Source organism: Propioniciclava soli (genome assembly GCF_038502305.1).
Taxonomy (GTDB): domain Bacteria; phylum Actinomycetota; class Actinomycetes; order Propionibacteriales; family Propionibacteriaceae; genus Propioniciclava; species Propioniciclava soli.
Window position 1 is genome coordinate 2235692 of sequence record NZ_CP115965.1, and the last position, 57401, is coordinate 2293092.

Consider the following 57401-nt stretch of genomic DNA (forward strand, 5'->3'; position numbering starts at 1 on the left):
GCGAAGGTGGCCTCTTCGCCGATGATGACAGCGTCGGGGAAGGCCTCCGCCAGGGTGCGGGCGATCTCGACCTCGGCCTCGCGGTCGGCGATCGTCACGAGGTCGCCGGGGCGCTTCTGGTCGATCTCGTGCTCGGCGAGCGTCCGGAAGCGGGGCAGGATCACCCGTTCGGCGACGTCGACGAGCAGGTTCTCGATCGCGGTGGCGTCCATCAGGAGTCCTCATCGATGTGGTCGGCGGTGACGAAGTCGATGAGTTTCTCGACCTCGGTGAGCAGGCGCGGGTCCAGGTCTTGCCAACCCCGCACCTGGCGGAGGATCGCTTGCCACGCGGCCGCGATGTCGGCCTGGGTGGCGTGCGGCATCCCGAGCGCGTCGCAGATGCCGTGCTTCCACTCCATCGTGCGCGGGATGTCGGGCCAGCGCGCCAGGCCGACGCGCTCAGGCTTGACCGCCGCCCAGATGTCGACGTATTCGTGACCGGTGACGAACACGTGCTCACCGCTGACCTGCGCGACGATGCGAGATTCCTTGCTGCCGGGCACGAGATGGTCCACCAGAACGCCGAGGCGCCGGCCCTGCGCGGGGGCGAACTCGCGGACGATGGCGGTCAGGTCGTCGATGCCGCCGAGGTACTCCACGACGACGCCGACGTGGCGCAGGTCCGCGCCCCACACCTTCTCGATCAGCTCCGCGTCGTGGCGTCCCTCGACGTAGATGCGGCTGGGCAGCGCCACCTTCGCGCTGGCCGTGGGCCCGACGCGCGAGCCGGACGCCGTGTGCGTCCGCGCGTGTTCCTGGGCACGATCGCGCGCCGTCGGCGTCCGCACCGGCGGCGTCAGGTCAATGGGCTTCCCGTCCAGCCAGAAGTTGGGGCCGAACGGGAAGCTGCGGCGCTTGCCCTTGCGGTCCTCCAACACGACGACGCCGTTCTCCCAGGTCACCACCGCGCCGACGAAGCCGGAGGTGGGCTCCTCGAGCACCATGTTCCTCTCCACGGGGGTGCGCGCCGCCGTCGGACGGTTCACGCGCTGCCAGCCCTTGGCAAGCACGTCGGAGGAGTATCGGTTCACGATCCACCAGCCTACGGCGCGCCACCGACACTCCGGCCGGGGACCCACCGGGCGAGCCGCGATGCTCGGGCCACCGCAGGGGCGCGGTTCGCCAGCGCCCGTGCTGGAGTAGGGTGCGGCCCATGGGTTCTGGCCCTGATGACACCCCCGCGCTGGTCGCCCGGCGCTCGTCAACGAAAGGTGAATTCTGGTGCTCGCTGTCGAGTGGTGGTGGCTCACTGCCCTGATCTTCGGTCTGGACCTGCTGCTCGCCCTCGCCGAGGGCACGTCCGCTGCTGAGCGCCCCGGTTTCCGCGTGCTGCGGTGGGCGGGAAGGTTCGCGGCCGCCGCAGTGATCCTGGGGATCGGCCTGGTTCTCCAGCCCACCGGGCTGTGGTGGTTCGTCATGGTTGCCTTCGTCTTGGCGGAGGGAACGATCCACTGGTTCCTCCGCCGACGCCAACCGCTCGTGACCCCCGCGGCGGGCTGACCAGCCCTCAGTCCAGCAGCTCGCGCACGACCGCGTCGGCCAGCAACCGGCCGCGCGGGGTGAGCGTGAGGCGTCCGCTCTCGCTGGCGCGCAGCAAGCCGCGCGCTTGCAGCCCCGGCACCCGCCGGCGCTCGGACGCGGTGAGCACAGCGGCGTCCAGCCCGTCGGCGATGCGGATCTCCAACAGGACGCGCTCCTCACGCCGCTCCTCGGCGGTGAGCACCTCCCGGGCCGCGGCCGGGCTTTCGCCGGCGGCCAGCCGGCTCGCGTAGGTGGCCGGGTGCTTCACGTTCCACCACCGGACGCCGCCCGCGTGGCTGTGCGCGCCCGGACCCACGCCCCACCACGTGTGACCCCGCCAGTAGGCGAGGTTGTGCCGGCACGCGTGCCCGGGTCGCGCCCAGTTGCTGATCTCGTAGGGCTCCAGTCCGGCGGCGGTCAGGCGGTCGTCGACGAGTTCGTAGCAGTCGGCCTGGGTGTCCAGGTCGATCTCCTGGAGCCGGCCGCGGCGGATGTCGGCGGCCATCTTGGTGCCCGGCTCCAGCGCGAGCGCGTAGGCGCTGATGTGGTCGGGCTCGGCGGCGAGCGCCGCAGCGACGGACGCCTCCCAGTCGGCCAGGGTCTCCCCCGGCGTCCCGTAGATGAGGTCGAGGCTGACGGACGCGAAGCCGGCCTCCCGCGCCCAGCCGACGACCGCGGGCACGCGCCCCGGCGTGTGCCGACGGTCGAGCTTCGTCAGCACCGACGGCACGGCCGACTGCATGCCGAACGAGATGCGGTTGAACCCACCCTCGCGCAGCTCCCGCAGGTAGGCGGCGTCCACCGACTCGGGGTTGGACTCGGTGGTCACCTCGGCTCCGTCGGCCAGCGGCCACACCGCACGCACGGCGTCCAACAGGCCCACGAGCTCGGACGCCGCCAGGAGCGTCGGCGTTCCGCCCCCGAAGAACACGGTCTCCACAGGCGGTACGTCCGGCCCCAGCAGGCGACCGGCCAGCGCGAGTTCGGCGCGCACGGCGTCCAGGTAGGCGGCGCGGGACGCCCCGGGGGCGGCGCCCAGCTCGGCGGCGGTGTAGGTGTTGAAATCGCAGTAGCCGCAGCGCGTCGCGCAGAAGGGCACGTGGACATAGACGCTGAGCGGCGAGGTGGCGACCTCGGCGAGCGCGTCGACGGGTAGTGCGCCATCGATCGGCGCGGGCTCCCCGTCGGGGAGGCTCGGTGTCACGGCAGGGCGAACGGCAGGTCGAGGCCGTCCAGGGCGTGCTGGCAGGCGCAGTCGCCGTCCGGCATCGCCGCGAGGGTGCGCAACAGCAGCCGCTTGAGGCGCTCGATGTTGCCGGCGAAGACCTTGAGCACGTCGGCGTGGGTGACGCCCTCCTCGCCCTCCAGGCCAGCGTCGGCGTCGGTCACGCAGCAGACGGTCGAGAAGCAGAGGGCCAGCTCGCGCGCGACGGACGCCTCGGGCATCCCGGTCATGCCGACGACGGACCAGCCGGCCGCCGAGTGCCACTGCGATTCCGCTCGGGAGCTGAACCGCGGGCCGTTGATGACCACGAGCGTGCCGCCGTCCACCAGCGGGGTGTCGTCGGAAGCGGATGCGAGCAGCGCCTGGCGGCCGCGCGGGCAGTACGGATCGGCGAACGGCACGTGGACGACCGGCCCCTCGGCCTCCCAGACGGTGTGGCCGGGGCGGTAGGTGCGGTCGACGACCTGGTCGGGCACGACGAAGGCGCCCGGTGCCAGGTGGCGCTGCAGCGCCCCGACGGCACACGGGGCCAGCACCTGGCGGACGCCCACCGCCCGCAGCGCCCAGAGGTTGGCGCGATAGTTGACCTTGTGCGGCGCGAACTGGTGCCGCTCGCCATGGCGGGGCAGGAAGGCGACTCGGCGCCCCTCGACCTCACCGATCGTCAGCGGCGCCGACGGCGGCCCGAACGGTGTGTCGACCTCGACGCGCTCGGCGTCGTCGAAGAACGAGTAGAAACCGGAGCCACCGACGATGCCGATCTCGGCCGTGGCGCTCACAGCTGCCCGGCCAGCGCGCCGTCGCGCCACGCACCGAGCACGGCGTTCCAGCTCGACACGGTGATCTCGCTGACCAGACCCGCCTGCTGGAAGGGGTCGTGCGCGAGGGCCGCGGCGGCATCGTCCGCGCTGCCGGCGCGGAGCAGGATCAGAGCGTCGAACGGACCGTCCCCCTGCGTGGGCCCAGACAGCAGAATGATGCCCTCGGCGGCCAGCCCGCCGAGGAACTCCCGGTGGCGGGGCCGGATCTCGTCGAGGGCAGCGGCGTCGTCGACGTAGGTGTAGGTCACGGCATACAGGCTCATGGATTCCATCCTACGGGCGGACGCCGACCCGCTTGAGCCGGCCTCGCACACTGGAGGCATGAGCCACCCCGTCCCGACGCACCCCCCGCTCGCCGCCCGGCCGACGAGGGAGGGGGCAAGCCTGTTCATGCTCGGCTGGGTCGCATTGCTGTGGGTGCTGGAGATCGTCGACCAGCTGTTCCCCTTCCTGGGCCTGGACGCCGCGGGCATCACCCCGCGGGACCCGGGTGACCTCTACTCGGTGTTCACCGCCCCGTTCGTGCACTACGGATTCAGCCACCTGATCGCCAACACCGTGCCGTTCTTCGTGCTCGGCCTGCTGATCCTGCTGTCAGGCGTGCGGACGTTCGTGGTGGCCACGGGGGCGTCCGTGCTGGCCTCCGGGCTGGCCGTCTGGCTGCTGTCCGCCCCGGGCACGCTGACGGCGGGGGCGTCCGGCGTCGTGTTCGGCTGGTTGGCGTTCGTGCTGGCCCGCGGCCTGTTCACGGCCAACCTGAATCACCTACTCATCGGCGTGGTGGTGTTCGCGATCTACGGCGGCGTGCTGTGGGGCGTCTTCCCGACCGCGCCGGGGGTGTCCTGGTTGGGCCACCTCGGCGGCGCGATCGGTGGCGTCCTGGCGGCGTGGTGGCTCTCACGCCGAGGCAACGACCAGTCGGCGATCCCCCAGGCCTGAGGCGCCGGCCCGGGTCCTCAACGTCCACCCTGCGGGGGGATCAGCCGCGGAGGGCCTCGATGTCGGGCGGCAGGGTTGTCCACTCCCAGTCCTTGACCCACACCCCATTGCTCTGCACCACCCGGGCGGTCCCGATGTCGCTGGAGAGCAGCCACAAGACGTCCTCGTCGGACTGCCATGCCACGCCGAGCGGATGCGCACGCACAAGGTAACGCTCGTCGTCGGCCCAGACAATGGTGCCCCCCGCGTCCTTGATGACCGGGTGCACCCTTGCGTCCGATCCCGCCCCCTCGGACGCGAACTCCGCCGTGAACTGGCCCGACGGCGAGACGCGCTCTCCGTCCTCGGGCACCAGGGTCGAAGCGTTGCTCTGACACCCGCTCAGTGTCAGCCCCAGCACCGCCGCCCCCAGCGACGCGGCGCCGACGAACACGGCCCGGCGGGAGACGGGGCGGGGCACTACTTCTTCTCCCGCGACTCGCCCGTGCTGAGCGCGGCCACGAAGGCCTCCTGGGGCACCTCGACGCGTCCGACCATCTTCATCCGCTTCTTGCCCTCCTTCTGCTTCTCGAGCAGCTTGCGCTTGCGGGTGATGTCACCGCCGTAGCACTTGGCGAGCACGTCCTTGCGGATGGCGCGGATGGTCTCCCGGGCGATCACGCGCGCCCCGATCGCGGCCTGCACCGGCACCTCGAACTGCTGGCGCGGGATGAGCTCGCGGAGCTTCTTGGCCATGGCCACGCCGTAGGCGTAGGCCGCGTCGGTGTGCACGATGGCGCTGAAGGCGTCCACCGGGTCGCCGTGCAGCAGGATGTCGACCTTGACGAGTTTCGCCGACTGCTCGCCGGCCGCCTCGTAGTCGAGGCTCGCGTAGCCCTTGGTGCGGCTCTTGAGCTGGTCGAAGAAGTCGAAGACGATCTCGGCGAGCGGCAGGGTGTAGCGGAGCTCCACCCGGTCCGACGACAGGTAGTCCATGCCGGTCTGCGTGCCGCGGCGCTGCTGGCACAGCTCCATGATCGTGCCGATGTAGTCGCTGGGCGTCAGGATGGTCGCGTTCACGACCGGCTCCCACACCTCGGCGATCTTGCCCTCGGGGTACTCCGATGGGTTGGTGACGGTGTGCTCGGTGCCGTCCTCCATGACGACGCGGTACACGACGTTCGGCGCCGTGGAGATGAGGTCGAGGTTGAACTCGCGCTCCAGCCGCTCGCGGACGATCTCCATGTGCAGCAGCCCGAGGAAGCCGATGCGGAACCCGAAGCCCAGCGCCCCGGAGGTCTCGGGCTCATACGTCAGCGCCGCGTCGTTCAGCTGCAGCTTGTCCAGCGCCTCGCGCAGCTCGGGGAAGTCGGCCCCGTCGATGGGGTAGAGCCCCGCGTAGACCATGGGGTTGGGGTGTTTGTAGCCGCCAAGTGCCTGGCTCGCCGGGCGCTGCGCCAGCGTCACCGTGTCGCCGACGCGGGACTGGCGGACGTCCTTCACCCCGGTGATCAGGTAGCCGACCTCACCCACGCCCAAGCCCGAGGACGGCAGCGGCTCGGGGCTGATGACGCCGACCTCCAGCACCTCGTGGGACGCCTTGGTGCTCATCATCCTGATGCGGTCGCGGTGCTGGAGCGCGCCGTCGACCACGCGGACGTAGGTGACGACGCCGCGATAGGTGTCGTACACGGAGTCGAAGATGAGGGCGCGCGCGGGGGCGTCCACCTCACCGGTCGGGGCGGGCACGGTGGCGACGATGGCGTCCAGCAACTCGCGGACGCCCTCCCCCGTCTTGCCCGACACGCGGAACACCTCCGACGGGTCGCAACCGACGAGGTTGGCCAGTTCCTCGGCGTACTTCTCGGGCTGCGCGCTCGGCAGGTCGATCTTGTTGAGCACCGGGATGATGTGCAGATCGGCACCCATCGCCAGGTACAGGTTCGCCAGCGTCTGGGCTTCGATGCCCTGCGCGGCGTCGACGAGCAGAATGGCGCCCTCGCACGCCTCCAGCGAGCGGGACACCTCGTAGGTGAAGTCGACGTGGCCGGGGGTGTCGATCATGTTCAGCACGTGGTCGGTCTCAGCGACCCGCCACGGCATCCGCACGGCCTGGCTCTTGATCGTGATGCCGCGCTCGCGCTCGATGTCCATCCGATCGAGGTACTGCGCACGCATGGACCGCTCGTCGACCACGCCGGTGAGCTGGAGCATGCGGTCGGCCAGCGTCGACTTGCCGTGATCGATGTGCGCGATGATGCAGAAGTTGCGCAGGATCGCGTTCGGCGTCGCCCCGGGCTGCGGGCTCATGCGGCCTCCCTCTCGAGCTCGTCGTGCTTCGCTGGCATCGCGTCGGCCGGCGGGCGGCCGGCCTTGGACAACACGACGCCGCCCCGACCGGTCAGTCGGAGCGACGTCGGGAAGCTGCGATCAGAGCGACGCGGCCGTCGTGGCGATGGCCGACTTGCGGTTCGCCGCCTGGTTCTTGTGGATGACGCCCTTGCTGGCCGCCTTGTCGAGCTGGCGGCACGCCACCTTGGCGTACTCCTGCGCCTTCTCGGTCTCGCCGGCGGCAGCAGCCTCGCGGAACTTGCGAATGTGCGTCTTGAGGGACGACTTCACGGCCTTGTTGCGCAGGCGCGCCTTCTCGTTCGTGAGAATCCGCTTCTTCTGGGACTTGATGTTCGCCACAGGGCTTGCCTTCGTTTCTGCTGATGGTCGAGGGTTGCGCCCACAATGGGCGCGATGACCCAGCCTAGCAGCGCCCCCGGCGGCCCCCAAATCGCCGGGTCAGCGGCCCATGCCTGCCTCGGGACGCCTCCCCCGCTGCGCCGCCACCCCGATCACGAGCTGCTCCAGTGCGAAGGCGGGGTCGGACGCGGCGCCCTTCACGGCGGCGTCCGCCCGCGCCACGAGTTGCAGGGCGGACGCCAGCCCGCGCGGCGTCCAGTCGCGGGAGTGCCGCGCCAGGTCCTTGACCTTCCACGGCGGCACCCCGACCTGCTGGGCCACCTCGGCGTCGCGGACGCGCGCACCGGCGAGATCGCTGTAGCGCCCCTGGCTGCGCAATGAGGACGCCAACGCGCTCGTCACGAGCACCGGCGGCACGCCGGTCTCCAACGCCCAGCGCAGCGCACCGAGCGCCTCGTCGCGCCGCCCGGACATGACGTGGTCGGCCACGGTGAAGCTCGTCACGTCGGCCCGACCGGCGAAGTAGCGGTGAACGTCGGTCTCGCTGATGTGTCGGTCGTCGGAGTCGGCGATCAGCTGGCGCACCGCCGCGGCCACGCCCCGGGTGTCGCCGCCGATCGCCTCCACCAGCGTGGCCGCGGTGGGGGCTTCGAGGCGTCCGCCGAGCGCCCGGGCTTCGGCGACCGCGAACTGGGGCAGCTCCCAGGCCTTGATCGTCGGGCAGTCGCGGGTGGCGACCTTGGCCTTCTTCAACCGATCGAGCAGTCCCTTGCCCTTGTTCCCGCCCGGGTGGACGAGCACCAGGGCGAGCTCATCACTCGGCTGCGTGGCGAAGGAGGCAACGGTGTCGACGAGGTCGTGGGCGAGGTCGGCAAGGTCGGTGACCACCACGATGGTGTCGCTGGCGAACAGCGACCCCCCGGTCACCTCGGCGAGGCGTCCGGCGTCCAGGTCAACCGCCGACACCCGGTTCACCGAGGCACCCGGCCGCTCGACCAGCGCGTCGCGGACGAGGGCGTCCACCGCCCGCTCGGCGAGCAACGACTCCGGCCCGACGACCAGCACGACCCGGCCGAACACGTTCGTCACCTCCACCGCACCCACCTCCTGCGCCTGCGCATCTGCTGGGAGCCAGCATGCCAGCCGCCACCGACAACGCCCGCGTCGGAACGGCCCACGCCGACTCCCCTGCCGCAGTGTCGGGGGCCGGCGTTAGGGTGGGTGTCACCGAACGAAGGAGACCCCCCATGGCCAGCAAGGACGACATTCGCCGCATCGCCGAGGAGAACGACCTCAGCGAGGCGGCCGTCGCGGAGCTCGACCGGGCGCTGGGGCGCGGCAACCGGCGCCAGGCCCAGTTCAGCCACCCCGATCTCGGCGGATCCGGGCAGTGGATGGCCGGCGGCATGACGCAGGTCGGCGACATGTTCAACAACGAGCTGAAGGCCAAGGTGGACGCCGCGTGCTCCGCCCTGTCCTCCCTCGGCACGGGCAAGAACTCGGACACCGACAACGGTGCCGAGGCCCACCCCGACCAGCACGACGACGAGCACGACGACCAGAACGACGACGAGAAGGAAGGCACGGAGATGGACATGAACATGGACATGGACATGGGCGGCTCGGACTGGTGGCCGGAGGACCTGGGGAGCCCCGCGTCCAGCGGCGGCCAGAACGACTCGGGCTACGCCGTGTTCCCGGACAAGAAGCGGCTCGCGGTCAAGTCGGGTGACGACGTCAAGGTCTACGACACGGCCGATCACGACATCACCGGCGTCTCACAGCAGCAGGGCTCGATCGAGGACACGACGTTCTCCACCTCCGGCGGCGACACCGTCCGCGCCGGCGATCTGGACGAGGTCTGACGCGCCGACCCCCGGCGCCCGATCCTGGGAGCCGGGGGCCCGGGGCGGCCAGCACCCGCTGCTAGCATGATCGGGTAAACGCATTCCCACCGGAGGTCACTGATGTCCCCGCTCCCCCTCGCGCAGGTCGGCGTCCGCGGTTTCGGCCGCATCCACCTGGAGCGCATCGCCCGGCTCGAGGAGCAGGGGCGGGTGGAGCTGGTGGCCACGGCCGACCCGGGTGGCCCGCTGGTCGGCAGTGACCTGCCCTGGTACGCGAGCCTGACCGATCTGCTGGCCGAGCACAGCCCGGCCATCGCGAGCCTGGCGACGCCCATCGGCACGCACGCGCCGCTGGCCACCGAGGCCATGCGCGCCGGGGCGCACGTCATGCTCGAAAAACCACCGGTGGCATCGCTCACGGAGTTCTGGCAGCTGCTGCGCGCCTGCAAGGAGAACCAGCGCGTCGTGCAGATCGGGTTCCAGAGCCTGGGGTCGGCGGGCATCGCGCGGATGCAGGATCTGCTCGCCGGGGACACGCTGGGCGAGGTCACCGCGATTGCCGTCCGCGGCGCCTGGGTGCGTGACCGGGCCTATTACGCCCGCTCGCCGTGGGCCGGCAAGCGCACCGTGGACGGCCGGCGCATCGCCGACGGCGTGGTCACCAACCCGCTGGCCCACTCGATCGCCACGGCGCTGAAGATTGCCGACGCCACCCGCCTGGATGACATCGTCGCCATCACGACCGAGATGTACCATGCGCACGCCATCGATGCCGACGACACCTCCTTCGTCCGGCTCGACCTGGCCGACGCGCCCCCCATCTGCGCCGCGCTGACGCTGTGCGCCACCGAGCAGGTGCCGCCCACCGTCACGCTGGTCGGGACGCGTGGCGAGGCGCGCTACTCCTACACCACCGACGAGCTGTGGCTGACGGTGGACGGGGAAGAGACCCACGAGACCTTCGAGCGCACCGACCTGCTCGAGAACCTCGTCGATCACCTGACCGCCGACGCCGATCTGCTCGTGCCGCTCGCCGACACCGTCGGGTTCATGTGCGTGCTCGAGGCGACGCAGGACCGGCCGGCGCCCGTGCAGATCGCCGAGGAGCACCTCACCTGGGTCGGCGACGGCGCCGAGGGCCACCCGGTCATCAGCGACATCGAACGCTGGCTCGACGCGGCGCTGGCCGCCGGCGTCGGGTTCGCCGAGGCGGGCGCGCCGTGGGGCGACCCGGCCGCGGTGGCGCGATGGCAGCACCGGACGCCGCTGGCGGAGCTGAGACTGGGCGACGCCGCGGTGGCCGAGTACGCGGACGGCTCCGACATCATGGACCTCTCCTCTCCGCGGCCCTACCTGCACCCGATCCGGACGCTGGGCGGGGTGATTGTCAGCGACACCCACCCCGTCGACCACGACTGGCACTGCGGCCTGTCGCTCACGATGCAGGACGTCAACGGCGTCAACTTCTGGGGCGGGCGCACCTATGTGCGGGGCCGGGGCTACACGTGGCTGGGCGACCAGGGCCGCATCGAGCACCGCGCGTGGCTCGAGCGGACCCCCGGCCGGTTGCGCGAGGAGCTCGCCTGGGTCGGGCCGATCCTCGAGCCGCTGGAGGACGCCATCGACCCTGTCGAGGTCCGCGAGACGCGCGAGCTCACCTGGACGCAGGCCGACGATCGCACGTGGCTGCTGGACGCCGACCTTGCGCTGGACGCCGTGACCCCGGATCGCATCACCCTGGGCGGGCCGGGCACGAACGGGCGCACCGACGCGGGCTACGGCGGCTGGCAACTACGCCTGCGCCGCAGTGACGACGTCCGCATCACCAGCCCGCTGGGCGAGGGCGCGGAGGCCGTGTACGGGCAGGCGGCCGCCTGGGTGGCGTGGCGCTCGACCTTCATCGGGCGGCCCGTGACGCTCGCGATGGCCCACCTGGACGCCGACGCGGCGGCCTCGGACCGCTGGTTCGTGCGCCACGGTGAGTTCGACGGCATCGGAACGGCGCTGGCGTGGTCCGACGAGCTGACGCTGCCGGTGCGGCGTCGCTACCGCCTCGTCGTCGCCGACGGCCACCTCACCGAGGACGCACTGGCCGCCTGGCTGCCGCGATCCCTAGGGTGAACGCATGAAGCGCGTGTATCTCATCCGCCACGGCGAGGCCGAGTTCACCGGCCACGGCCGCGGCGACCACGGCCGGCGGCTCACCGAGGAGGGTCACGAGCAGGCCCGGACGCTCGGCGAACTGCTGGCGGAATCCGGCATCCAGGTGGTGCTCACCTCCACGGCCGACCGGGCCGCGGCGACGGCGTCCGGCCTGGGGTTGGGCGAGGTGCGCCCGATCGAGGAGCTCTACAACGCCTCCACCGCAGCCCTACTGCGCAGCCTCGCCACGTTGGACGACGACGTGGACACCGCCGCGGTGGTGGCCCACGCCCCCGGCATCCCCGCGCTCGTCGACGAACTCAGCGGCGATGATCCCGACCCCCAGGCCGCCGACCTCATCCGCCACCACTTCGGCACCGCCACCTGTGCCGGGATCGAGTTCTCCGGCTCGTGGGCCCACCTCGACCGGCCCCGCCTGTTCTGGGCCGCCCGAGGCTGAGCCACCTCGGGGTGAGCGCTGGCCGAACCCTCGCCGCACCAGCGCCGTTCTGCTAGCATGCAGGAAAGCGCTTCCCACTGTTGAGAGGTCACCATGGACGCCCGCCTGTCCCCCCTCGTCGAGCACGTTCTCGTCCCCGTCGTCGTCATGGATGATGCCGCCCGGGCCCCCGGCCTGGCGCAGGCCCTCGTGGCCGGCGGGTTGCCCGTCGCCGAGGTCACGTTCCGCACGGCCGCGGCCCGCGACGCCATCGCCGCCATGGCGCAGGTGCCCGGCATGATCGTCGGCGCCGGCACCGTCCGGACCCCGGAGCAGGCCGAGCAGGCCGTGGCCGCCGGCGCGACGTTCATCGTCTCGGCCGGCCTTAGCGAGAAGGTGGTGCGCCGCTGCCAGGAACTCGACGTACCCGTCCTGCCCGGCACCGCCACGGCCACCGAGATCCAGCAGGCCACCGAGCTGGGCCTCGACACGGTCAAGTTCTTCCCCGCCGAGACCGCGGGGGGCGCGGCCGCGGTCAAGGCGCTCGCGGCGCCCTACCCCGACATCAGCTTCGTCCCGACCGGCGGCATCGGCCCGAAGAACCTCGCCGACTACCTCGCAGTGACGTCCATCGTGGCCTGCGGTGGCTCGTGGATGTGCCCGCGGGACGCCGTCGCCGATGGCCGGTTCGACGAGGTGGAGCGCCTCACCGCCGAAGCCGTCCAACTCGTCCGTTCGATCAAGGAGGCCTGAGCCATGGCCCTCACCCTGCGTCCCGTGGAGGACTGCACGTACGACGTCGTCGCCCTCGGCGAGGTCATGCTCCGCCTCGATCCCGGGGCCGGCCGCATCCGCACCGCGCGCTCCTTCGACGCGTGGGAGGGCGGCGGGGAGTACAACGTGGCCCGGGGGCTCTCGCGCTGCTTCGGCCTGCGGGCCGGCGTCGTCACCGCGCTGGTCGACAACGAGGTCGGACGCCTCGTCGAGAACCTGATCCTGGCCGGCGGCGTCGATGCCCGCCACATCGTGTGGCGCGACTCCGACGGCATCGGCCGCACCGTCCGCAACGGCCTGAACTTCACCGAGCGTGGCTTCGGCGTCCGCGGCGCGGTCGGCGTCTCCGACCGGGGCAACACCGCGGCCAGTCAGCTCGCCGCCGGCGACGTGGAGTGGGACCACCTGTTCGGCGACCTCGGGGTCCGCTGGCTGCACACCGGCGGCATCTACGCCGCCCTGAGCGAGACCTCGGCCGACACCGTCATCGCCGCCGTCAAGGCCGCGAAGAGGCACGGCACCGTCATCAGCTACGACCTCAACTACCGCCCCAGCCTGTGGAAGTCGATCGGCGGCCAGGCGAAGGCGCAGGAGGTCAACACCGAGATCGCGCAGTACATCGACGTCATGATCGGCAACGAGGAGGACTTCACGGCCAGCCTCGGCCTGGAGATCGAGGGCGTGGACGAACACCTCACCGACCTGGAGATCGACAGCTTCGCCGCCATGATCACCGACGCGGCGAAGGCCTACCCGAACTTCCAGGTGATCGCGACCACGCTGCGCGGGGTGCGCTCGGCCACCGTGAACGACTGGTCCGCCATCGCCTGGTCGGCCGACACGGGCGTGCTGGAGTCGACCAAGCGGCCCGGCCTGGAGATCTTCGACCGCGTCGGCGGCGGCGACTCCTTCGCGTCCGGCCTCGCGTTCGGCCTGCTGGACGGCCAGCCGCTGCAGACCGCGTTGGAGTACGGCGCCGCGCACGGCGCGCTCGCCATGACCACGCCCGGTGACACCACCATGGCCTCCAAGACCGAGGTGCTCAAGCTCGCCGGCGGCGGCTCGGCGCGCGTCGACCGCTGACCGTCACCAGCCCCCCGAAAGGACTCACCCATGAGCAAGGCCGTGAGCAAGGTCGCCCTCGTCACCGGCGGCAACCGCGGCATCGGCCGCGGCGTCACCGAATCGCTGCTGCAGGCCGGCTACCGCGTGTCCATCATGGCCACCCGCCCGGCGCCCGTCGACGTGCTCGCCGAGCTGGGTGAGACCGGCGAGGTCCGCTACACCCAGGGCAGTGTCGCCGAGCTGGCCTCCCACGAGCGCTACGTCGAGGACACGCTGGCCGACTGGGGCCGCATCGACGTCCTGGTCAACAACGCGGGCGTCGCCCCCTCCGAGCGCAACGACATCCTCGTCGCCACCCCGGAGAGCTACGACCGCGTCATGGAGATCAACCTGCGCGGTCCCTATTTCCTCACCCAGCGGGTCGCGAACGTGCTGGTCAACCAGCCCAAGGAGGGCGAGGGAGTCCGCGGGACGATCATCAACGTCAGCTCGATCTCGGCCGAGGTGGTCAGCACCAACCGGGGCGAGTACTGCCTCTCCAAGGCCGGGGTGGCGATGGCGACGCGCCTGTGGGCCGTCCGGCTGGCGCCCGAGGACGTTCTGGTCTACGAGGTGCGCCCGGGCGTGATCGCCACCGACATGACGGCCGGCGTCACCGAGAAGTACAACGCGTTCTTCGCCTCGGGAGCGGTGCCGATGCCCCGCTGGGGGCAGGCGTCCGACGTGGGGGGCGCGGTCGTCCAGCTGGCCGCCGGCGCGATGCCGTACACCACCGGCGACGTCATCAACGTCGATGGCGGCATGCACCTGCCGACCCTCTGAGCGAAGGAGCCACCGATGGACCAGTCCGCCTGGATCGACGAGCACGCCACCGGGCACGTCGCGGTCGACGGCCAGCAGATCCCGGTCGTCAGCGCCAACACCGTCGTCGTCGGCACCGGCGCGGCGGGGTTCTGCGCCGCCGACCGGCTGGTGATGCTGGGCCAGCGCGACGTCGTCATGGTCACCGACAAGCGGCGCGCCGGGGCGTCCCGCAACGCCGGCTCCGACAAGCAGACCTACTACAAGTTGACCCTGTCGGGCGCCGAGCCGGACTCGGTGCGGGAGATGGCCGACACGCTGTTCTCCGGTGGCTCGATGGACGGCGACATCGCCCTCGCCGAGGCCGCGTGGAGCCCGCGGGCGTTCTTCCACCTCGTGGAGTCGGGCGTGCCGTTTCCGCACAACGCGTCGGGTGAGTACGTCGGCTACAAGACCGACCACGACCCTCGCCAGCGCGCGACGTCGGTCGGGCCCTACACGTCGCGGACGATGGTCGAGCGCCTGGAGGCGAAGGTCGACTCCGCCGGGGTGCCGGTGCTGGATCTGTGCCGGGTGGTGGATCTCGTCGTCGAGGACGGCCGCGCCGTCGGGCTGTTGTGCGTCCGGCTGGACGTGACCGAGGACGCCCCCAGCCGCTTCCTGCTGCTGCGCTGCACGAACCTGGTGTACGCCACGGGCGGCCCGGCCGGCATGTACGCCGACTCGGTGTACCCCAACGGCCAGTGGGGCGCGAACGGCGCCGCGCTGCGCGCCGGCGTCCACGGCAAGAACCTGACGGAGTGGCAGTTCGGGCTGGCGTCGGTTCGCCCGCGGTGGAACGTATCGGGCACGTACATGCAGGCGTTGCCACGGTTCGTGAGCACGGACGCGGACGGCAACGACCCGCGGGAATTCCTCACCGACTTCCTGCCCGACTACGGCGATCAGCTCACCCGCATCTTCCTCAAGGGCTACCAGTGGCCCTTCGACGTGCGCAAGGCGCCCGAGGGCAGCTCCTTGGTCGACCTGCTGGTCTACCAGGAGACGAAGCTGCGCGGACGCCGCGTGTGGCTCGACTTCCGCTCCAACCCGGTGCAGTCGGACTTCGATGCAACGCAGCTCTCCGAAGAGGCCTACCGGTACCTGGACGCCACCGGCGTCGTGGGGCTGGGCAATTCGACGCCCATCCAGCGCCTTCAGCACATGAACCGGCCCGCGTACACCTTCTACGTGGAGCGCAACCCGGGTGTGGACCTGGAGACCGACATGCTCGAGGTCGCCGTGTGCGCGCAGCACAACAACGGCGGCCTCGAGATCGACCAGTGGTGGCACTCCAACGTCGAGGGGTTCTTCCCCGTCGGGGAGGCAGCCGGGGCGCACGGCGTCTACCGGCCGGGCGGGGCGGCGCTCAACTCGGGCCAGGTCGGCGCGACGCGGGCGGCGTCCTACATCGCGCAGGCCCGCCGCGACGACCCGATCGGGTCGGACGCCTTCGCCGCGGCCGCCCAGGGGGTGGCCGAGCGGGCGGTGGCGCTGCTGGCGTCGGCGAGCCAGCGGGCCGCGGACGACGAGGACACCACCGACGCGGTGTTGACCCACATCCGCCGCGTCATGAGCGACAAGGCGGGCGTGGTGCGCTCGAAGGCGTCGGTCGCCGAGGCGCGCGAGGAGCTGTCGGCGCTGTGGCGCGACTACGAATCGACTATCGCCGCGGACGCCGGGAGCCGCCGGTCGGTGAGCCGGCTGTTCCTGATTCGCGACATCCTGACGAGCCAGTACGTCTACCTCCACGCGATGGAGCACTACGTCGCCACCGGTGGGCTGTCGCGCGGATCGGTGCTGTACTCCGACCCGGACGGCGACCTGCCCCGCCTGGACGCGCGCGTCACCGAGCCGTTGCCCGAGCTGTTCCGGCTGCAGCTGGACGTCGGCGCCCTCAACGACGTCATCCAGGTGACGCGCTGGGACGGCGCGGGTGAACCGACCTTCGATTGGCGCGCGCGGCGCCCGATCCCGGAGCAGACCGAGGCCTTCGAGAACACCTGGCGCAGTTACCGGGAGAACAAGAACATCGGCTGAGCCGGGCGCCCCGGGCGTCGGATAATGTCAGACCCGCCTGCGAGGCTGGAGCCATGAACGCACCGGTCCTTCGCAGCGTCGCCGACGCCGCCGCTGCGCTCGCCCACGCCCAGGACCAGGTGCGGGCCGGCGAGGTGGCGACGTGCCTGGCGATTGCCGCCCTGTGCGACCTGCACCGGGTCGACGAGACCGTGCTGGTCGCGGGGGCCGAGCGGTGGGTGCCGGGCGGCGCGGACGGCACGCCCCGGATCGGGGAGTTCGTCGCGGCGGAGATCGCCGGGCTGGTGGGGGTGAGCGTGGGTTCGGCGTTCGGCCAGATCGCCCGGGTGCTCAACCTGCGGCACCGCCACCCCACCCTGTGGGCGCTGGTCCTGCAGGGCGACGCGCGGCCCCATGAGGCGTTCCGGGTGGCGGACGCCGCCGCGGACGCCGGCCTGGACGCCGCCGCCTGCGCGCGGTTCGACGCGATGTGCGCCCACGCGCTGGTGTTGCAGCCCTGGCCGCGCATCAAGGGCCGGGTCGACCAGTGGATCCTGCGCGCCGATCCCGCCCAGGCCGCGCGCCGCGAGCGCGCCGCTGCGAAGCGTCGGCATGTGTCCGTGGGCACGATCGAGGCCGGGCACGTCGCGCTGTGGGGTCAGTTGGACGCCGCCGACGGCATCGCCCTGGACGACGCCCTCACCCGCATCGCCGGCACCCTGCCCGGCGACGACCTGAACCACCGCCGAGCCGACGCCCTGGGCGTCCTGGCGCGTGGTGTCCTGGGACAGGATCCGCTGCCGCCGCGCAAGGCCGACCTGGTGGTCCGGCTGGACGCCGCGGACATCGCCGAGGGCGGCGTGGCGGCCGTCGAGCGCTGGGGCCACGTCCTGCTCCCCCGCCTCACGCGGATCTTGGCGGGCTGCACCGTGCGCGTCCGCCCGGTGGTGGTGCCGGGCGATGGGGCCGTGGACTCCTACCAGGTTCCCGAGGCCATGCGCCTCACCCTGGCGACGCGCAACCCGGTCGACGTGTTCCCCTGGGGCACCCGGCGCGCCGACGCCTGCCAGGTGGATCACACCGTCCCCTACGAGGCGGGCCGGCCCGGCCAGACGCACCTCGCCAATCTCGGGCCGCTGTCGTCCTACACCCACCGGGTGAAGACCCACGGCGGCTGGAAGCTCGACCAACCCCGCCCCGGTGAATACCGCTGGCGCTCTCCGCTGGGGTACGAGTACGCGGTGACGGCGGCCGGCACGATCCGGATCGGCCGGCCACCGCCGGCCCAGGTGGAGTGGTGGTACCGGGAGTCCCCCTTCGAGGACCCGCCCGAGTCGCCCAGCAATTTGGTGTCGGCGTCAACGGACGCAAGAGACCTGACCTCTGCGCAGGCGATCGTCAGCCCCTTGGGTCCACCCATGAACGGTGCGACGGGTTCAGTCAGCGCGCCGCCCGGCGCGGTCAAGTCCGACGCACCCTCACCGCAGATTCCCTTGCCGCTCGGCGGCTGAGCCGACCTCAGCGCCTTGCCGCAGCCCCACCTCGCGGGCCATGATCGACCCATGACCCTGCTCACCGCGCCCACCCAACGGGGTGGAGCGTCCGTCAGGACGGCGACGCTGCCCGGTGCGCTGCGCGCGCTCGGCCAGGCGTTGGCGATGGTGCTGACCCTGGCGCCGTCGGCCTGGGCGGTGGTGCTGCTGGCCGGCGGACACGCGGTGCGCGAGTTCTGCGCGGGCCGGTCGTGCACGCCCGCCGAGTTGGCCCCGTCCGGATTCGTGGCGTGGCAGAACCAGACGTTGGCAGCGCTGTCCGGGCCGTTCGAGCGGGTGTGGTGGCTGTACGCGACCTCCCTCATGATCGGCGCGCTGATCACGGCCGCCGCCGGGTGGCTGGCCATCGGTTTGGCCATCACCCTGGGCGGGCTGCGCACCCGGCGTTGGGTCGCCATCATGGGCGCCCTCGGCCTGCTGGCGCTCCTCGGCGCGTTCTGGCTGACCACCCCCCAGATCGCCTGGGTCAACCTGTACCTCGAGTGAAACCCCTGGCTCACCAGGGCACCTGAGCACCTGAGCACCTGGCCACCTGGGCACCTGGGCACACCCTCAGGCATTTGGACCCGAGCACATGGCGCCATGGCGCCACAATCTCGGGTCCAAATGCCCGATGGTGGGCCAAACCCCCTCACCTCGCCAGCCGCATCAGGGCAGGCACCCTGCAGGCGGCACCCCGGACGCAGCACCGCCCCGCCGGGATCCGACGGGGCGGTGCTGTTGGCCGTCACGGCGAGGGTCAGCGCACGTAGGGCTCCAGGTGGCGGATGAAGTGCGTCCGCATCACCTCGTACAGCTCGTCCTCGTGGGCGCGGAGGACGTCCTTGATCTCGTCGCCGTACTTCTCCAGCGTCGCGCCGTAGCCGACGTGGAGCACCTGGCGGGAGTCCAGCGCGGTGACGAGCTCGTCGGCGTCCTCGCGCTTCGGGTTGGACGGGATCTTGGTGACGTCGCAGCTCAGGTGGTAGCTGTGCCGGTTCTCCTCGAGGGACTCCAGCGAGAGCTGCAGCATCTCCAGCAGCAGGTTCGGGTCGTGCCGGGCGATGACGCGCAGCGCCTCGACCCAGCTCGTCCCGGCCGTCTTCATGTGCGACGCCCCGGCCGTGGCCTCGGCGAACAGCGGGTAGATCGAAAACTTGTCCGACCCGGAGTGCAGCGACAGCTTGTACGGGCCGAGCGCGCGGGCGATCTCGGCGTGCTTGTCGAAGTTCTCCTTCAGCTTGTCCAGCGGCCCGATGTACTCCACGCCCTTCTCGAACTGCCCCACCCAGCGCGGCGCGAAGCTCACGAGCTCCACCCCGAGGCGCTGCAGCTCCATGACCAGCACGACGTGCTCGACGTACGTGGTCGGCTTGTCGGTCTCGTCGATGGCGAACTCGAACTCGTGCGGCACGTCGAGACCCTTGACGTGCGTGATGAGCTCCATGCCCCGCGTGAGCGCGGGCCCGGCCTTGACCGCCGCGCGGACGACCTCCGCCTCGTCGAGCACCAGCGGGCCCGACTCCAGCTCCACCGTCGTGCCGGCGTAGCGCTTCACCAGATCCTCGACCGAGGTGTCCACGGCGGACAGGTCGAGCGACTCGGCCTTGCTGCGCAGGGTGGCCTCGTCATCGTCGTGGGCGGCCATGTCCATCTCGTCACCCGGGTCGACCGTGAAGAACACGAAGCCCGCCTCGGCGCACGCCGTGAGGGACTCCTCGGTCTTCTGGTGGTCGGCGTCCGCGCCGACCGGCCCCGTCCAGCCCGCCTGGAAGGCACCCCAGGTGGCGTCGTCGATCACGTTGCGCGGCGTCCGGCCGCAGCGACCCATCTCGCGGGTCGACTGCTGGGCGAACACCGGGTTGATGGTGCCCACCTCCTTGAACGCCAGCACGTGACCGGGCGTGCAGAGGCCGAGCCGGTCGCCGGTGCCGGCCGTCATCTCCAGGCCGAACAGCTGCGGCGTCAGCCACGGCAGCGCGGCGCGAAGCGCCTTGGCGTTGTCCGGGGTCACCGGTGCGCGGAACGCACCCGCGTCGGCCGAGCCCTCGAACGTCTCCAGGACGTCCGCCTCGGCCCCTTCGATCACCAGTTCCTTCGTGCCGTCGGCGTCCTTCTCGAGCCAGAAGGTCGCGCCTTCGTGCTCGACCCGGGAGTCGGGGTATGCGGTGCTCATGGGTTCCTCTCTTCGGTGCTGTCCATGGTGCGGGAAATCGTGGGGGGCAGTGTGGCGTGCAGGTGCTCGGTGGCGTCCCGCTGCAGCGCCCGCGTGAAGACGTGGTCGGTGTCGGCCCACACGGGCGTGTACGACCCCGGCCCCGCCGCGAACGCTTGGTGCAGCGCGGCATCCGCGTCCCGCTGCCCCTGCAGCGGGAACAGGCGGTCACGGGCACAGTAACCCACCAGGACGTGGCGCGCCGGGTTCGTGGCGAGCAGACCCACGAGATCAGGCCCGGACGCCAACCCGCGCGTGTGCAGCAGCCAGGAATGCCCCACGTGGTCGGGGTAGAGCGACGCCAGCGTGCACATCATCGCGACGACGACGACGCTGGCGATCCCGTCGTCGAGAGCGGCCAGCAGCGCCGCCCGCCCACCCCCCCCGGAGAACCCCAGCACTCCGACCGGCCCGGGTGCGCACAGCGTGCGCAGCACCGCCAGCGACGTGAGGTCGTCGTGGGCCACCATGCCCGCCCAGGATGTGTCGAACAGCGCGCACGCCTTGGCCACGAGGTGCTCGTGCTCACGGGCGGCCGCGTCATAGGCCTGCGGGTCTCCGACGCCGAGGTGGAAGCGGCGCGCCCCCCACCCGAACGCGTCGGGCGCCAGCACGGTGAACCCGGAGCGAGCCAGGTCGGACGCCACCGCGGCCCCCTCCTCGGCCTGCTCGCGGTAGGCCAGGACGTGCGCGGGCACACCGGGCAGGTCGACCATCCGCTCCGCCCCGAGGCTCTTGATGCCGCCATGGCTGTGCAGGGCGAGCACCCCCGGCCGGGTCGCGGGGTCGGCGTCCACGGGGTGGAGCAGCCAGGCCGCCAGATCGGGCCCGAAGCCGACCGACCAGCGCAGCCGCACGGCCCGGACGCCGTCGCGCACGTGCACCTCGCGGGAGCGGACGCCGCCCCCCTCGGGGGCACCGCCAACCACCACGTCCGGCGGCGTCGGGATGCCGAACAGCGCGCCGAACTGGCCCGGGAGGTGCGGCGTCCGGCCCGCGTGGTCGGGCCAGTCGTCATACCCCCCGAACGCCGCGGGTGAACTCATCGATTCGGCGCCCGGCTCAGCGGGACAGGTCGAGCCCGAGTTCCGCCGGGGTGACGGCGCGGCCGCTGGCCAGCGACTCGTTGCCGCAGATCCCGACGGCGATGGCGCGCAGCCCGTCGATGTAGTCCGAGGGGCGGCCGAGCGGGTCGTCGCCGGGGCCGTTGAACACGTCGGAGAGCAACAGGGCGTCGCCACCCCCGTGGCCACCGGTGCCCCGCGGGATCTCGACCTCCTCCGAACCCTCGAAGTGCAGCTGCACGGTCAGCTGTTCACCCTTGTCGCGGCCGCCGATCTCCTCGGCCATCGCGGACGGGTCGACGACCACCTTGCCGCCCTCGTCGATCTTGATGCGGGCGCGCTCGACCACCTCGAGTTCGGCCCGGCCCAGGGTGCCGTTGACGGCGACCCGGTAGCCCTCCCACGGGCTGTGGGCGTTGAGGGCGTAGCTGAGCGTCGGCCCGCCGGCGTAGTCGACGATGACGGCGAGGTTGTCCTCGGTCGTGACGCCGGGGCCGAAGACGTCCTGGTCGCGCAGATAGCCGTCGTGGTGCTCGTTGTCGAGGTAGAGCGCCTTGAGCCGAGGATCGTCGCGCAGGTCGAGTTCGAACGGGCCGTGCTCCCCGTCGTGGGTGCCGCGCTCGGGGCGCGGGGCCAGGCCGCGGGCGTCCGCGTTCTCGGCGCCATAGAACTTGACGCCACCCGAGGCGTAGACGCGGGCCGGCACGTCGGCCAGCCACCAGTTGACGAGGTCGAAGTGGTGGGAGCTCTTGTGGATGAGCAGGCCGCCGGAGTTCTCCTTGGCCCGGTGCCAGCGGCGGAAGTAGTCGGCGCCGTGCGCCGTGTCGAGCACCCACTCGAACGTGACGCTCAGCACGTCACCGATCCGGCCGGACGCGATGACCTCCTTGAGCGCGGAGTTGCGGGGGCTGTAGCGATAGTTGAACGTGACGACGACCTGCCGGCCCGTCTCGCGCACCGCGTCCGCAATGGCGTTGGCGGAGTCAGCGTTGATGGTGAGCGGCTTCTCGACCACGACGTCGACGCCAGCGTGCAGGCAGCGCACGATCATGTCGGCGTGGGTGTGGTCGGGGCTCGTCACGATAGCCCGGTCGAGTTGCTGCTCGGCGATCATCTGCTCGACGGCGTCCGGGGTGTAGGTCGCCAGCGCGTCCGTGGCGTAGCCGTACTCCTGCGTCATGCGCTGGGCGTGGAACGCCATGCGGCCGGGGTTGATGTCGGCGAGCGCCACGAGCACGGCGGCGTCGCTGTGGTCACCCCCGATCGCGTCGGTGTACATCTGGGCGCGGTGACCGGCTCCGATGAGGCCGTAGCGCTGCATGGGGAATCCAACTCCTAGGGCAAGAGGGTGATGGGTGAACGATGTGGGGGGACGGAGCGGGGCCGGGGCGGCCGCGGGGGCCGCCCCGGCTCCGAACTCACTTGATGCCGGTCGTGGCGATGCCGCGGATGAGGAACCGCTGACCGAACAGGAAGGCGAAGAAGACGGGCAGCAACGACACCAGGCTCATGGCGAACATGGCTCCCCAGTTCGAGCCTCCGGTCGAATCCAGGAAGCCCTTCAGTGCCACCGGCACCGTGAACATCTGGGGCGACGTGAGGTAGATCAGGGCGGAGAAGAAGTCGTTCCAGCTCCAGATGAAGGTGAAGATCGTCGTCGTCGCGATGGCCGGCACCATGAGGGGCAGGATCACGTTGAAGAAGATTCGGAAGTGGCCGCACCCGTCGATCAGGGCCGCCTCGTCGAGTTCCTTCGGCAGGCCACGGATGAACTGCACCATGAGGAAGACGAAGAACGCCTCGGTCGCCAGGAACTTCGGCAGGATCAGCGGCCAGAAGGTGTTGATCCAGCCGAACTGGGCGAAGACGATGTACTGCGGCACGATCAACACGTGAATCGGCAGCATCAAGGTGAGCAGCATGATCGAGAAAAGGATGCTGCGGCCCTTGAACTTCAGCCGTGCGAAGGCGTAGGCCGCCAGGGAACAGCTGACCACGTTGCCGATGATCGACCCCAGGGCGATGATCGTCGAGTTCCACAGGTAGCGCGAGAACGGGTGGTTCAGCGCATTCCAGCCCTCGGCATAGTTTTCGACCCGGAACGTGGTCAACCACAGGCTCGTGTCACGGAAGATCTCCGCGGTCGGGCGGAAGGAGCTGACCACCATCCACAGCAGCGGGTAGATCATGACGATCGCCGCGAGCACCAGCAGGATGTGCTTGATGACGCTGCGCGCCGTGCTGGAGCCGCTGCGTGTCCGGCGCTCCGTCACCGTGTTCTCATCGGACGCCGCCGCGGCGGCGAGCTGGACGTCGGGGGTATTGGTCTCAGTCATCGTAGAACACCCAGTACTTGGAGACGGCGAAGTTGATGGCGGTGAAAATCCCAATGATGATCACCAGGAGCCACGCCATGGCGGAGGCGTAGCCCATCTGGAAGTTCGTGAAGCCCTGCTGGTAGAGGTACAGGGTGAAGAACATCGTCGAGTCCGCCGGGCCACCCGTGCCACCCGAGACGATGAACGCCTGGGTGAATGCCTGGAAGGCGCCGATGATCTGCAGCACGAGGTTGAAGAACACGATCGGGCTGAGCAGCGGCAACGTGATGGTGCGGAACTGGGTCCACTTCGACGCGCCGTCCACCGACGCCGCCTCGTAGTACATCGTCGGAATCTGCCGCAGGCCCGCCAGGAAGATGATCATGGGCGAGCCGAAGGTCCACACGTGCAGCAGGATGATCGTGCCCAGCGCGGTGCTCGGGTCGGCGATCCACCCCGGGGGGTTCTCCACACCGAGACTCTGCAGGAGCTGGTTGACCAGGCCGGTCGTGCCGAACATCTGGCGCCACAGCAGGGCAATGGCCACCGAGGAACCCATCAGGGAGGGCAAGTAGAAGACCGAGCGGTAGAAGGCCAGGCCCTTCATGCCCGTGTTCAGCAGCACGGCGATGGCGAGCGCGAGGATGAGCTGCAGCGGCACACCCACGACGACGTAGGTGAAGGTGACCACGAGGGAGTTCAGCAACCGGGGGTCGTTGAACATCCGGATGTAGTTGGTGAGGCCCGTCCAGGTGGGTCCGGCGAGCAGCGGATAGCTGGTGAAGGAGAGGTAGAGGGACGCGAGCATCGGGCCGATGGTGATGACCACCAGACCGATGAGCCATGGCGTCAGGAAGATGTAGCCGGCTTTGTTGTCGCGGCTCTCGTCCTTCTGACGCTCCCCGTGGGCGAGTTCGCCGATGGCACTCATGGATGGGACTCCCGGGCTTCGGGGGGTTGCAGGGGCGGGGGCGGGGGCGGCCCGGCGTGCGGGCCGCCCCCGTCGTGGCTCAGGCTCCGGCCTGGACCTTCGAGGTCAGCTCGGTGGTGAGCCCCTCGGCTGCAGCTTGCGGTGTCATGCGCTCGAAGATGACTTCGGTGCCCCAGCGGCCGAGCTCGATGTCGGCGCCGCCGACCGGCGTGACCGTCATCGGGTCGCCCAGCTCGGATTCGATGGATTCGAGGTACTCGACGATCTTGGCGTCGGACGCCTGGAGATCGGGGCGGACCGCCTCACGCACATCAAGGTTGGCGGGGACGCCGCGCTCGACGCCGAGGATCTTGCCGGCGTCCACGTCATTGGCGAGGAAGTTGATGAACTTGACGACGGCCTCCTGGTTGCCGGTGCGCCCCGAGGCGGACCACAGCATCGATGCCTTGTACCACAGCTCGTGGTCGCCGTCACCGTTCATCGACGGCGGCCGCAGGATCTGCAGGTCCTGGCCCGAGGCGTTGTCGAACGCCTTGACCTGGTTGGACCAGTAGTAGAACAGGCCGAGGCGGTTGGTCGCACCCATGGTCTGGTCGACCGGCTTGGTGAGTTCCTCCGACGCGACGGACGCCGACGGGAACGCCCCGCTCTGCTGCAGGTCGAGCCCCTGCTGGAAGAACTGGCCGAGGGTCTCGGCGTCGAAGGCGACGCCATCCTCGTTGAACTCATCCTGGCCCTGCTGGCGCAGCCAGACGCGCATGATCGGCTCGACCATGATGTAGTTCTGCGAGCCGACGGCGCCGTCGGACGAGCCCTCGGTGATCGCCTGCGCGGTCTGGGCCAGGTCGTCCCACGTCCACGTGGTGTCGTCGGGGATCGCGACGCCCGCAGCCTCGAAGACCGCCGGGTTGGCGATGACCGTGGGAGAGTTGATGCCGGCGTTGATGCCGAACAGGCCGGAGCTGAGGCGTCCAGTGTCCACCGTGCCGGGCGCGAAGCGGCTGACGTCCACCCCGGCCACCTCCAGGTCGAGCAGCGCGCCGCGCTCGCCGTATTCCGCGATGTACTTCTCGTCCATCTGGATGACGTCGGGGGCATCACCGGCGGCCATCTGCGTCGCCAGACGATCCCAGTAACCGCTCCACTCGCCCGGTTCACCCTGCACGTCGATGTCGGGGTTCTGCTCCTCGAAGAGCGCGATGACCTCTTCGGTGAGCCGGTTGCGGGTGTCGTTGCCCCACCAGCTGAACCGGATCACGGTCTGGCCCTGATCGTTCGTGGTCGGGGCCCCGCCGCCGGCGGCACAGCCCGTCAGGGCGAGGCCGATGGTCACGACACCTGCCGCGACCTTGTTCATCATCTTCATGCGGCCCTCCTTGGCCTCTCGTGGATCCCGACCACCACGGGCGGGAAGCGCTTACCGAGAGCGTACGACGTGGCTGACGCCAGGTCAAACACCGTGACCTTATCGTTACGCGGCGTCGCCCGGGGAGGATTCGGCCGGCCCCTGCCCGCCGAGGGCTCCACCCCACGCCCGCCCGGGAAAGCGCTACCATCACTCTCGTCCGCGCCCGTTCGCCCCGACCGGCGCGCACCACGGTGAGGAAGGACGGCGCAGCGATGGGACGACGCACCCCCGGATCGGCCCCGACGCTGAGCGACGTCGCCCAGCACGCGGGCGTGTCGCTCGCAACCGCCTCGCGCGCCATCAACGGCAGCCAGACCCGCGTGGTCGGCGAGGAGTTGCGCGAGCGCGTCCTCGCCTCGGCCCGCGCCCTGGGCTACGCCCCGGACGCCAACGCCCAGGCCATGGCGCGGGGCACGACCCGCGCGGTCGGCGTCATCGTGCACGACCTGACGGACCCCTACTTCGCGGCCGTCGCGGACGCCATGAGCCGCGCCGCGACCGAGCGCGACCTGTTCCTGACGCTGGCCACCACCGGTAACCACGTCGAGCACCTCGCCGAGGTCGTCGCCCAGCTGGACACGCTGCGCGTCCGCGCGATCGTGCTGGTGGGTGGCCGCTGGAAGGCCAACCAGCCCACCGCCGACCTGCTGAGCGCGGTCGACCGCTACGTGAGCCGCGGTGGACGCGTGGTGACGATCGGCATGGAGGTGCCGGGGGTCGACTCGGTAAACGTCGACAGCGAGGACGGTGCGCGCCAGCTCGCCCGCCACCTGCACCGGTTGGGCTACCGCAGCCCGCTCATCCTGAGCGGCCCCGAGCTGCACTCCACCGCGGTGACGCGCAGCGCCGCGTTCGTGCGCGCATTGGCCGACGAGGGCATAGCCGTGCACCCCGATCACCTCATCTCCAGCGACTTCACGCGCACCGGGGGCGCCATCGCCATGCGCATGGCGCTCGAGGCCGGCGTCGACGTCGACGTGGCCATTGCGATGAACGACGTGATGGCACTCGGGGCGATGGCCGAGGCGCGGGCGAACGGGGTCGCGGTGCCGCAGGAGTTGGCCTTCACCGGGTTCGGTGACATCCCGTCGCTGCAGGACGTCATCCCCTCGCTGACCACCGTCCACATTCCCAGCTCCAGTCTGGCCACCCTGGCGTTGAACCTCGCCCTGGACGGCCCCGGCGACGGAACGGGGGACGTCACCGTGCCGGTCATGCTCGTCGCCCGCGATTCGACACCCGAGCGGGCGGGCTGACGCGGCGGGGACGGGCGACACCGCGGCGTCCCTGTGGTAGTCAAGGACGTATGCGCGATTCCCGGCACGGGACCGCAGCGGAACAGAGGAGATCTCCCATGCGACGTCGCACCTTCCTCGGCGCTCTCGGTGGGCTGGGGCTTACCGGGGCCCTCGCGGCCTGCGGAACTGGCACCACCGAGCAGGTCACCGAACCGATCGACGAGAACACCGAGGCCGAGCTCGAGCTGGCCTACTGGGATCGCAACCAGTCGGTGACCGTCGAGGCCCTGATCGCGAGCTTCACCGAGCAGCACCCCGGCATCACCGTGACCCCGGCCCTCACCGGGCCCACCGACTACTGGACGCGGCTGCGCACCCAGGCCGAGGGCGGCAACCTCCCCGACGTGTTCTGGATGAGCGGCCTCCACGTGCAGCTCTACGCCTCCAACGGCATGCTCGCCCCCGTGCCGGACGACGTGGACTTCGGCGTCTTCCCGCAGGCGATGACCGATCTGTACACGATGGACGGCGTCCGCTACGGCATCCCGAAGGACTACGACACCATCGCGTGTTGGGTCAATCAGCGACTGGTCGAGGAGGCCGGCGTCACGCTGCCCGACCCCGAAACGTGGACGTGGGAGGAGTTCGGCGAGACGACCCGGGCGATCGCCGCGGGGCTCGGCGACCGCGCCCGCGCCGTCGTCACCGATCTCAACATCGGCGGCCAGCAGAACTGGTACAACACCGTCGCCCAGGCGGGCGGCTACATCATCCGTGACGGCCGGTCGGGCTACGCCGAGCCCGACACGATCCGCGGGCTGGAGTTCTGGTCCAACCTGGTGGCGGACGGCGTCGTGCCGCACCCTCGGGAGATCGCCGACAACCCGCCGCAGACCGCGTTCATGTCCGGGTTGGCCGCCATCCACCACACCGGCTCCTGGGAGACGCCCGCGCTGCTGGCGGACTACCCCGACCCCGGCGAGTTGGTCGTCGTGCCGCTGCCGCGGGACCGCGAGCGGGCCTCCACCATCCACGGCCTGGCCTACGTGGTGGCGGCGAACTCGGCGAACCTCTCCGCGGCGTCGGCGTTGCAACGGCACATGACCTCCGAGGAGGCGGGGCGCACCGACGCCGCCAACGGCACCGCGATCCCCGCCTGGGCCGGCACCGCGGAGTCGTGGCACGAGGTCAAGCCGGAGTGGAACCTCAGCGTGTTCACCGACGCCGCGGAGAACTACGCCGTCCCCTACCCCGTCTCGCGCAACACCGCCGCCTGGAACCAGCTGGAGGCCGATCTGCTGACGCCCGCCTTCGCCGGCGATGTGCCCATGGCGCAGGCGGCCGAGCAGTTGGCCCAGCAGATGGACGAGTTGCTCGCCGCGGAGCGCTGATGGCGCGGCGCCGGGGCCCCCACCGCGCCGGGGCATGGCCGTGGGTCTTCATCGGCCCGCTGCTCGCCGGGGTGGCCGTGTTCTACTACTATCCCATCGTCTCCAACGCCTGGACCTCACTGACCCAGTCGGGGGCGTTCGGCACCAACCAGCGGTTCGTCGGCCTGGACAACTACGCCGGCCTCGTCGATCGGGGCGACCTCGGGACCGCGGTGCTCAACACCCTCGGCTACACCCTCATCGTCCTGCTGGGGGTGCCGCTGTCGGTGATGGTGGCCGCCATGATCGAGCTGCCCGGGCTGCGGTTCGCGCCGCTCTACCGGGCCCTGTTCTTCATGCCGTACCTGGCGATGCCCATGGCGATCGCGCAGGTGTTCCGCCTGGTGTTCAACGGCGACTTCGGCCTGGTCAACCAGGGGTTGCGGGCCCTGGGAGTGAACGCGTCGCCCTACTGGCTCACCACGCCGGGCTTCGCGCTGGTGGCGGTGGCGCTGTTCGGGTTGTGGTCGTCGATCGGCTTCAACGTCATCATCTGCTGCGCCGGCCTGAAGGGCGTGCCGCGCGAGCTGTACGAGGCGGCGTCCCTTGATGGGGCCGGGCCCGTGCGACAGTTCTGGGCCGTGACCGTGCCGATGCTGACGCCGTCGATCTTCTTCCTGACCGTGATGCAGACCATCGCCGGCTTCCAGCTCTTCGACGCGCTCTTCGCCCTGATGGGTGCGAACAACCCCGCCATGCCGCAGACGAGGTCGCTGGTGTACCTCTTCTACCAACTGGGCTTCGTGGTCAACGACCGGGGCTCGGCCGCCGCGGTGGCCATGGTGATCCTCGTGTTCGTCGCGGCGGTCACCGCCGTCCAGTTCTGGGGCCAACGACGGTGGGTGACCTATGCCTGAGACCACACCGAAGCGTTCTGGACGCCGGCGGCGTCCGCGCCACCTGCTGGTCCATGCCGTGCTGCTGACCGGCGGGCTGGTGATGGCGTTCCCGTTCGCGTGGCAGCTGCTGATGTCCCTGGCGACGAACGCGGAGATCCAATCCGTACCTCCCCAGCCCATCCCCTCACGGCTGCACGTCGAGAACTACGCCGCGGTGTTCGACCGGCTGCCGTTCCTGCACCAGTTCGGCGTCTCCGTGTTCATCACGGTGGTGCGCACCGCCGGCCAGCTCGTGCTGTGCTCGATGGCCGGCTACGCGTTCGCCCGGATGCTCTTCCCGCTGCGCGGAGTGCTGTTTGGGCTGCTCCTGGCGATCCTGATGATCCCCTCGCAGGCCTACATCATTCCCCAGTACGGCATCGTGCAGGCGTGGGGCCTGCTGGAGACCCCGTGGGCGATCGTGCTGCCTGGGATGTTCTCCGCGTTCGGGACGTTCCTGATGCGCCAGCAGTTCCTGAGCCTGCCGGTGGAGCTCGAGGAGGCCGCCCGGCTGGACGGCTGCAACCCGTTCCAGACCTTCTGGCGCGTCATGCTGCCGTTGGCGTCGCCCGGGCTGTTCGCCGTCGGCATCACGACGGTGTTGTACTCGTGGAACGACCTGCTGTGGCCGCTCATCGTCACGACGCGGGAGACCTCCATGCCGCTCAGCGTCGGCATCGCCACCCTGCAGGGCCAGCACACCACGGACTACGCCGTGCTCATGGCAGCGTCCGTCATGGCCATGGCGCCGATCTTCCTGCTGTTCCTGGCGATGCAGCGCCGGGTCATCGAGGGGCTCGCGACGTCCGGGCTTAAGGGCTGACGCCGGACGCCTCCGCGTCCGTCGGGGCGTCGCCCGGTCAGCCGACGAAGAGGCAGAACGGATGGCCGGCGGGATCGGTCATGACGTACAGCGGCTCCTCGGCGTCATTGGAGCGATCGAGGCGGACAGCCGCACCCAGGGCGACGGCACGGTCGCGCTGCTGGACGAGGGCGTCGGCATCGGGAACCGTCATGTCGAGGTGGAGCTGCATCGGGACGCGCGCGTCGGGCCACGTTGTGGGCTCGACCGCGGCCAGCTGGAAGGCGAGCTGCGGCCCCCCAGCAGGGTCGCGCAGCACGAGCCAGTCGGCATCGTCGGGCTGGCCGTGCGCTGGCGGTTCGTCACCGGCGCGGTACTCATAGCCGAGCAGGGCGCGGTAGAACTCGGCCAGCTCACGCGGGCGCGGAGTGTCGAGCACCGTCTGGACGAGCCTCGGATGGTCACTCATGGGGGCAGCCTACGCAGTCAACGGGGCCTGGGGCCGCTGTGACGTTCGGGGACTCGCCATCTTGACCATCAAAAGCGGCCACCAACCCATCACCGAACCGCTGCCCTAGGCCCACGGTGGGCTTCGATCCCACGTCAAATGCATCCCGAGTTGGGATTCACTCGGTAGCATGTTGGAGATGAGTACCCAGATCGCCATCCGCCTCCCCAACGACATGGTCGCCTTCCTCGACAAGGCAGTGGCCCAAGGCAAGGCACCCAGCCGCGCTGCGCTGGTCAGCTCCGCGCTGGAACGCGAAATGCGCCGCCAAGCCGCCGAACAGGACGCCGCCATCCTTCGCGAGCGGGGCAGCGCCCACGACCTCGACGACCTGGTCAACTGGTCCACCAGCCGGCTTGACCTCCCCGACTGATGTGCGCGAACTCTGCTTGGCGCGCCTCGACAAGACCCGACCCGTCGTGATCCTGACCCGCGAAGCCGCACGACCGGCCATGACGAATGTGACCGTCGCCCCGATCACCTCAACCATCAAAGGCCTGAGCAGCGAGGTACCCATCGGTGCACACAACGGCTTGGACCACGACAGTGTGATCTCCTTGGACAACACCCTCACCATCCCCACCAAGCTCCTCGGACGCACCATCGGCTTCCTGACCTCCGAGCAAGAAGCACTCCTCGCTCGGGCCGTGGTCCTCGCCTACGATCTCGACCTGCCCGTGCACGACGCTTGATCGACCTCCAACGCGACATCGACGCCAAGGCCACCGTCACGAAACAGTAAACGCGCTCGGTGCTGCAGGCCGGAAAGTTCAAGGCCCCGGTCGGCGAGACTGGTAGCCACCCACCATGCGGGAGCGCTGAGGACGCGGAACCTCTGACGCCTCATCGTCAAGCCACGAACCATCACATCCAGGGAGCAGGCGCAAAGTCGGGCTCTGAACGACTGCTTCACCCCTCATCGCCCCAGCCGAGCGCTCTGGCCGGTGTGGCAGCCGTGGCCGTGACAGGCACCAATTGCGGCGGGATCGCCCACGCTGCCTGCGGCATGTGCGGTTACTGACACCTAGGGAGTGAGCCGTGAGCGACGTCCCACGTATATCGGTCACCCCCCCACCCGCCCGGCTCGGTGATCGAGCCCAGATAACGGAACGCCAGCCGGCGGGCCACCGACGACGACGCCTTGTTGGCAGGATCGCACCGAATGATGAAGCGAACAGCAGGAACTTGGGACAGCGCGAGCCGCATCGCTTCGACAACCGCGGCCGTGGCGTAACCGTGCCCACGGCGCCCTCGATACACGTTGTAGGTCAGATTGACCTCCCCGGGCAACAGATAAGGCAGACCCCGCTGGATCCCCACGATCCCCACATGGTCGCCGCTGGCGACGTCCACGATCGCCAGGTCCACGACAGGTGCGCCGACTATCCAGGCCCGTGCATTGGCCTGTAGCCATGCAAGGTGTTCTTCGTCAGAACTGACGCGGCCATCGTTGCTCCAACGGTTGATCACGTCATCGCAGCCTTGCGAATGGACGTCGAGATCGTCCGGAGACAGCGGCCGCAGACGAACTGACGGTAGCGGGAGTGCCCGTGTTCTACTCACCGCAACATCGTGTCACGGCCGCCGTCGTGCTGGACAACGCACGAACCGACGAGCGCCGCGCCCGATGCGGCAAAGTAGTGCGTTGGCTAGGTGCCGGATGCCATGTAGGCGGCGAGGATGTGGTTGGGGTGGCGGTCGAGGTTCTTGCGGGCTCGGTCGTAGCGCACGGTGGTGCGGGGGCCGGCGTGGCGGGCCGCGATCTGGACGTCGCGGAGGTCGACACCAGCGTCGAGCATCGTGGTGACGAAGGTGTGCCTGAGCATGTGGGGGTGCATTCGGGGCAACGTGATGTGCGCTTGGTCGGCGAGGCGCTTGAGTCTGCGGGTTGCGCAGTGCCTGTCCATGAGCGTGCCACGAGGGGTGCGCAGGAGAGGCCCCTCCGTTCGCCCAGCTGTGGCGGCCTCGAGTGCGCGTTGGACAGCGGGCGGAAGCGGGGTGAGGACGACCTTGCCGCCTTTGCCGCGTACCTTCAGGACGCGGTGTCCGTGTGCCTCGCCGAGGTCTTCGATGTCGGTGCCGCAGGCTTCGAAGATCCGTAACCCTAGCAACCCGAGCATCGCGACCAAGGCGAAGTCGTTGAGGTTGGGCGAGGTGCGGCCGGCGTGGAGCATGGCCTCGAACTGGAGGTGGGACAGGCCCAGAGTGGGTGACCCTGGTGGGTCGTTCGGGCGGCGGACATAGTCGGCGGGAGAGCTTGACAGTACGTTGTCGATGACGCAGATGCGGTAGAAGCCTGCGACCACCGAGATGCGGCGGGACACAGTCGAGGGCTTGAATCGGCGGACTTCCTGCATCCATCGCACGTACAGCGCAATGTGGGCACGCTCCGCCCGTAGAGGAGCGAGGCCTCGTTCGAGGCACCAGGTCAGGTAGCTGCGCAGGTCGGACTCGGTGTGAGTACGGCTGGCTCCCTTGTAGTGGGCCAGGTGTGCGGCAACTGCGCGCACGAGGGGGTCCTTGGTGTCGGCGGGGAACAGCACGATGGGGGCGGCTGGCGCAGAGTCCATGGTTGAGCTTGCGCGAGCCACGCACTGGAAACAACATTTGAGTTATAGAACTCTGGAGTTGTAGTCTAGGGCTGTGTGGGATGTCGAGGTCGGACTCATCGAGGAATGGCTGCTGAGCCTTGCCGACGATGACTACGACCTGATCCTTGCCGCCTTGAAGGTTTGCAAGCCGAGGGGCCAATGTTGGGTCGCCCCTTGGTCGACGCCATCAAGGGCTCCCGTCACAAGACCATGAAGGAACTGCGACCCGGCTCGGGTGGCCGTTCCGAGGTCCGGATCCTGTTCGCCTTCGATCCACACCGCAAGGCGATGCTGCTGGTCGCTGGCGACAAGAGCCGCAACTGGACGCGCTGGTACACCCGCAACATCCCGGTCGCCGACCAACGCTTCGACGACCACCTCAAGCATCTGAAGGAGGGCTGACATGACCAATCTCGAACAGCTCAAGCAGCGTCGTCCGGGCCGCCGTTACGTGGTCGAAGCTCACAAGGAACGCATGATCGCCGAGACCCGGGCCTGGCGACTGCGGGAGCTCCGCGAGCAGTTCGACCTCACCCAGGTCGAGCTGGCCGCCGAACTCGACGTCTCCCAGAACCGGGTCTCTCGCATCGAACGAGGCGACCTCGACAAGACCCAAGTCGACACCCTCCGGCGCTACGTCGAAGCCCTAGGCGGGCACCTTCGCCTCGAAGTCCAAGTCGGCGACGAAACCTTCCAACTCGCCTAACCAGCTGCGGCAGAAGCGGGCGTTGTCGGGCAGGATCATTTTCGGGGTTGGAGTGGCTCTCGATGGGTCTGGTGTTGCCGGGCCCGCTGGGTCAGAGGTCAGGTTTAACTCGAAGTGCCCAGGCCATGTACGCCACGCACCCTGCGAAGATCACCCCGGCGATTCCGAAGGGCAGGTGCAGCCCCCCGACGGTGGCGATCGGTCCTGCGATGGCCGCTCCTACGACGAGCCCGATGAGCCCAGAGAGTTTGAAGAGGCTGTTCTGACGGCCACGCAGGTAGGCAGGCACTAATCGTTGCCGCAGTGAAACGGCGCAGATGTTCCACGCTGTGACGTGAAAGATGTAAGCCGCGAGAAGTCCCGCAGCGGCATAGGCGTTCGATGTGAAGAACAGCCCCACCATGGTGAGGGAGCCCAGCAACAGCGCTGGTACAACCACGCCGCAGTACCCGAACTTGTCCCGCAAGCTCGCCGTCACGACTGATGCCAGCAGACCACCGAGCGAAGAGACCGCAAGGATCACGCCGTACCCGGTCGCATCTAACGCCAGCGTCTCAGTCGCGTACAGAACCAGAATGGAGAAGGTCATCATGTACGCGATGCTTGCCAGCCCGCCGGTCAGGGCGAGAGCTAGCACGAGCGGTTGACGCTGAAGCCAGGTGCCACCTTCGATGGCTTCTCGCCACATGCTCGGCTGCGGCGCTCCTGCGTCTGGTGTCGGTGGGTTCGATCGTCTGGGAAGGGCGAGGAAGAGAACTCCAGCGGCCGCGTAGAGGGCTCCGGTAGCGGCCAGTGGAGCGGCCACGGCAATGGAGAACAAGAAACCGCCAAAGGGTGGTCCGACGAACTCGTCGGCGACGAGTTGAGCCGACGCGATCCGGCCGTTTGCCCGGTCGAGGTCCTCATCGTCCACGAGGTCGGGCAGGACGGAGACGGCCGCGTTGTCAGCCGAGATCTCCAGTACCCCGACCAGGGCGAAGGCAAGGTACAGCAGCGGAAGGGACCCAACGCCGGAAGCGAAAGCGATGGAGAGAACGAGGAGGACGACTCCGCGCAGCACGTTGGGTACCCACATGAGCAACCGCCGATCGACGCGGTCGACGATCACGCCCACCGGGACGACGAACAGCATGCGCACTGCGGAGTACACGAGGCTGAGCCCGGCAATCAGCGTGGGGTCGGTCGTCAGCGACGTCGCAACCAATGGGATAGCGACGAACGCGATCCCGTCGGCCAGGTTCCCAGCCGCATTGCCCGACCAGAGCCAGCGGAAGTCACGCCCAAGAGCCACAGGCGCGAACTCTAGTTCCCAAGTCAGGAGGGTGTCGACGCGTTTCCAAGTGGGGACCGCCGGCGACTGGCTGCCTGGGATCACGGACCCAGTTGTCGAGACACAGCTGTGAGCTATTCAGCCGACCCCAGGCATAACGCACTCAACTCGGTAAATGAGGATGTACGCCACCGGACCAGCGGACATCCGGTCAAGCCCGCAGCGTGGTACTCCCACATCCCGACGGGAAAGGTCCCAACTCCCTGCGAGATGCTCCGAACTGGTAGCGCCTCGTCGCGACCAGCAGGACGGGTCTGGACCAACCCAGCATGAGCCCTGATACCACGGTGGTAGCGTGGAGGGCGTGGCCATGACCCTGCGTTTGGAACCAGGCGACGACGAAGCGCTCACCCTGCTCGCCCGAACCGAGGGCGTGAGCAAGCACGAAGCAGCCGTGCGCGCCATCCGCGAGGCAGCCGCCCGCCACGTGCGGGAGGACAAGGTGCGGCAGCTCTCCTCGGCCGCCAGGACCCGCTACGCCGACCTTCTGGATCGCCTCGGACAGTGATCGAGTACCTCACCCTGGAAGACCTCCTCACACTTGTCGAAGACCTTCACGTAGGACCGATCCGCGACATCGGCCTCCTCGACTCCGCAGCCCACCGACCCCAGGTCATCGTGTTCGGCCGCGAGGCCTACCCCGATATCGACTCCAAGGCCGCTGTGCTGTTGGAATCCATCGTCAATAACCACGCCCTCGTCGACGGAAACAAACGCTTGGGCTGGCTGGCAGCGGTCATCTTCTACGGCCTCAACGACATCACCCTGGACGCCCCCGATCACGGCGCCTACAACCTCGTCATCGCCATCGCTGCGGGACAGACCACCCACGCCGACGCAGCGCTTGCGTTGAAATCCTGGCACTGATTCCCGAGCCTGCGGACACGAATGAAGCCCGCTGGGTGGGGGGAGGCGAGATGGTTGAGCACCTACCTCAACGGCCTACCCATGTACGCCGACGAGATGGGACGCCAAGTGGAAGCATCGCACTTCTGCATCCATCTGCGCCACGACCGGATCCCGAGGTGCTCCCGGGAACCAACTCATGTGAGAGCGGTCGCGCTGTGCAGACCCGGCTGCAGGAGCTGGACTTCACGAGGTAAACCTGGCAGGCCCCAGGTGCCGCGTACCACAGACCTCAAGCAGTGGCGCAAGGAGCTATCCCGGCGTCCTAGCCATGGGCGACCGAGCAAGCCCTCAGCCGCCCGCACGTTGGGTGGTGAGTTCAAGGCGTCCCTCCACCCGGGCCACCCCCAACGACCCCTGCAGATCAGTCCGCGCCACCACCGCCCCCGTCCCAGCCACCGCGTCCAAGGTGCGTGCAGCCGGATGGCCGTAACCGTTGCCCTCCCCCACACTCACCAACGCCACATCCGGCGACGCCGCCGCCAAGAACGCCGGATCCTGCCGCCCACTCCCATGGTGCGGCACCAACAACACATCCACATCCAACCGCTCACCCAACCCCAACCGTGCCCCCTGCCCACCCGTCTCGACATCCCCCGCCAACAACACACTCACCCCACCCACCTCCACCCGCACCAGCAACGACGCATCGTTCTCCCCCGACGACTCCCCCCCACCCGCCTGCACCAACCCCACCGCATCCTGCCCCGGCGACGCCAACACCTCCACGCGCGCCTCACCCACCAGCCACGACTCCCCCGCCCGCGCCGTGTGACGCTCCACCCCCAAGGACTCCACCAACGCATCACCCGACGCAGGCGTCCGCACCGCCGACGTCACCACTACCTGCGGCCCCAAACCCGACAGCGCCGACACCCCACCCACATGGTCAGCGTGCAGATGCGTGATCACCACCAACGGCACCGACCTCACCCCCAAACCCGCCAAGCACGTGCCCAACGCCGCCGGATCCGGCCCGGCATCCACCACCACCGCCGCACCCCCGCCCGCATTCACCACCGTCGCATCACCCTGACCCACATCACACACCACCACCGCCCACTCCTCCGCCGGCCACCCCGGCGTCACCGGCGTCCACGCCAACGACACCACCACCAACGCACCCAACGGCACCGTCAACCACCACCGCGCCAACACTCGCGGCGCCACCACCACGACCAGCACGCAGATCACCAACACACAGCCGAGCGCCACCGGAGTCGCCGGAAACGGCAGCGCCGCCCCCGGCAACGCCGCCCCCAGGCGCGCCACCCACGCGATCGCCTGCGCACACCAGCCCGCCAACCACGCCGCCCCCACCGCCACCCCAGGCCCGAGCGGCGCCGCCACCGCCGCGACCACCCCCAACACCGTCGCCGGACCCACCAACGGCGCCACCACCACATTCGCCAACACGCCCACCACGCTCACCCGACCCGCCAACCACACCACCACCGGCTCGGTCGCCACCTGCGCCGCCAACGCCACCGCGACCGCCTCCGCGGCCCACCGCGGCAACCACACCCCCAGAGCGTCGGTGAACCGACGCCCCCACCACAACAACCCGAACGTGGCCAGCACCGACAGCCAAAACCCCACCGACCGTGACAACCACGGATCCACCAACACCACCACCAACACCGCCGACGCCAGATACCGCACCCCCCGCCCCTCCGCGGCACCCCGCCCCAACCCCCCCAAACCCACCAACCCCATCGCCGCCGCCCGCACCACACTCGGCTCCCCCAAACACACCGCCACAAACGCCACCACCCCCGCCACCATCACCCCCGTCAACACCCGACCCCGCGCCCCCCCCCACACCGCCACCGCACGCACGAACACCAGCAACAGCGTGAGATTGGCGCCGGACACGGCGGTCAGGTGCGTCAGACCGGTGACGCGAAACGGCTCGGTCAGCTCCTCGGTCATCCCCGACACGTCGCCGACCACCAAGGCTGGCACCAGAGCGCGGGCGTCCGGGGAGAGCGAGGCACACGCCTCCCGCAAGCCTGCCCGGATGCGGTTCACGCCGGCATCCACCGGGCCGGGAGGTGCTGTGAGCCGCGGAGGCTCGCGAGCGCGCACGACGACAAGGGCGGCCTCTCCCGGGGTTCCGGGAGCGAGCCGAGCCTCGGCGGCGACGAGTGAACCCACCGCCAGTCCCTCCCACTGCGCGGCCAGATCCCCCGAGGCCACGACCTCCACCGGCAGACCCGTCGCCCACGCCCCGCCGCGGGCCTCCACCGCGATCAGGGTCGCGGACCCCACCCACAGCGGGGGGCGGACGCCACGCTGCGGCCAGGAGCGCGCGGAACCCACCAGCCGAACCTGGACCGCCGCGGTGGCCTCCTGCTGGGCCAGTTCCAGGACCGGCCCGTGAGTCAGCCCGCCCACCCGCAACGCCCCCACCGCTCCGAACAGCAACGCCACCAGGCCCAGCCCCACCCAGAACCAGGCGTGCCGCGCCGCCCCGACGAGCACCACGGCGGTGGCGACTCCGGCCGCAGCGATCCACCACCACGCGTCGGCCGACGTCGCCACGCCCATGGCGGCCCACCCCGCGGCGGCGAGCGCCAGAGGGCGGACGTCGCGGCGTCCACGGGCGGGGGCGGCGTCGCGGCGCGCCTGATCAGACGCCGAGCGCAGTTCAGACACGGACGTGGGGCGCAATCCGCGCGTAGGTCTTTTCGCCGATGCCGTCCACCTCACGCAGCTCCTCGATGCGGGTGAAGCGTCCCCGCTCCTCGCGCCACGCCAGGATCGCCGCCGCGGTCACCGGCCCGACCCCCGGCAGCGTCTCCAACTGCGCGGCCGTCGCGGTGTTCAGGTCCACGGTGGCCGACGCCCCCGCCCCACCCGCAGCCCCGGACGCCCCACCCGCAGCCCCGCCGCCGGTGACGTCTCCGCCCCGCACCTCACCGCCCGGGTCGTCCCGGTCGCCGACGACGACCTGGGCGCCGTCCACCACGACGGCCGCCAGGTTGAGCTCGCCGGGCCGTGCACCCTCCGCGAGGCCGCCCGCCGCGGCGAGCGCATCCTCCACACGGGACCCGACGGGGAGGGAGACCACCCCGGGCGTGACCACCGCGCCCACGACATGGACGCGGATGGTCTGCTGGGGTGTCGGTGCGGCATCGGGCGAGGACGCGGCGTCCGCACTCGGAGCGGGGGTGGGCGCTTCGCTCACCACCGGCGAGGGGACAGCCGTCGCGATCGGCACCGTGCGCGCGCCGAAGAGCACCCAGACCGCCCAGATCATCCCGATGAGGCCGACGGCTGCCACGACCGCCACGTGCTCGCGTCCGAAGGTCAGCCACCGGGGCACACCGCCGCCGGCCTGTCGCGCGGGGTTCGTGCCTTCGGGTGACCCGGCAGCCCCCTCCGACCCTCGCCGAGGCGGCGGCTCCGCCGCCTCACGCCGGGGCGGTCCCGCTCCCGTCGCGGCCTCCGTCCGCGCGGCGGCTCGGTGTGCCCGGGGTGGGGCGGTCGCTTCCCCAGCGGCGGGTGCTGGGCCACGCGCGGATTCCACCCCCTCCCCGTCCACCTCCGCATCCGCAGCGGACCACCCCGCCAGCTCGGCGAGCCGTGCGCTCACGACGTCACTGAGAACCGGCCGGTGTTGCGGGGGTCGAGGGGTCACACCCTCACATTCGGCCGCGCCACCCCGGATCGGTCACCGGGTCTCGAACCTGTGGACAGTTCACGTCCGGTCTCCACAGGGCGGGTCCCCCGACGTCCCACTGGGGGGCGAGACCCGGCAACCGTCGCCCACAATTCGGCGCACCGTGACGGCGCTGGCACACTGGCCGGGTGCTGCGTCGACTGGCCCTGGTGATCGCTGTGGCGTCCGCCGTGGTGGGCGCCGCGTTCGTCGTGCTGCAGATGTTTCCCACCGCGCAGTACCTGCACCGGGGGTTGGCCATGCTCGCCGCCTTCACGCCCTACGGCGTGCTGGTGTGGCTGCTGGTCATCGCGTTGGTGCTGGCCGCGGCGCGGGGACGCGCCAGGCTCTGGGCGATCCCTGCCGCGCTCCTGGCGCTGCTGCAGCTGGTGTGGGCGTGGGGCTACCTGCCGGGGCCGGCACCGGCAGCGGAGGGCTCGCCGCTGCGGGTCGCGTCCTTCAACACCTACTTCGGCCAGGCCGACCCGGACGCCACGGCCGCCCAGCTGTCCGCGAGCGACCCGGACGTCATCGTGCTGCTCGAGGTGGGCGAGGAATTCATCGAGACCCCGGCCATGGCCGCGCTGCTGGACGGCTACCCCCACCGGGGCGGGTTGCCCACCCCCCGCGGAGCCACGCCCATCAACACCCTTGTGGCCGCCCGAGAGCCCCTGGAGCTGATCGGCCGCTCGGCCTGGACGGCGAACCACCTCGTGCTCGGCACCACCACCGCGGACGGCGAACCGGTCACCTTGATCGCCGCTCACCCCTCCAACATGATGCAAGGCGTGGCGAAGTGGCGCCGGGAGGCGACGCAGCTCACCGACGACGTGGCCACCCACATCGACGAACCCCTGCTCGTCATCGGCGACATGAACACCACCCGGGAAGGCGCGACCTATCGCGAGATCACCGCACCGGGCCTCGTCAACGCCGCCCAGCAGGCCGGGGCGGGGTGGCAGCCGACGTTCTCCGGATCCCGCCGCCTCCCGGCGCTCATCGCCATCGACCACGCGTTGGTCAACGACCAGGTGGCGGCAAGCCACTTCGAGACCTTCGCGGTGCCGGGCTCGGATCACCGGGGCATCATCGTGGACGTGACCGTCCGCCCGGCCGGGTGACCCTGCGAACCACCCGACCGCAACGATCTCACGCACCCGGGACGATGCTCACCATCTTCGGCGCCCGGACGATGACCTTGGCCACCGAGCGTCCGTCCAGCGCCCGCTGGACGCCGGCGTCCGCCAGCGCGGCCGCCTCGGCGTCGGCGTCCGAGATGTCCGGGGCGACATCGAGCTTCGCCCGCACCTTGCCCTGCACCTGGACGACCATCGTGACCGACTCCTGCACCAGCAGCGCGGGGTCGGCGTCCGGCCAGGTCGACCGGGCCACGGAGGGCTCCTGGCCCAGCAGCTCCCACATCTCCTCGGCCAGGTAGGGCGCGACCAGGCTGAGCGCCTGCGCCACGAACTCGGCCGCCTCGCGCACCGCCGGGTCGGCCGGGCCGCAGCCGGTGTCGATGGCCTTGCGGGTGGCGTTGACCAGCTCCATGATGCGGGCCACGACCACGTTGTAGCGCTGCGACTCCACCGCCTCGGTGATCTCCGCGATCGAGCGGTGCGTCTGCCGGCGCACCGCGGCGTCGCCGGACGCGGCGTCCACCCCCGGTTCGGACGCGACGTCGGCCGCCAACCGGTACGCGCGCTGCAGGAACTTGCCGGTCGAGCTGGGCGACATGGCCGCCCAGTCGATGTCGTCCTCCGGCGGGCCGGCGAAGACGATCGCGGTGCGGATGGTGTCGACGCCGTGGATGTCGATCTGCTGGCCGAGATCGACGCCGTTGCCCAGCGACTTGCTCATGGCCTTGCCGCCGTTGATCACCTGGCCCTGGTTCATCAGCCGCGTGAACGGCTCGGTGAACTCGATCAGGCCGGCGTCGAACAGCACCTTCGTGAAGAACCGGCTGTACAGCAGGTGCAAGATGGCGTGCTCGACCCCGCCGACGTACTGGTCGACCGGCGCCCAGCGCCGCGTGGCAGCCACGTCGAAGGCCGCGGCGTCGTCGTTCGGCGAGCAGTAGCGGAAGTAGTACCACGACGAGTCGACGAAGGTGTCCATCGTGTCGGTGTCCCGCTCGGCCGGCCCGCCACACGTGGGGCAGGCGACCTCGCGCCACGCGCGCGCCGCCTCGGACGCCAGCGGGCTGGTTCCCTTGGGCGCCAGATCCGCACCGCGCAGATCCGGCAACCGCACCGGCAGGTCGGCCTCCGGCACCGGCACCTCACCGCAGGCCGGGCAGTGGATGATCGGGATCGGGCAGCCCCAGAACCGCTGGCGGCTCAGCAACCAGTCGCGCAGACGGAACGTCACCGCGGCCCGGCCCGTGCCGTCGGCCTCCAGCTTGGCGTTCATGGCGGCGACGCCGGACGCCTTGTCCGTCAGCCCGTCCAGCAGCTCGGAGTTCACGTAGCGGCCGTCACCGGCGGTCGCGATGCCGGATGCGGCCGGATCGTCCTCGCCGGTGTCGATCACCTGGCGCACGTCCAAGCCGAACGCGCGGGCGAAGTCGAGGTCGCGCTGGTCGTGGGCCGGCACGGCCATGATGGCGCCGGTGCCGTAGTCGGCCAGCACGTAGTCCGCAGCCCAGATGGGCAGCTTGGTGCCGTTCACCGGGTTCACCGCGTAGGCGCCGGTGAAGACGCCCGACTTGGGCCGGTCGGTCGACTGCCGCTCGATCTCGGTGGCGGCCTTCGTCTGCTCCAGGTACGCCTCGAAATCGGCCCGGTACTCCTCGGTCACCAGCTCGGCGGCCAGGGGGGCGTCCGGGGCGACGACGAAGAAGGTCGCGCCGTACAGCGTGTCCGGTCGCGTGGTGAAGACGGTCAGCGGCTCGTCGCGTCCCTCGACGGCGAAGTCGACGTAGGCGCCCTCGGAGCGGCCGATCCAGTTGCGCTGCATGGCGAGCACCCGGTCGGGCCAGTGGCCCTCCAGCGGCGCCATGTCGTCCAGCAACCGCTGGGCATAATCGGTGATCTTGAAGTACCACTGCGTCAGCTGACGCTTGGTCACGGCCGCGCCGCAGCGCTCGCAGGCGCCGGCGACGACCTGCTCGTTGGCCAGCACCGTCTGGTCGGCCGGGCACCAGTTGACGTAGGACGCCTTGCGGTACGCCAGCCCGCGCTGGTGGAACTGGGTGAACAGCCACTGCGTCCACCGGTAGTACTCCGGGTCGGACGTGTGCAGCCGCCGCGTCCAGTCGAAGCTCAGGCCGTACCGCTTGAAGGACGCCGCCTGGGTCTCGATGTTCGCGTAGGTCCACTCCGCCGGGTGCGCGTTGCGTGCGATGGCGGCGTTCTCGGCGGGCAGCCCGAAGCTGTCCCAGCCGATCGGGTGCATGACGTCATAGCCGCGCAGCAGCCAATAGCGCGCCGCGATGTCGCCCATGACGAACGCCTCGGCGTGCCCCATGTGGAGGTCGCCCGACGGGTAGGGGAACATGTCGAGCACGTACTTCCGCTCGGCGGACCCGTCGTCGCGTGCGACGAACGTGCGGTCGGACTCCCAGAACTTCTGCCAGCGCTCCTGCGCGGCAGCAGCGTCATAGCTGCGGGCGGACTCCATGGTGCGTGCTCTCCTAGCGGTGGGTTCGGTGCGTGGCCGGCCGGACATGAAAAAACCCCCGGCTGCCGAGGCAGGTCAGGGGCGCCGCGACACCTGCGGGTGTGCGCGGCTAGCCGAGAAGTCGCGAGCGGCTCACTGCGTGATCCATGCGGGTCAGCATAGCCCACGCGGGCCCGGCAGCCTCGCCACCCGTCCCCCGTCGATCAGGTGCGGTCCGGACGCCCGCGCCCGGCCCCTCACCCCTGCGGCCCCCTCCTCACCGTCGCCCCGCGGCCCGGGGACGCCGCCGGCCCGCCCGCGGCGTGGCAAGCCGCGTGACCGTGGCCATCGGCACCGCACCGGTGCCGTCTCCCACGACCTGGGCGAGCAGATCGACGCGCTGCCAGCCCTGGCGGGCCTCGGGGGCGCGCGCCACGGCCGAGCGCACCCGCTGACGCACCGCCGGCCATTCCGAGGGTGGCCAGGCTTCGGCGTTCGCCTGGTCCAGCACCCCCATCCACAGCGGGTCTGCGCGGATGTTGGTCATGCGCTCCAGACACACGACCTGGAGGGCACCCTGGCCCGTCACCCACGCGGCGATCCCGAGCGCCGCCAGGGCGAAGCCGTCGCAGCGGGGAGCCGAGCCCCGCACGACGGCCGCCCACAGGTCGCGCCGGGCTGCGGCGTTGGCGCGCGTCGTGGAGAGGATGGCCTCGTCGAGGAATCCCGGTGCGTGGCTGGCCATCGTCAGCACCACCGCCTCCTCCAGCGTCGGCGAACCGCCCTCGGTGTCGAAGCGGCCCAGCAGTTCGCGTCCCCGGGCGACCATGTCGACACCGTTCGCGATCGCCGCGCCCACCGCGTCCAGGGCTGCCGCGAGGGCCTCCTCGCTCCAAGTGGGGTCCAGCTGCGCGTGGAGTTCCTCGCGCGAGCCGAGCACGGCCATGCCCGCGAGGGCCCCCTGCACCGCCGCGCGACCCGCGACGGCGTCGTACGGCTCCCCCTCATCCCCGGGGAACAGGTAACAACGCTCCCCGTCGGCGAGGACGAGCGTCCGCGGCAGCTCGGGGAAGGCCGCGTCCATCGTGAGCAGCGCCTCCCAGCCGGCCCGGGCCTCGGGGGTGTAGGCGACCACCACGTAGGTCGCCGTGGGGAACCGGGCGAACACCGGCACGAGTTGCCACCGGGGAGCCTGGTCGGCAGCGGCCAGGTCGAAACGGACCGTCACCTCCACGCGGTCGCGCTCCAGCACGACCAGGACGAGGGATTCGACGGGTTGGAAGCCGAGGAGGCTGGGGACGATCTCGACGAGGTCGCCCACGGAGTGCAAGGAGAGCAGTTCGGGTGTCGTGGTCACAGCTGTCACATTCGGACGCGCCCGCACCGATCCGTCACCGTCCACACCCTTGACGCAGTTGTCCACAGGGATGGCCGTCGCCACTGGTGCGGCGGTGCCCTCGGGTACCGTGACGCCATGACGCAGCAATGGCGAGACCCGAACGCGCGGCGTCCGGTTGACATCAACGCCTACGCCCCGCCGCGACGCAGCGGGGCCACGCTGTGGCTGTTGCTCGTGGGGGCCGTCGCCGTCGGCGTGGTGCTGGCCGCGCTGCTGTGGCGCCCCGCCCCGCCGGAGGCCGCACCCACCGCCTCGCCCACGGCGCAGGCGTCCAGCAACCTGCCCGGCATGCCGTTCACCATGCCCGCCTCGCCGGACGACCAGGGCCGCTGGGAGGTCCTGGGTCACACCTGGACCGGGAATGCGGTCGACATCCGGGTGCGTGTGACCTGCGATGCAGGCTCGATCAGCTACGGGTTCGTGGCCTTCAGCAATGCGGGCACCGACGTGTACGAGCCGGCCGCCGGCGCTCCTGACCCCGAGATCGGCTCGGGGAGCCTGGCCGCCGGCGGCTCCGTGGAGGGCAACATCCGCATCCTGCTGCCGCGCGGTGATGCCACGTTGATCCTCACCACCAGCGGCGGGCAGCAGATCTCCGCGCTCCCCGTCCCCGGCTGACCGCCGCGACGATCCGCGGCACCACGACGAACCGTGCGCCGCGATTTCGCACTGCACCCCGGGTTGGGGTAACGTTCTTCTTCGTTCCGCACCGGAACATTGGGGCTATGGCGCAGTTGGTAGCGCGCTTCCATGGCATGGAAGAGGTCAGGGGTTCGAATCCCCTTAGCTCCACCCAAGTGTTCTTACGGGAACACGCGACATGCGTAGGTTCGTCGTGTTCGTGTCTCGCCCCCTTGCCTTCGCCATCCCCGTGTTCGTGGGCTTCGCGGATGATGGTGGCGAACGGTTCCGCGAGCCTGGGGCGTAGTTGCTCGTCGTCGGTGATGTCGAGGCGGGTGTAGAAGGCTTGGTTCGCCAACCGCCTGTCGGCGTCGCCTGATCGGGCGTAGGCGTGACGGGCGTCGGTGAGTAGCCGCAGGCTGTCGTGCAGGAACGCGCGCCCGCCGGTGTGGTGCTCGTCGTGCTCGGCAAGTTTCCGGTTCACGTCGGCCAGGCCCGCCCGGATGCGGTCTTGGTGCCGTTTCAGGGTCGGGAGGTCGATGGCGTCGGCGAAGTGCGCGGCCAGCAGCTTGTCGCTCTCGGATTCGAGGCGGGCTCGGTTTGTCATGAGGTCGGCTATCTCTTGATCGCGGCCTGCCATGCGCTTGTCGAACGCGGCATCGACCTTCGCGGCGAGGTCGCGGTAGGTGGCGTCGTTGATCGTGATGGAGGCATAGGAGTCCGCCACGAGGCGTTCGGCGACCGCGACGGGCACGGCCCGCCGGGTGCAGGCTGTCCGTTTCGATGCCCGGCCGGAGCAGACGAAGTATGCGTAGGTGACCCCGCGCGGGTTGGTGGCGAAGTCGAGCAGCATCCTCGATCCACAGGTGCCGCAATGCAACAGCCCTTTGAGGTGGTGGGCGTGCTGGACGTGCCGGGTCATCTTCGCCGTCCGCGCCCGCAGGAGCGATTGCACGGTGTCGAACAGCGCCGGTTCCACGATGGGCTGATGCGCGCCGGGATACAGGCCGCCCTTGTAGCGGATCACGCCCGCGTAGTACGGGTTCTTCAGCAACTTGTAGAGCGTGTTCTTCCCCAGCGGCTTCGACGGGCGCTTCGGCGTCGGCACCGTCAACAAGCCGCGCGCGGTCAGGTCGCGCAGTAGCCCGGTCACTGAGGTCTCACCCTCGGCGTACTGCTCGAACGCCCAAGTGATGAGCGGGGCGCGTTCGGGATCGACTTCCACTGTTCTGACCTCGCGGCCGTTGTCGTCGGTGCGACGCACGTTGAGATAGCCGATGGGCGCGCGCATCGGCGTGCCGCCCTGGGCGACCTTCTGCGACAAGCCCTTGGTGACCTCGGTGGCGAGGTTCCTACTGTAGAACTCCGCAATGGACGACATGATGCCGTGAACGAGCATCCCCGAAGGGGTCTGGTCGATGGACTCGGTGGCGGACACTAGGGTGACCCCGGCGCTGATGAGGGCTTCGTGAATCTTCACGTCGTCGGCCCGGTTGCGGGCGAGCCGGTCGAGCTTGTGAACGAGGCAGAACTGCACCCTTGTTGCGGCGATGAACGCGAGCATGTCTTGCAGGCCGTCACGATCCGCCGAGCGCGCCGACTCGCCAGCGTCTACGAACTCGCGCACGATCCGCGCGCCCAGTTCAGCGGCCTTCCGTGCGTTGGCCTCGCGCTGCGCGGGGATCGAGAACCCTTCCTCGGTGCCGCCGCGCTCGGCCTGCTCCCGCGTCGAGACACGCAGATACGAGACGGCCAGCAGCACGGGCTTGTCGTCCATCCGGTCGTTGGTGCTGCCTGCCGGGGCGAGGGTGGCGGTGCTCATGCGGTGCTCCTTCGTTGGGGCGATGGTTCAGGTTCTACTCTGCCTCGTTCGTCTGACACCGGGCCTAGTCCGTCAGGTACGGGAAGGTCGTAGGGGTCGGGTTCCCCGGCGCGGTGGGCGTCGTGGCGGGCCTGGGTGATGTTCAGCACCCACTCCACCAGCCGCCGCATGTCCGGCTCTGCCCGCCGCACGACGCGCAACCGCAACTGCCCCGGATCGTTGCCGCCCGTGCTTGGCCCGAGCGCACCAGTGCCCTGCGCCGCGCGTCGCGGTCGCTGGGCGTCGGTGGGTCGGGGTGGGCTACTCATCTCTATCTCATGCTGTGGCAGATACGCCAGTACCACGTTACCACAGACATGGCGTAGCGGCCATTGCATGAGATTCTGCTAGGCTCGGGGCATGGTCGAGGCGTTGGAGAGCGTGCCCCTGCTGGCGGCGGCGGACTTGCCTGCGGGCTGGCAACTGCCCGACCCCTCGCCCATCGACCCCGAGCACGACAGCGCCGGGATTGACGCGGCGCTGCGGTATGAGCAGTGGGTCGATCCCGCGCCGGGCCTGGACCGGAAGCTGAACTCCGGCCACCACAGCAACAACGACACTGGGCGCTGGTTCCTGATCCAGCACGTCGAGTCGAGCACTCGCGTGCTGCTGCGCCTGCAACGCCAATATCTGCTCGATGAGGAACCCAAGGGCGAGGTGCGAATCACCGGGATCGTCTACCTGCCCGAGTGGGCGGGCGATCCTGTGGCGAGCCCGATGCTGCGCAACCTGCCCACGTCGCGGATCGAGGCGGCGATCAACCGCCGCCAGTTCGCCGTCACCGGGGCCAGCCGCTTCACCGGCGGCACCATGACCATGCCCTCCGGCCGCATCCTCCGCTCGGCGGACGTGATGAAGCCGCTCGGAAACCCGAAGCGCACGCCCGACTTCTACGAGGTCGTCGCCCTGCAACACACCCGCCTCGTGGACGACGGCGAACTCAACCCGACCGCACGCATGGCCGAACTCAGCCGCGTGCCGCTCTCCACCGCGCAGGGCTGGGTCGCCCGCGCCCGCCGCAAAGGACTGCTCCCACCCGGACGCCGAGGCCGCGCCGGGTAAGGGTTCGCATGACGAGCTGGGCGGTTGACGACGCGGGCGTGGTGTGTCTACCAGACGGTCGTCTGATCCGTGGCACAGGCTTGCGTCGGCCTCGCGGTAATGCACCGGCCCCGGAGTTCGCCGTCTACTTCTTGGGCCGCGACCCTCGCGTGGCCGACTGGCCCTACTGCTGGGTCAGGTGGCCCGACTTCCGCCTGCCTGCTTTCGCCGAGGACGCCGTAGACGCGCTACGGGAAGCGCACGCGCGGGCCGCGTCCGAGCGAGTCGAGATTGCCTGCGGGGGCGGGATCGGCAGAACCGGAACCGCTCTCGCGGTGCTTGCCGTGATGAGCGGCGTTCCTGCCAACGCCGCCGTGGAGTGGGTACGAGCGAACTACCACCTCCGCGCCGTCGAGACTCGCCGCCAACGCGCCTGGATCGCCACCGTCGCATCCTCCCTCTCTTGACCCAAGCACGCGCCCCCCTCGCCGCGCCCTCCCGAGCGCACCCGCTCGCCGCACCCCCGGTGCTCCCAACCGCTCGCAGCCTCTCCCTGGTTCTCGCCCCTGTCTCAGTGAATGAACGTATGCTAACTTCGGTAGTGGCAGAAACATCAGTTAGGTGGTGAGTCGGATGCATGGCGGGGTGATCTTGTTCCGGGGTACCGGGGCCGATGCGCTGCGCTATGTCGAGGCTGACCGCTCCCGTGCTGACGACTACTACCTGGGCGCGGAAGCGACCGTGGCGCAGTTCGCGGCGCTCGACAGCGACGGCGCAGTGACCGCCGAGTTGAGCCTTGACCCGGTGGCCTATGCGGGGTGGGTGGACTGGACGAACCCGCTCACGGGCGAGTCGATGGGTAAACCCCGCCGGGCGGGGTCGGATCGGCAGAGCTCGCCCCGGTTCGCGGAAATGGTCATCAACACGCCCAAGTCGTTGTCGATCGCCGCAGCTTTGCACCCGGAGGTCTCCGACGCCTTGGATGCGGCCCAGCAGGACGCGCTCTCGGAGATTCGGCGCTGGCTCGCCCAGCACTCCGTGACTCGCGTGGGGTCGTTGGGTGCGCAGGAGGTCGTGCCCACCGAGCAGATGCATGTCGTCGGGATCACGCACCGGACGAGCCGGGCGGGTGATCCGCACCGGCACATCCACATGCAGATCGGCACAAGGGTGTTCGCGGCAGGGGAATGGCGCGGCCTGGACACCGCCGCCCTGTTCCGGCAGCAAGGCGCGATCCGCGCCCTCGGTACGGCCGTGATCGCCGCACACCCCGGCCTGGCGGACGTGCTCGACCGGCATGGCCTGACCCTCGATGCCGCGACCGGCGAAGTGGTCGAGTTGCAGCCGTACAACGCGGTCATGTCGAAGCGCGGCGAGCAGGTGCGCCGCAACCTCGAACGCCTCGAAGCCGACTGGGATGCCGCGCACCCCGGCGAGAGCATGGGGCCGGTCGTCGCGACCCGTCTGCGCGCCGACGCATGGGCGCATGAACGGCCCGCGAAGAAGCCCACCACGCTGGCCGAGGAAGCCGGATGGGTGACAGAGCTGCGTGAGGCCGGATACGACACCGTAACGCTGCAACGGCCTGCGCCGCGTGCGTCGCTCGGACTCGATGACCTGAGCGTGCAGGAGGTTGCCTCCCGCGCGCTGGATCGTTGCGCCGCTGCTGCGTCCGCGTGGACGGCGCACACGGTGACCGAGCACGCGACCCGGATCATGACCGAGCACGGCGTGTACGCGACCCCTGCCGAGATACGCGACTTCATCACGGTTGCGATTCGGCTGGCGTTGGAGGACTGCTTCACGATCCTCCCGCCCGGCGCACCACGCCCGGAGCATGTGGCGCATCTGACGAGCGTGCGCGTCATGCAGGCCGAGACCGAACTGCGCGGCCTCCTCGCCGCGCGCGTACCGGTGACCGAGCCGCCTCTGCCGGACGTGCGGGAGTTGGCGCAGGCCGCCGGCCTCGACGCCGGGCAAACCGATGCTGCCGCAGCCGTCGCCTCCACCGATCCGCTCGTGATCGTGGAAGGCGCGGCAGGCAGCGGGAAGACGACCATGCTCGCCACCGCCATCAAAGCCGCTGAGCGCGAAGGGCGCTCGGTGCGGGTGGTTGCGCCGACGAAGAAGGCCGCCGACGTCGCCCACCAGGCCCTCGGCATCCCGGCCGACTCGGTGGCTGCGCTCGTCCACGCCCACGGCTACAGGTGGAACACCGACGGCGTATGGACACGGCTCGCGCCCGGCGACCTCGACCCCGACACCGGCCGCACCTACACCGGCCCACCCGAAACAGCACGCCTCCAAGCTGGGGAGCGGATCGTGGTAGACGAGGCCGGGATGCTCGACCAGGACAGCGCCCTCGCCCTGTTAACCGTCGCCGCAGAAGCAGGGGCGACGCTCGCCCTCGTGGGCGACCGGGCGCAGCTCCCCGCCGTCGCACGCGGCGGGGTGCTGGACATGGCAGCAACGATTCGGGGTCGCGCGATCGACATGAACGAGGTACACAGGTTCACCGACCCCGCCTATGCCGACCTCACGGTGCGGTTGCGTGACCGCGATGACCCCGGCGCGATCTTCGACCAGCTCCACGCGCTCGGCTTGATCCGCCTGCACGCCGACGCCGAGCGCCTGCACGAGCACATCGCCGAGCATCGCAACGACAGGGAGGCGGTAACGGTTGCCACGAACGACGAGGCAGCACGGCTGAACACGCGTATCCGTTACGAGCGCGTGCACGCCGGGGGCGTGGACGACGAGACGACCGCGACCGGATCGGACGGCCTCCCCATCGGGCAGGGCGATGTGATCCAGACGCGGAAGAACGACACCAGCCTGGGCGTGGCGAACCGGCAACTGTGGGTCGTGCAACACGTCGCCGCCGACGGGGCACTGTGGGCGGTCGAGGCAGGCGGTGACCGCAAGCGCGAGCACACCGTGCAATTGCCCGCCGCCTACGTCACCGAGCACGCGCACCTGTCCTACGCCTCGACCGCCTATGGGGTGCAGGGCATCACCGCACCGGCGTCGCACACGATCCTCACCGACGCGATGAGCGGCGCGGCCGTCTACGTCGGCATGACCCGTGGCACCGACCAGAACGTGCTGCACGTCATTGCCGAGAGCATCGCCGAGGCCCGGCAGCAGTTCATCGACGCGATAGCGCGCGACCGCTCCGACCGCGGACTCACCGACGCCACCCAGCAGGCAGCCGAGGCGGTGCGCGGGCTGGTCGACGACGGCCCCGTGAAGACCGTCACCACCGAGATAGCCGCACTCACCCAGCAGGCCGAACACGCCGAACAACGGGCGGCACTATGGCAGCAGGCCGCCGACGCACTCACCGAGCTGCACGCGCAGCAGCGCAACGCACTCGACCAAGCACGCCAGACCCGCGACGCCGCAGCTCAGCGGGTCGAGCGGGTGCGTGCAGAGGTCGCCGCCCCGCTCACCGAGCAGGCATCGGCGGCGCTGGGCGAGTGGCAGGACGCCGACACACAGCAGCGGGTCGCCCGCGACCGCCTGCGCACGGTCGGCAGGTTCGGCAAGCGCCGCGCCACGACCGAGCACACCACCGCCCAGGCCCTCGCCCAAGACGCCGAGCAGCGGTTGACAAAAGCGTGGGGCGAGCCGCCCCGGCGGAACGAGACCGAAGCTGCGTGGATTGAGCGCGTCACCCGGCCCCGGATCGAGGCCGATCCGCGCGTGATCGAAGCGACCGAGCAGCACGAGGCCGCCGCGAACGCCGTGCGCAAGACACTCCAGCCCGACGACCTGCCCCGCCTGCGCATCTACGCCCGCATCTTCGGCATCAAGACAGTGATGAGCAACAGAGCCGCTTACGTCGCGGCCCGGCCCCATACAAATGCTGAGAACGCGACCCGCACCACGCACCGGGCACGTGCCGAAGTCGAGGCGCTACGCGCGCTCACGCCCACTGAGGCAGTCGCGCGGATCAATAAGACCCGCGCGGCCGAGCAAGCCGCACGCGAGGACGCAGAACGCGCGTTGAGAGAGCGCCAACGACAACGATCCCTCCCGCTCGCACGCGCACGACAGTAGACCCCACCACGACGAGCCAGTGCTGAGAAGGTAACCCCAGGGCAGCAGACGACTTAAGTCGCCGATAGGACGACGGCGCCGCACTGGCTGAGCGGGCAGTTGCGGTCGAACTCGGCTGTATGCGGGCCAAATCGGCAATAGGCCTGCTAGCCTGAGGTGACCACGTTGATACCGAGATGACCCAACATATTGCTCATGAGCCTGCCCCAGCGGACTCATCCAGGAAGGCAACGTATGGCTGAGCTGCAGGACCGTTGGCTCTCTGTCGACGAGATTTGTCAGCACCTCGGCGTCAGCAGCGACACTGTGTACCGCTGGATCGACCGTTCCGAGATGCCGGCACACAAGATGGGTCGCAAGTGGAAGTTCAAGCGCGAGCAGGTGGACGCCTGGGTCGAGGCCGGCGGCGCTGCCGCCAACGAGGCGCGCGAGAGCCACACAGACACCGAGAGCAGGGACGGATGACCTCACAACGTCTCAGCATCAGCGCGGTCGACCTGTTCAGCGGAGCGGGTGGACTGACTCACGGTCTGGCCAAGGCCGGAGTCAACGTCAGGGTCGGCGTGGATGTCGATCCGGCGTGCGAGTACCCCTACACGGCCAACAACAAGGCGAAGTTTCTGCTGAAGTCAGTCGGCGACCTTGAGCCCGGAGACCTTACTTCGTTCTTCCTCCCCGGGAGCGTCCGACTTCTAGCCGGCTGCGCGCCGTGTCAGACCTTCTCTTCGTACAACCAGAAGGCGTCAACCGAAGACGACCGCTGGTGGCTGCTGAGGCACTTCTCACGCCTCGCCAAGGAGATGCTCCCTGAACTCGTCACGATGGAAAACGTGCCTGGTTTACTGGATCACGCCGTCTTCGACGAGTTCGTTGCATCGCTTGAGGAGAGCGGCTACAAGGTTTCCAAGCAGGTCGTCAACTGCCAGGACTACGGAGTACCCCAGCACCGGAATCGCCTTGTGCTGCTGGCCTCGCGCATCGGCCCCATCAGCCTCCTCACCCCAGAGCAGTTCAAAGCGAAGCCGACAAGTGTTCGCGACGCGATCGGGGAAGGCAAGGTTCCGGCGCTCACAGCAGGGACAACCGACCCGAAGGACCGGCTTCATCAGTGTTCGGGGCTCTCCTCACTGAACCTGCGCCGAGTCAAGGCATCCAAACCCGGAGGTACGTGGCGTGACTGGCCCGAGGAGTTGGTTGCGGAGTGCCACAAGAAGGAGTCCGGGAAGACTTACCCCGGCGTCTATGGCCGTATGACGTGGGACGATGCTGCCCCGACCATGACGACCCAGTTCTACGGCTTCGGCAACGGGCGCTTCGGTCATCCGAGCCAAGACCGCGCGATCTCGCTACGCGAAGGTGCGATCCTTCAGAGCTTCCCACCGAGCTATCAGTTCGTCGCGCCGGACGCTCCAGTCCACATGAAGACCATTGGCAGACTCATCGGCAACGCTGTGCCAGTCGCTCTAGGCGAACTGATCGGGAAGAGCATCAAGGCACACGTCAAGGAGCATCGCGAGACGCTGCTCAGCCTTCGTGCTGAAGGGCAGCTCGCGTGACGATGACGAGCGCCTTCACGACGCCTATCCCGAACCAGACAGTCCCCGAGCCCGGCCAACTCGTTGAAGTGCGACGACGGCAGTGGGTTGTTGCCGAGGCGCCAAGCGGCAGCTCGCTACCAGGCGGGCAGCCGCAGCATCTCGTCACTCTTGCCTCGCTCGACGAGGATGCGCTGGGCGAAGAGCTCCAGGTGATCTGGGAGCTGGAGCCGGGCGCGCGAGTGTTGGACAAGGCCGGGCTTCCTGCGATCACGGGTTGGGACTCCAACGATCGGCTGGAGGCTTTTCTCGACGCAGTGCGTTGGGGCGCCGCCACCAACGCCAACCGCTCCTTCCTCCAGGCACCGTTCCGAAGCGGCATCTCAATCGAGGACTACCAGCTCGACCCCTTGGTGAGGGCGATCGACATGGCCAGGGTGAACCTCCTCATCGCTGACGACGTGGGCCTGGGCAAGACCATCGAAGCCGGCCTGGTCGTGCAGGAACTCCTCGTCCGGCATCGAGCGCGGACGGTGCTCGTGGTCTGTCCTGCGAGTCTCCAGGCCAAGTGGCAGACCGAGATGCAGGAGAAGTTCGGGCTGGAGTTCCGAATCGTTGATACCGACTACGTGAAGCAACTACGCCGGAGCAGAGGCATCCAAGCGAACCCCTGGACGTCGTTCCCTCGTCTCATCACGTCGATGGACTGGGCAAAGAGCGGCGAAGGACTACGGCTTCTCAAAGATGTCTTACCTCCGCAGGCGTTCTACCCGCGCAAGTTCGACATCTTGATCGTGGACGAGGCGCACAACGTTGCACCCGCCGCTGCGACTCAGTACGCCGTGGAAAGCCAGCGGACCAGGTTGATTCGGACGCTCGCCCCGCACTTCACTCATCGGCTCTTCCTGACTGCGACGCCACACAACGGCTATCAAGCGTCGTTCACGTCGCTTCTCGAACTGCTCGATGACCAACGCTTCGCACGCTCTGTCCTGCCCGACGAGCAGCAGCTGCACCGGGTCATGGTGCGTCGTCTCAAGAGCGACATCACCGACGCCGACGGTAATCCGGTGTTCCCAGTGCGGAAGCTCGTTCCTCTCGCCGTCGCGTATACCGATGAGGAGCGCGAGACCCACGCCCTGCTCCAACGTTTCATTCTCGACCGCTCGAAGAGCGTGATCGGGAGCAAGTACGCCTACGGTACTGACTTCGCCCACAAACTCCTCAAGAAGCGCCTCTTCTCCTCGCCATTGGCGTTTGCGACAACTCTCGCCCGCCACCGAGAGACTTTGAGCCGAGGCCCGCGACCCTCGAAGAGCAGCCCGATGGACGACCGGGTTCTGCGCAAGGCCATCCTGCGAACTGAGGAAGACCAAGCCGACGACTCCGCCTTGGAAGATGCGCAACAAGAGGCGGTGGAGTTGGCGACCGAACTTGCGGCACCGCTCTCCCCGGAACAGCGGGACATGCTGGATCGCCTTACCGCATGGGCGGAGAAGTCACGCAACAAGGCCGACTCCAAGGCCACGGCGATCCTCGACTGGATCGCATCACACCTCAAGAGCGACGATGGTCAGTGGAACGACAAGCGCGTCATCCTGTTCACAGAGTACCGAGCGACGCATACCTGGCTCCAACAGATTCTGGCGAGTCATGGTTACGGCGGCGACCGGCTCGCCCTCCTCCACGGTGACGTTGCGCCCGACGAACGCGAGATCGTCAAGGCAGCATTTCAAGCCGACCCGGCAGTGTCGCCCGTCCGCATCCTGCTGGCCACCGACGCTGCATCTGAAGGGATCGACCTCCAGAACTACTGCAACTACCTCATCCACGTCGAGGTTCCTTGGAATCCCAACGTCATGGAGCAGCGCAACGGCCGCATCGACCGGCACGGCCAGAAGCAGGAAGCTGTGTTCATCTGGCACCCTGTCGGTCGCACACACGACCGCAAGGCATTGACTCCAGGCGAGATCGTCGGCGACCACGAGTACCTGATGCGAGCCGCCAGCAAGGTCGAAACCATCCGCGAAGACCTCGGCAGCGTCGGCCCCGTCATCGCCCGCCAGATCGAAGAGATCATGCTCGGACGACGCACCGGATTCGACACCGGCTCCGCAGAGGCCCACGCCGCACGCGCTCGCCGATTCGTTAGTGCGGAACGGCAACTGCGCGAGCGGATTCAGCGACTGCACAACACGCTCCTGCAAGCGCAGGACGAGTTCCATATGTCTCCCGCCAACGTCGCCCGAGCTGTCGAGGTGGCCCTCGACCTAGCGGAAAAGCCAACACTGATCCCCAGACAGCCGTCGAGTGGCTCTGGCGGCACCATCTTCACCGTCCCAGAACTCGCCGGTTCCTGGGGTAAGGCGACGCACGGGCTTGAGCACCCGCACACCAGAGAACGACGCCCCATCACCTTCGACCACGCCGTAGCGAAGGGCAATGACGACGTAGTGCTGGCGCACCTCGGACACCGGCTTGTCCAGATGTGTCTACGGCTCCTACGTGAAGAAATCTGGAAGGTAGAAGACACCAAGAAGCTCCACCGCGTGACCGTTCGGTCCGTCCCCGACAGCCTGATGAGTCAACCAGCAGTGTTGCTCTGGTCGCGCCTGGTCGTCACTGGAGGCGACCACCGCAGGCTCCACGAAGAACTGACCCTCTCAGGTGGGGAACTTGGCCACGATCGCTTCTCCCGCATCCATCAGGTGGGAAGGCGGGAGGAACTCCTTGAAGCCGCCACGCCGATCGCGCCGAGCGACGCGCTCTTCGCTGTGCTCAAGCGACGCTTCGAGAACAATGAGCGGGCGATCATGGCGGCTGTCGAGGCCAGGTCGAAGGAGAGACTCGACAGCTTGGACAAGACCCTGACCGACCGCATGAGCCACGACGTTGCAGACCTTGATGCGGTTCTCAGCGAGCTCGAACGAGCGATCACCAAGGAACTCAGCCCCGATGAGGAAGGCAGCGAACTGTACCTCCCCGGACTCTCGCCACAGGAGATGAATCAGGTAACCAGGGATATTGCGGCGCTCGAAGCGCGTCTCGCCCGCATCCCAGAAGAGCGGCGAGCGGAAGAAGCCGCGATCCTGCGCCAGTATGCCGACCCGGTCGCAAGGACGTTCCCAGCCGCCGTCATCTTCCTCGTCCCCGAGTCCATGACAGCGAGGGGGTAGCCGCATGGCCGTACCGTCACAACAAGTTGAATGGCTCTCGCTCGTCGAGACAAGCGGGCCATTCCTGACCCTGCCGGTGCTCGAACAGGCCTTTCCCCAAGGTCTTGAATCGATTGAAACACCGCGTCGGCAACTACTTCGGGCCGCCTACTACGAGTGGCGAGATGCCGTTGATGAAGACGACGATCTACTACCTCAGCTACACGAAGCCTGGGTGAACCTCGTCCTCACCGAGCTACTTG

53 protein-coding genes, 1 tRNA gene and 1 pseudogene (2 of these 55 running past the window's edge) are annotated in these 57401 nt (G+C 69.5%); 31 read left to right on the plus strand and 24 right to left on the minus strand.

Annotated elements, in window-relative coordinates:
* On the minus strand, window positions 1–212 hold the beginning of the coding sequence (locus tag PCC79_RS09995; RefSeq protein ID WP_232547663.1) for an inositol monophosphatase family protein. It extends 559 nt beyond the left edge of the window; only the first 212 of its 771 coding nucleotides appear in the window; the start codon lies at window positions 210–212; its stop codon lies off the left edge, out of view.
* On the minus strand, window positions 212–1075 hold the full coding sequence (locus tag PCC79_RS10000) for a DUF3097 domain-containing protein (protein ID WP_342373615.1): 864 nt from the start codon (window positions 1073–1075) through the stop codon (window positions 212–214). Before PCC79_RS10000 ends, PCC79_RS09995 begins: the two co-directional genes overlap by 1 nt.
* Before the next feature lie 187 nt (window positions 1076–1262).
* Between PCC79_RS10000 and PCC79_RS10005 the strand changes: the two genes are divergently transcribed.
* Window positions 1263–1541, plus strand: a complete 279-nt coding sequence (locus tag PCC79_RS10005) for a hypothetical protein (protein WP_232547662.1) — start codon at window positions 1263–1265, stop codon at window positions 1539–1541.
* Window positions 1542–1548: 7 nt separating this feature from the next.
* Here PCC79_RS10005 and hemW read toward each other — a convergent pair whose 3' ends face one another.
* Genes hemW through PCC79_RS10020 form a run of 3 tightly spaced genes read right to left on the minus strand, consistent with a single transcriptional unit; the run spans window position 1549 to window position 3871 of the window.
* On the minus strand, window positions 1549–2766 hold the full coding sequence (gene hemW / locus PCC79_RS10010) for a radical SAM family heme chaperone HemW (protein ID WP_232547661.1): 1218 nt from the start codon (window positions 2764–2766) through the stop codon (window positions 1549–1551).
* On the minus strand, window positions 2763–3566 hold the full coding sequence (locus PCC79_RS10015) for an S-methyl-5'-thioadenosine phosphorylase (protein ID WP_232547660.1): 804 nt from the start codon (window positions 3564–3566) through the stop codon (window positions 2763–2765). Before PCC79_RS10015 ends, hemW begins: the two co-directional genes overlap by 4 nt.
* Window positions 3563–3871 (minus strand): YciI family protein, encoded by a 309-nt coding sequence (locus tag PCC79_RS10020; protein ID WP_232547659.1) that lies wholly within the window; start codon window positions 3869–3871, stop codon window positions 3563–3565. The genes PCC79_RS10015 and PCC79_RS10020 overlap by 4 nt, the downstream gene beginning before the upstream one ends.
* A 127-nt stretch (window positions 3872–3998) precedes the next feature.
* Between PCC79_RS10020 and PCC79_RS10025 the strand changes: the two genes are divergently transcribed.
* Window positions 3999–4547, plus strand: coding sequence for a rhomboid family intramembrane serine protease (locus PCC79_RS10025; RefSeq protein ID WP_332836147.1), 549 nt, complete (start codon window positions 3999–4001; stop codon window positions 4545–4547).
* 40 nt (window positions 4548–4587) lie between these two features.
* Here PCC79_RS10025 and PCC79_RS10030 read toward each other — a convergent pair whose 3' ends face one another.
* From PCC79_RS10030 to holA, 4 genes are all read right to left on the minus strand, one after another.
* Window positions 4588–5007, minus strand: coding sequence for a hypothetical protein (locus tag PCC79_RS10030; RefSeq protein ID WP_232547657.1), 420 nt, complete (start codon window positions 5005–5007; stop codon window positions 4588–4590).
* Window positions 5007–6836 (minus strand): translation elongation factor 4, encoded by a 1830-nt coding sequence (gene lepA / locus PCC79_RS10035; protein ID WP_342371733.1) that lies wholly within the window; start codon window positions 6834–6836, stop codon window positions 5007–5009. Before lepA ends, PCC79_RS10030 begins: the two co-directional genes overlap by 1 nt.
* Before the next feature lie 120 nt (window positions 6837–6956).
* Entirely contained in the window at window positions 6957–7217 is a 261-nt protein-coding gene (gene rpsT, locus PCC79_RS10040) for a 30S ribosomal protein S20 (protein ID WP_232547655.1), read from the minus strand.
* Between the two features lie 99 nt (window positions 7218–7316).
* Window positions 7317–8312, minus strand: a complete 996-nt coding sequence (gene holA / locus PCC79_RS10045) for a DNA polymerase III subunit delta (RefSeq protein WP_232547654.1) — start codon at window positions 8310–8312, stop codon at window positions 7317–7319.
* A 152-nt stretch (window positions 8313–8464) separates the two neighbouring features.
* On the opposite strand from holA, the gene PCC79_RS10050 reads away from it, so the two are divergent.
* From PCC79_RS10050 to PCC79_RS10090, 9 genes are all read left to right on the plus strand, one after another.
* Window positions 8465–9082 (plus strand): hypothetical protein, encoded by a 618-nt coding sequence (locus PCC79_RS10050; protein ID WP_342371734.1) that lies wholly within the window; start codon window positions 8465–8467, stop codon window positions 9080–9082.
* A 102-nt stretch (window positions 9083–9184) separates the two neighbouring features.
* Window positions 9185–11185: a DUF6807 family protein gene (locus PCC79_RS10055; RefSeq protein ID WP_342371735.1), complete on the plus strand. Its 2001-nt coding sequence runs from the start codon at window positions 9185–9187 to the stop codon at window positions 11183–11185.
* 4 nt (window positions 11186–11189) lie between these two features.
* Window positions 11190–11666, plus strand: a complete 477-nt coding sequence (locus PCC79_RS10060) for a SixA phosphatase family protein (RefSeq protein WP_342371736.1) — start codon at window positions 11190–11192, stop codon at window positions 11664–11666.
* A 93-nt stretch (window positions 11667–11759) separates the two neighbouring features.
* Window positions 11760–12398 (plus strand): bifunctional 4-hydroxy-2-oxoglutarate aldolase/2-dehydro-3-deoxy-phosphogluconate aldolase, encoded by a 639-nt coding sequence (eda, locus tag PCC79_RS10065; protein ID WP_232547650.1) that lies wholly within the window; start codon window positions 11760–11762, stop codon window positions 12396–12398.
* A 3-nt stretch (window positions 12399–12401) separates the two neighbouring features.
* Window positions 12402–13502, plus strand: coding sequence for a sugar kinase (locus PCC79_RS10070; protein ID WP_342371737.1), 1101 nt, complete (start codon window positions 12402–12404; stop codon window positions 13500–13502).
* A 30-nt stretch (window positions 13503–13532) separates the two neighbouring features.
* Complete coding sequence (locus PCC79_RS10075; protein WP_342371738.1) at window positions 13533–14306, plus strand: 3-ketoacyl-ACP reductase; 774 nt, start codon at window positions 13533–13535, stop codon at window positions 14304–14306.
* Window positions 14307–14321: 15 nt separating this feature from the next.
* Entirely contained in the window at window positions 14322–16364 is a 2043-nt protein-coding gene (locus tag PCC79_RS10080; RefSeq protein WP_342371740.1) for an FAD-binding protein, read from the plus strand.
* Between the two features lie 53 nt (window positions 16365–16417).
* A complete protein-coding gene (locus tag PCC79_RS10085) occupies window positions 16418–17854 on the plus strand; it encodes a DUF222 domain-containing protein (protein WP_342371741.1) in 1437 nt (478 codons plus the stop codon).
* Window positions 17855–17905: 51 nt separating this feature from the next.
* Window positions 17906–18382, plus strand: coding sequence for a hypothetical protein (locus tag PCC79_RS10090; RefSeq protein WP_232547645.1), 477 nt, complete (start codon window positions 17906–17908; stop codon window positions 18380–18382).
* A 253-nt stretch (window positions 18383–18635) separates the two neighbouring features.
* On the opposite strand, the gene PCC79_RS10095 is transcribed toward PCC79_RS10090, so the two are convergent.
* The 6 genes from PCC79_RS10095 to PCC79_RS10120 all read right to left on the minus strand — a co-directional run bounded on the left by PCC79_RS10095 (window position 18636) and on the right by PCC79_RS10120 (window position 25769).
* Window positions 18636–20051, minus strand: a complete 1416-nt coding sequence (locus PCC79_RS10095; RefSeq protein ID WP_342371742.1) for a tagaturonate epimerase family protein — start codon at window positions 20049–20051, stop codon at window positions 18636–18638.
* Complete coding sequence (locus PCC79_RS10100) at window positions 20048–21136, minus strand: hypothetical protein (protein WP_342371743.1); 1089 nt, start codon at window positions 21134–21136, stop codon at window positions 20048–20050. The genes PCC79_RS10095 and PCC79_RS10100 overlap by 4 nt, the downstream gene beginning before the upstream one ends.
* A 16-nt stretch (window positions 21137–21152) precedes the next feature.
* A complete protein-coding gene (locus PCC79_RS10105; RefSeq protein ID WP_342371744.1) occupies window positions 21153–22475 on the minus strand; it encodes a Gfo/Idh/MocA family oxidoreductase in 1323 nt (440 codons plus the stop codon).
* A gap of 97 nt (window positions 22476–22572) precedes the next feature.
* Window positions 22573–23490 (minus strand): carbohydrate ABC transporter permease, encoded by a 918-nt coding sequence (locus PCC79_RS10110; RefSeq protein ID WP_232547641.1) that lies wholly within the window; start codon window positions 23488–23490, stop codon window positions 22573–22575.
* Window positions 23483–24403, minus strand: coding sequence for a sugar ABC transporter permease (locus PCC79_RS10115; RefSeq protein WP_342371745.1), 921 nt, complete (start codon window positions 24401–24403; stop codon window positions 23483–23485). Before PCC79_RS10115 ends, PCC79_RS10110 begins: the two co-directional genes overlap by 8 nt.
* Window positions 24404–24482: 79 nt before the next feature.
* On the minus strand, window positions 24483–25769 hold the full coding sequence (locus PCC79_RS10120) for an ABC transporter substrate-binding protein (protein WP_342371747.1): 1287 nt from the start codon (window positions 25767–25769) through the stop codon (window positions 24483–24485).
* A 254-nt stretch (window positions 25770–26023) separates the two neighbouring features.
* Between PCC79_RS10120 and PCC79_RS10125 the strand changes: the two genes are divergently transcribed.
* From PCC79_RS10125 to PCC79_RS10140, 4 genes are all read left to right on the plus strand, one after another.
* Window positions 26024–27067, plus strand: coding sequence for a LacI family DNA-binding transcriptional regulator (locus PCC79_RS10125; RefSeq protein ID WP_232547638.1), 1044 nt, complete (start codon window positions 26024–26026; stop codon window positions 27065–27067).
* Between the two features lie 98 nt (window positions 27068–27165).
* Complete coding sequence (locus PCC79_RS10130) at window positions 27166–28440, plus strand: ABC transporter substrate-binding protein (RefSeq protein ID WP_232547637.1); 1275 nt, start codon at window positions 27166–27168, stop codon at window positions 28438–28440.
* Window positions 28440–29336 carry a sugar ABC transporter permease gene (locus PCC79_RS10135; protein WP_332836142.1) on the plus strand — a complete coding sequence of 299 codons (897 nt, stop codon included), beginning with the start codon at window positions 28440–28442 and terminating at the stop codon, window positions 29334–29336. Before PCC79_RS10130 ends, PCC79_RS10135 begins: the two co-directional genes overlap by 1 nt.
* Complete coding sequence (locus PCC79_RS10140; protein ID WP_342371748.1) at window positions 29329–30180, plus strand: carbohydrate ABC transporter permease; 852 nt, start codon at window positions 29329–29331, stop codon at window positions 30178–30180. Before PCC79_RS10135 ends, PCC79_RS10140 begins: the two co-directional genes overlap by 8 nt.
* Window positions 30181–30217: 37 nt before the next feature.
* Here PCC79_RS10140 and PCC79_RS10145 read toward each other — a convergent pair whose 3' ends face one another.
* Window positions 30218–30628, minus strand: a complete 411-nt coding sequence (locus PCC79_RS10145; RefSeq protein ID WP_232547635.1) for a VOC family protein — start codon at window positions 30626–30628, stop codon at window positions 30218–30220.
* 178 nt (window positions 30629–30806) lie between these two features.
* On the opposite strand from PCC79_RS10145, the gene PCC79_RS10150 reads away from it, so the two are divergent.
* Both PCC79_RS10150 and PCC79_RS10155 read left to right on the plus strand, forming a co-directional pair.
* A complete protein-coding gene (locus PCC79_RS10150) occupies window positions 30807–31040 on the plus strand; it encodes a ribbon-helix-helix domain-containing protein (protein ID WP_232547634.1) in 234 nt (77 codons plus the stop codon).
* Window positions 31024–31359, plus strand: coding sequence for a type II toxin-antitoxin system PemK/MazF family toxin (locus PCC79_RS10155; RefSeq protein WP_342371750.1), 336 nt, complete (start codon window positions 31024–31026; stop codon window positions 31357–31359). Before PCC79_RS10150 ends, PCC79_RS10155 begins: the two co-directional genes overlap by 17 nt.
* Before the next feature lie 322 nt (window positions 31360–31681).
* Here the strand turns inward: PCC79_RS10155 and PCC79_RS10160 are convergent, their stop codons facing one another.
* Window positions 31682–32230 carry a GNAT family N-acetyltransferase gene (locus tag PCC79_RS10160; RefSeq protein WP_342371751.1) on the minus strand — a complete coding sequence of 183 codons (549 nt, stop codon included), beginning with the start codon at window positions 32228–32230 and terminating at the stop codon, window positions 31682–31684.
* A gap of 86 nt (window positions 32231–32316) precedes the next feature.
* Complete coding sequence (locus PCC79_RS10165) at window positions 32317–33237, minus strand: tyrosine-type recombinase/integrase (protein ID WP_342371752.1); 921 nt, start codon at window positions 33235–33237, stop codon at window positions 32317–32319.
* Window positions 33238–33432: 195 nt separating this feature from the next.
* On the opposite strand from PCC79_RS10165, the gene PCC79_RS10170 reads away from it, so the two are divergent.
* Both PCC79_RS10170 and PCC79_RS10175 read left to right on the plus strand, forming a co-directional pair.
* Window positions 33433–33660 carry a type II toxin-antitoxin system RelE/ParE family toxin gene (locus tag PCC79_RS10170; RefSeq protein WP_342371753.1) on the plus strand — a complete coding sequence of 76 codons (228 nt, stop codon included), beginning with the start codon at window positions 33433–33435 and terminating at the stop codon, window positions 33658–33660.
* Between the two features lies 1 nt (window position 33661).
* A complete protein-coding gene (locus PCC79_RS10175) occupies window positions 33662–33964 on the plus strand; it encodes a helix-turn-helix transcriptional regulator (RefSeq protein ID WP_342371754.1) in 303 nt (100 codons plus the stop codon).
* Between the two features lie 91 nt (window positions 33965–34055).
* Here PCC79_RS10175 and PCC79_RS10180 read toward each other — a convergent pair whose 3' ends face one another.
* On the minus strand, window positions 34056–35339 hold the full coding sequence (locus PCC79_RS10180) for an MFS transporter (RefSeq protein WP_342371755.1): 1284 nt from the start codon (window positions 35337–35339) through the stop codon (window positions 34056–34058).
* A 265-nt stretch (window positions 35340–35604) separates the two neighbouring features.
* On the opposite strand from PCC79_RS10180, the gene PCC79_RS10185 reads away from it, so the two are divergent.
* Both PCC79_RS10185 and PCC79_RS10190 read left to right on the plus strand, forming a co-directional pair.
* The gene (locus tag PCC79_RS10185) at window positions 35605–35802 is read left to right on the plus strand and encodes a CopG family transcriptional regulator (protein WP_342373616.1); all 198 of its coding nucleotides are present in this window, start codon (window positions 35605–35607) and stop codon (window positions 35800–35802) included.
* Window positions 35799–36161 carry a type II toxin-antitoxin system death-on-curing family toxin gene (locus PCC79_RS10190; protein ID WP_342371756.1) on the plus strand — a complete coding sequence of 121 codons (363 nt, stop codon included), beginning with the start codon at window positions 35799–35801 and terminating at the stop codon, window positions 36159–36161. The genes PCC79_RS10185 and PCC79_RS10190 overlap by 4 nt, the downstream gene beginning before the upstream one ends.
* 330 nt (window positions 36162–36491) lie before the next feature.
* Here PCC79_RS10190 and PCC79_RS10195 read toward each other — a convergent pair whose 3' ends face one another.
* Window positions 36492–38858, minus strand: coding sequence for a ComEC/Rec2 family competence protein (locus PCC79_RS10195; protein WP_342371757.1), 2367 nt, complete (start codon window positions 38856–38858; stop codon window positions 36492–36494).
* Window positions 38851–39528 (minus strand): helix-hairpin-helix domain-containing protein, encoded by a 678-nt coding sequence (locus PCC79_RS10200; protein WP_342371758.1) that lies wholly within the window; start codon window positions 39526–39528, stop codon window positions 38851–38853. Before PCC79_RS10200 ends, PCC79_RS10195 begins: the two co-directional genes overlap by 8 nt.
* A gap of 485 nt (window positions 39529–40013) precedes the next feature.
* Between PCC79_RS10200 and PCC79_RS10205 the strand changes: the two genes are divergently transcribed.
* The gene (locus PCC79_RS10205) at window positions 40014–40985 is read left to right on the plus strand and encodes an endonuclease/exonuclease/phosphatase family protein (protein WP_342371759.1); all 972 of its coding nucleotides are present in this window, start codon (window positions 40014–40016) and stop codon (window positions 40983–40985) included.
* A gap of 28 nt (window positions 40986–41013) precedes the next feature.
* On the opposite strand, the gene leuS is transcribed toward PCC79_RS10205, so the two are convergent.
* Together leuS and PCC79_RS10215 are read right to left on the minus strand one after the other, a co-directional pair.
* Window positions 41014–43485, minus strand: coding sequence for a leucine--tRNA ligase (gene leuS / locus PCC79_RS10210; RefSeq protein ID WP_232547620.1), 2472 nt, complete (start codon window positions 43483–43485; stop codon window positions 41014–41016).
* A gap of 256 nt (window positions 43486–43741) precedes the next feature.
* Window positions 43742–44821, minus strand: a complete 1080-nt coding sequence (locus PCC79_RS10215) for a DUF4192 domain-containing protein (protein ID WP_342371760.1) — start codon at window positions 44819–44821, stop codon at window positions 43742–43744.
* Between the two features lie 117 nt (window positions 44822–44938).
* On the opposite strand from PCC79_RS10215, the gene PCC79_RS10220 reads away from it, so the two are divergent.
* Together PCC79_RS10220 and PCC79_RS10225 are read left to right on the plus strand one after the other, a co-directional pair.
* The gene (locus PCC79_RS10220; RefSeq protein ID WP_232547618.1) at window positions 44939–45481 is read left to right on the plus strand and encodes a hypothetical protein; all 543 of its coding nucleotides are present in this window, start codon (window positions 44939–44941) and stop codon (window positions 45479–45481) included.
* A gap of 101 nt (window positions 45482–45582) precedes the next feature.
* Window positions 45583–45655: transfer RNA gene (locus PCC79_RS10225), tRNA-Ala, on the plus strand.
* A gap of 607 nt (window positions 45656–46262) precedes the next feature.
* On the opposite strand, the pseudogene PCC79_RS17410 reads toward PCC79_RS10225, so the two are convergent.
* Window positions 46263–47306: pseudogene (locus PCC79_RS17410) on the minus strand (recombinase family protein); the annotation flags it as partial.
* Window positions 47307–47705: 399 nt separating this feature from the next.
* On the opposite strand from PCC79_RS17410, the gene PCC79_RS10235 reads away from it, so the two are divergent.
* From PCC79_RS10235 to PCC79_RS10265, 7 genes are all read left to right on the plus strand, one after another.
* A complete protein-coding gene (locus tag PCC79_RS10235) occupies window positions 47706–48407 on the plus strand; it encodes a hypothetical protein (RefSeq protein ID WP_342371762.1) in 702 nt (233 codons plus the stop codon).
* Between the two features lie 8 nt (window positions 48408–48415).
* A complete protein-coding gene (locus PCC79_RS10240) occupies window positions 48416–48853 on the plus strand; it encodes a protein-tyrosine phosphatase family protein (protein WP_342371763.1) in 438 nt (145 codons plus the stop codon).
* 154 nt (window positions 48854–49007) lie between these two features.
* Complete coding sequence (mobF, locus tag PCC79_RS10245) at window positions 49008–52448, plus strand: MobF family relaxase (RefSeq protein ID WP_342371764.1); 3441 nt, start codon at window positions 49008–49010, stop codon at window positions 52446–52448.
* A 234-nt stretch (window positions 52449–52682) separates the two neighbouring features.
* Window positions 52683–52913 carry a methylation-associated defense system helix-turn-helix domain-containing protein MAD1 gene (gene mads1, locus PCC79_RS10250; protein ID WP_342371765.1) on the plus strand — a complete coding sequence of 77 codons (231 nt, stop codon included), beginning with the start codon at window positions 52683–52685 and terminating at the stop codon, window positions 52911–52913.
* Window positions 52910–54004: a DNA cytosine methyltransferase gene (locus PCC79_RS10255; protein ID WP_342371766.1), complete on the plus strand. Its 1095-nt coding sequence runs from the start codon at window positions 52910–52912 to the stop codon at window positions 54002–54004. The genes mads1 and PCC79_RS10255 overlap by 4 nt, the downstream gene beginning before the upstream one ends.
* A gap of 2 nt (window positions 54005–54006) precedes the next feature.
* Window positions 54007–57159, plus strand: coding sequence for a DISARM system SNF2-like helicase DrmD (gene drmD, locus PCC79_RS10260; protein WP_342373617.1), 3153 nt, complete (start codon window positions 54007–54009; stop codon window positions 57157–57159).
* Window positions 57160–57163: 4 nt separating this feature from the next.
* Window positions 57164–57401, plus strand: the 5' portion of a protein-coding gene (locus PCC79_RS10265) for an Eco57I restriction-modification methylase domain-containing protein (protein ID WP_342371767.1). It continues 3821 nt past the right edge of the window; the window shows 238 of its 4059 coding nt (coding positions 1–238); its start codon is at window positions 57164–57166; the stop codon falls past the right edge of the window.

Coding starts and splice junctions, on each gene's coding strand:
- PCC79_RS10020 (WP_232547659.1), bottom strand. CDS start 3,871: ATGAGCCTGTATGCCGTGACCTACACCTACGTCGACGACGCCGCTGCC.
- PCC79_RS10025 (WP_332836147.1), top strand. CDS start 3,999: ATGCTCGGCTGGGTCGCATTGCTGTGGGTGCTGGAGATCGTCGACCAG.
- lepA (WP_342371733.1), bottom strand. CDS start 6,836: ATGAGCCCGCAGCCCGGGGCGACGCCGAACGCGATCCTGCGCAACTTC.
- PCC79_RS10050 (WP_342371734.1), top strand. CDS start 8,465: ATGGCCAGCAAGGACGACATTCGCCGCATCGCCGAGGAGAACGACCTC.
- PCC79_RS10055 (WP_342371735.1), top strand. CDS start 9,185: ATGTCCCCGCTCCCCCTCGCGCAGGTCGGCGTCCGCGGTTTCGGCCGC.
- PCC79_RS10060 (WP_342371736.1), top strand. CDS start 11,190: ATGAAGCGCGTGTATCTCATCCGCCACGGCGAGGCCGAGTTCACCGGC.
- eda (WP_232547650.1), top strand. CDS start 11,760: ATGGACGCCCGCCTGTCCCCCCTCGTCGAGCACGTTCTCGTCCCCGTC.
- PCC79_RS10070 (WP_342371737.1), top strand. CDS start 12,402: ATGGCCCTCACCCTGCGTCCCGTGGAGGACTGCACGTACGACGTCGTC.
- PCC79_RS10075 (WP_342371738.1), top strand. CDS start 13,533: ATGAGCAAGGCCGTGAGCAAGGTCGCCCTCGTCACCGGCGGCAACCGC.
- PCC79_RS10080 (WP_342371740.1), top strand. CDS start 14,322: ATGGACCAGTCCGCCTGGATCGACGAGCACGCCACCGGGCACGTCGCG.
- PCC79_RS10085 (WP_342371741.1), top strand. CDS start 16,418: ATGAACGCACCGGTCCTTCGCAGCGTCGCCGACGCCGCCGCTGCGCTC.
- PCC79_RS10090 (WP_232547645.1), top strand. CDS start 17,906: ATGACCCTGCTCACCGCGCCCACCCAACGGGGTGGAGCGTCCGTCAGG.
- PCC79_RS10095 (WP_342371742.1), bottom strand. CDS start 20,051: ATGAGCACCGCATACCCCGACTCCCGGGTCGAGCACGAAGGCGCGACC.
- PCC79_RS10100 (WP_342371743.1), bottom strand. CDS start 21,136: ATGAGTTCACCCGCGGCGTTCGGGGGGTATGACGACTGGCCCGACCAC.
- PCC79_RS10105 (WP_342371744.1), bottom strand. CDS start 22,475: ATGCAGCGCTACGGCCTCATCGGAGCCGGTCACCGCGCCCAGATGTAC.
- PCC79_RS10110 (WP_232547641.1), bottom strand. CDS start 23,490: ATGACTGAGACCAATACCCCCGACGTCCAGCTCGCCGCCGCGGCGGCG.
- PCC79_RS10115 (WP_342371745.1), bottom strand. CDS start 24,403: ATGAGTGCCATCGGCGAACTCGCCCACGGGGAGCGTCAGAAGGACGAG.
- PCC79_RS10120 (WP_342371747.1), bottom strand. CDS start 25,769: ATGAAGATGATGAACAAGGTCGCGGCAGGTGTCGTGACCATCGGCCTC.
- PCC79_RS10125 (WP_232547638.1), top strand. CDS start 26,024: ATGGGACGACGCACCCCCGGATCGGCCCCGACGCTGAGCGACGTCGCC.
- PCC79_RS10130 (WP_232547637.1), top strand. CDS start 27,166: ATGCGACGTCGCACCTTCCTCGGCGCTCTCGGTGGGCTGGGGCTTACC.
- PCC79_RS10135 (WP_332836142.1), top strand. CDS start 28,440: ATGGCGCGGCGCCGGGGCCCCCACCGCGCCGGGGCATGGCCGTGGGTC.
- PCC79_RS10140 (WP_342371748.1), top strand. CDS start 29,329: ATGCCTGAGACCACACCGAAGCGTTCTGGACGCCGGCGGCGTCCGCGC.
- PCC79_RS10145 (WP_232547635.1), bottom strand. CDS start 30,628: ATGAGTGACCATCCGAGGCTCGTCCAGACGGTGCTCGACACTCCGCGC.
- PCC79_RS10150 (WP_232547634.1), top strand. CDS start 30,807: ATGAGTACCCAGATCGCCATCCGCCTCCCCAACGACATGGTCGCCTTC.
- PCC79_RS10165 (WP_342371752.1), bottom strand. CDS start 33,237: ATGGACTCTGCGCCAGCCGCCCCCATCGTGCTGTTCCCCGCCGACACC.
- PCC79_RS10175 (WP_342371754.1), top strand. CDS start 33,662: ATGACCAATCTCGAACAGCTCAAGCAGCGTCGTCCGGGCCGCCGTTAC.
- PCC79_RS10185 (WP_342373616.1), top strand. CDS start 35,605: ATGACCCTGCGTTTGGAACCAGGCGACGACGAAGCGCTCACCCTGCTC.
- leuS (WP_232547620.1), bottom strand. CDS start 43,485: ATGGAGTCCGCCCGCAGCTATGACGCTGCTGCCGCGCAGGAGCGCTGG.
- PCC79_RS10220 (WP_232547618.1), top strand. CDS start 44,939: ATGACGCAGCAATGGCGAGACCCGAACGCGCGGCGTCCGGTTGACATC.
- PCC79_RS10235 (WP_342371762.1), top strand. CDS start 47,706: ATGGTCGAGGCGTTGGAGAGCGTGCCCCTGCTGGCGGCGGCGGACTTG.
- PCC79_RS10240 (WP_342371763.1), top strand. CDS start 48,416: ATGACGAGCTGGGCGGTTGACGACGCGGGCGTGGTGTGTCTACCAGAC.
- mads1 (WP_342371765.1), top strand. CDS start 52,683: ATGGCTGAGCTGCAGGACCGTTGGCTCTCTGTCGACGAGATTTGTCAG.
- PCC79_RS10255 (WP_342371766.1), top strand. CDS start 52,910: ATGACCTCACAACGTCTCAGCATCAGCGCGGTCGACCTGTTCAGCGGA.
- drmD (WP_342373617.1), top strand. CDS start 54,007: ATGACGAGCGCCTTCACGACGCCTATCCCGAACCAGACAGTCCCCGAG.